58 protein-coding genes (1 of these 58 running past the window's edge) are annotated in these 55,400 nt (G+C 70.8%); 22 read left to right on the top strand and 36 right to left on the bottom strand.

The window, feature by feature from the left end:
* Positions 1-1,829 carry the 3' portion of a SpoIIE family protein phosphatase gene (locus ABEA10_RS46065; protein WP_345475043.1) on the top strand. Its footprint begins 229 nt before the window's first position, so 1,829 of the gene's 2,058 nt are visible here — the last part of the coding sequence; its start codon lies beyond the left edge, outside the window; it ends in the stop codon at positions 1,827-1,829.
* Positions 1,830-1,854: 25 nt separating this feature from the next.
* On the opposite strand, the gene ABEA10_RS46060 is transcribed toward ABEA10_RS46065, so the two are convergent.
* Both ABEA10_RS46060 and ABEA10_RS46055 read right to left on the bottom strand, forming a co-directional pair.
* A complete protein-coding gene (locus tag ABEA10_RS46060; protein ID WP_345475042.1) occupies positions 1,855-3,699 on the bottom strand; it encodes an NAD+ synthase in 1,845 nt (614 codons plus the stop codon).
* Positions 3,700-3,786: 87 nt separating this feature from the next.
* Positions 3,787-5,232, bottom strand: coding sequence for an MFS transporter (locus ABEA10_RS46055; protein ID WP_345475040.1), 1,446 nt, complete (start codon positions 5,230-5,232; stop codon positions 3,787-3,789).
* Positions 5,233-5,285: 53 nt separating this feature from the next.
* On the opposite strand from ABEA10_RS46055, the gene ABEA10_RS46050 reads away from it, so the two are divergent.
* Entirely contained in the window at positions 5,286-6,020 is a 735-nt protein-coding gene (locus ABEA10_RS46050) for a TetR/AcrR family transcriptional regulator (protein ID WP_345475038.1), read from the top strand.
* A gap of 7 nt (positions 6,021-6,027) precedes the next feature.
* Here the strand turns inward: ABEA10_RS46050 and ABEA10_RS46045 are convergent, their stop codons facing one another.
* Together ABEA10_RS46045 and ABEA10_RS46040 are read right to left on the bottom strand one after the other, a co-directional pair.
* A complete protein-coding gene (locus ABEA10_RS46045) occupies positions 6,028-7,299 on the bottom strand; it encodes an MFS transporter (protein WP_345475037.1) in 1,272 nt (423 codons plus the stop codon).
* 55 nt (positions 7,300-7,354) lie between these two features.
* Positions 7,355-8,593 carry an MDR family MFS transporter gene (locus ABEA10_RS46040; RefSeq protein WP_345475036.1) on the bottom strand — a complete coding sequence of 413 codons (1,239 nt, stop codon included), beginning with the start codon at positions 8,591-8,593 and terminating at the stop codon, positions 7,355-7,357.
* A 164-nt stretch (positions 8,594-8,757) separates the two neighbouring features.
* On the opposite strand from ABEA10_RS46040, the gene ABEA10_RS46035 reads away from it, so the two are divergent.
* The 5 genes from ABEA10_RS46035 (at position 8,758) to glnA (ABEA10_RS46015) (ending at position 13,608) form a co-directional block, all read left to right on the top strand.
* Positions 8,758-9,564, top strand: coding sequence for an ABC transporter substrate-binding protein (locus ABEA10_RS46035; RefSeq protein ID WP_345475035.1), 807 nt, complete (start codon positions 8,758-8,760; stop codon positions 9,562-9,564).
* 184 nt (positions 9,565-9,748) lie between these two features.
* The gene (locus tag ABEA10_RS46030) at positions 9,749-10,555 is read left to right on the top strand and encodes an ABC transporter substrate-binding protein (RefSeq protein WP_345475034.1); all 807 of its coding nucleotides are present in this window, start codon (positions 9,749-9,751) and stop codon (positions 10,553-10,555) included.
* A gap of 2 nt (positions 10,556-10,557) precedes the next feature.
* A complete protein-coding gene (locus ABEA10_RS46025) occupies positions 10,558-11,379 on the top strand; it encodes an amino acid ABC transporter permease (RefSeq protein ID WP_329257633.1) in 822 nt (273 codons plus the stop codon).
* The gene (locus ABEA10_RS46020; RefSeq protein WP_345475033.1) at positions 11,376-12,137 is read left to right on the top strand and encodes an amino acid ABC transporter ATP-binding protein; all 762 of its coding nucleotides are present in this window, start codon (positions 11,376-11,378) and stop codon (positions 12,135-12,137) included. Before ABEA10_RS46025 ends, ABEA10_RS46020 begins: the two co-directional genes overlap by 4 nt.
* A 109-nt stretch (positions 12,138-12,246) precedes the next feature.
* Complete coding sequence (gene glnA / locus ABEA10_RS46015; protein WP_345475032.1) at positions 12,247-13,608, top strand: type I glutamate--ammonia ligase; 1,362 nt, start codon at positions 12,247-12,249, stop codon at positions 13,606-13,608.
* 158 nt (positions 13,609-13,766) lie between these two features.
* Here the strand turns inward: glnA (ABEA10_RS46015) and ABEA10_RS46010 are convergent, their stop codons facing one another.
* Complete coding sequence (locus ABEA10_RS46010) at positions 13,767-14,159, bottom strand: hypothetical protein (RefSeq protein WP_345475031.1); 393 nt, start codon at positions 14,157-14,159, stop codon at positions 13,767-13,769.
* Between the two features lie 558 nt (positions 14,160-14,717).
* Between ABEA10_RS46010 and ABEA10_RS46005 the strand changes: the two genes are divergently transcribed.
* Positions 14,718-15,173 (top strand): hypothetical protein, encoded by a 456-nt coding sequence (locus tag ABEA10_RS46005; protein ID WP_345475030.1) that lies wholly within the window; start codon positions 14,718-14,720, stop codon positions 15,171-15,173.
* Between the two features lie 13 nt (positions 15,174-15,186).
* On the opposite strand, the gene ABEA10_RS46000 is transcribed toward ABEA10_RS46005, so the two are convergent.
* Positions 15,187-15,765 (bottom strand): TetR/AcrR family transcriptional regulator, encoded by a 579-nt coding sequence (locus tag ABEA10_RS46000; protein WP_329257649.1) that lies wholly within the window; start codon positions 15,763-15,765, stop codon positions 15,187-15,189.
* 112 nt (positions 15,766-15,877) lie between these two features.
* Positions 15,878-16,732, bottom strand: coding sequence for a nuclear transport factor 2 family protein (locus tag ABEA10_RS45995; RefSeq protein ID WP_345475029.1), 855 nt, complete (start codon positions 16,730-16,732; stop codon positions 15,878-15,880).
* A 63-nt stretch (positions 16,733-16,795) separates the two neighbouring features.
* On the opposite strand from ABEA10_RS45995, the gene ABEA10_RS45990 reads away from it, so the two are divergent.
* The 3 genes from ABEA10_RS45990 to ABEA10_RS45980 are packed head-to-tail and all read left to right on the top strand — an operon-like array spanning position 16,796 to position 21,371.
* Positions 16,796-17,785 (top strand): helix-turn-helix transcriptional regulator, encoded by a 990-nt coding sequence (locus tag ABEA10_RS45990; protein ID WP_345475028.1) that lies wholly within the window; start codon positions 16,796-16,798, stop codon positions 17,783-17,785.
* A gap of 42 nt (positions 17,786-17,827) precedes the next feature.
* Positions 17,828-20,800 (top strand): bifunctional [glutamine synthetase] adenylyltransferase/[glutamine synthetase]-adenylyl-L-tyrosine phosphorylase, encoded by a 2,973-nt coding sequence (locus ABEA10_RS45985; protein WP_425551047.1) that lies wholly within the window; start codon positions 17,828-17,830, stop codon positions 20,798-20,800.
* A gap of 16 nt (positions 20,801-20,816) precedes the next feature.
* The gene (locus tag ABEA10_RS45980) at positions 20,817-21,371 is read left to right on the top strand and encodes a hypothetical protein (protein ID WP_345475026.1); all 555 of its coding nucleotides are present in this window, start codon (positions 20,817-20,819) and stop codon (positions 21,369-21,371) included.
* 61 nt (positions 21,372-21,432) lie between these two features.
* Here the strand turns inward: ABEA10_RS45980 and ABEA10_RS45975 are convergent, their stop codons facing one another.
* From ABEA10_RS45975 to ABEA10_RS45915, 13 genes are all read right to left on the bottom strand, one after another.
* On the bottom strand, positions 21,433-22,299 hold the full coding sequence (locus ABEA10_RS45975) for an ABC transporter permease (protein WP_345475025.1): 867 nt from the start codon (positions 22,297-22,299) through the stop codon (positions 21,433-21,435).
* On the bottom strand, positions 22,296-23,258 hold the full coding sequence (locus tag ABEA10_RS45970) for an ABC transporter ATP-binding protein (RefSeq protein WP_425551051.1): 963 nt from the start codon (positions 23,256-23,258) through the stop codon (positions 22,296-22,298). The genes ABEA10_RS45975 and ABEA10_RS45970 overlap by 4 nt, the downstream gene beginning before the upstream one ends.
* Before the next feature lie 114 nt (positions 23,259-23,372).
* Positions 23,373-24,290: a Nif11-like leader peptide family natural product precursor gene (locus tag ABEA10_RS45965; protein ID WP_345475024.1), complete on the bottom strand. Its 918-nt coding sequence runs from the start codon at positions 24,288-24,290 to the stop codon at positions 23,373-23,375.
* Positions 24,291-24,301: 11 nt separating this feature from the next.
* Positions 24,302-27,613, bottom strand: coding sequence for a type 2 lanthipeptide synthetase LanM family protein (locus tag ABEA10_RS45960; protein ID WP_345475023.1), 3,312 nt, complete (start codon positions 27,611-27,613; stop codon positions 24,302-24,304).
* A gap of 82 nt (positions 27,614-27,695) precedes the next feature.
* Positions 27,696-27,932 carry a cinnamycin family lantibiotic gene (locus ABEA10_RS45955; protein WP_329257676.1) on the bottom strand — a complete coding sequence of 79 codons (237 nt, stop codon included), beginning with the start codon at positions 27,930-27,932 and terminating at the stop codon, positions 27,696-27,698.
* A gap of 24 nt (positions 27,933-27,956) precedes the next feature.
* Complete coding sequence (locus ABEA10_RS45950) at positions 27,957-28,313, bottom strand: DurN family substrate-assisted peptide maturase (protein ID WP_329257679.1); 357 nt, start codon at positions 28,311-28,313, stop codon at positions 27,957-27,959.
* A gap of 190 nt (positions 28,314-28,503) precedes the next feature.
* A complete protein-coding gene (locus tag ABEA10_RS45945) occupies positions 28,504-29,295 on the bottom strand; it encodes an AfsR/SARP family transcriptional regulator (RefSeq protein ID WP_345475021.1) in 792 nt (263 codons plus the stop codon).
* A gap of 503 nt (positions 29,296-29,798) precedes the next feature.
* Positions 29,799-30,599 carry a phosphatase PAP2 family protein gene (locus tag ABEA10_RS45940; protein ID WP_345475020.1) on the bottom strand — a complete coding sequence of 267 codons (801 nt, stop codon included), beginning with the start codon at positions 30,597-30,599 and terminating at the stop codon, positions 29,799-29,801.
* Between the two features lie 13 nt (positions 30,600-30,612).
* Complete coding sequence (locus ABEA10_RS45935) at positions 30,613-31,437, bottom strand: phosphatase PAP2 family protein (protein WP_345475019.1); 825 nt, start codon at positions 31,435-31,437, stop codon at positions 30,613-30,615.
* Positions 31,438-31,561: 124 nt separating this feature from the next.
* A complete protein-coding gene (locus tag ABEA10_RS45930; RefSeq protein WP_345475018.1) occupies positions 31,562-34,207 on the bottom strand; it encodes a glycoside hydrolase family 84 protein in 2,646 nt (881 codons plus the stop codon).
* Between the two features lie 80 nt (positions 34,208-34,287).
* A complete protein-coding gene (locus tag ABEA10_RS45925; protein ID WP_329257693.1) occupies positions 34,288-34,698 on the bottom strand; it encodes an OsmC family protein in 411 nt (136 codons plus the stop codon).
* A 45-nt stretch (positions 34,699-34,743) separates the two neighbouring features.
* Positions 34,744-35,229 carry an HAD domain-containing protein gene (locus ABEA10_RS45920; protein WP_345475017.1) on the bottom strand — a complete coding sequence of 162 codons (486 nt, stop codon included), beginning with the start codon at positions 35,227-35,229 and terminating at the stop codon, positions 34,744-34,746.
* 327 nt (positions 35,230-35,556) lie between these two features.
* Positions 35,557-35,724, bottom strand: coding sequence for a YlcI/YnfO family protein (locus tag ABEA10_RS45915; RefSeq protein ID WP_345475016.1), 168 nt, complete (start codon positions 35,722-35,724; stop codon positions 35,557-35,559).
* Between the two features lie 145 nt (positions 35,725-35,869).
* Here ABEA10_RS45915 and ABEA10_RS45910 point away from each other — a divergent pair, with 145 nt between their 5' ends.
* Both ABEA10_RS45910 and ABEA10_RS45905 read left to right on the top strand, forming a co-directional pair.
* A complete protein-coding gene (locus tag ABEA10_RS45910) occupies positions 35,870-36,100 on the top strand; it encodes a hypothetical protein (protein ID WP_345475015.1) in 231 nt (76 codons plus the stop codon).
* A complete protein-coding gene (locus tag ABEA10_RS45905) occupies positions 36,097-36,276 on the top strand; it encodes a hypothetical protein (protein WP_345475014.1) in 180 nt (59 codons plus the stop codon). The genes ABEA10_RS45910 and ABEA10_RS45905 overlap by 4 nt, the downstream gene beginning before the upstream one ends.
* Before the next feature lie 165 nt (positions 36,277-36,441).
* On the opposite strand, the gene ABEA10_RS45900 is transcribed toward ABEA10_RS45905, so the two are convergent.
* The gene (locus ABEA10_RS45900) at positions 36,442-36,684 is read right to left on the bottom strand and encodes a GntR family transcriptional regulator (protein WP_345475013.1); all 243 of its coding nucleotides are present in this window, start codon (positions 36,682-36,684) and stop codon (positions 36,442-36,444) included.
* 86 nt (positions 36,685-36,770) lie between these two features.
* Between ABEA10_RS45900 and ABEA10_RS45895 the strand changes: the two genes are divergently transcribed.
* From ABEA10_RS45895 to ABEA10_RS51470, 3 genes are read left to right on the top strand one after another with little or no spacing between them, the layout of a single operon-like run.
* Positions 36,771-37,031, top strand: a complete 261-nt coding sequence (locus ABEA10_RS45895; protein ID WP_345475012.1) for a hypothetical protein — start codon at positions 36,771-36,773, stop codon at positions 37,029-37,031.
* Complete coding sequence (locus tag ABEA10_RS45890; protein WP_345475011.1) at positions 37,028-37,186, top strand: hypothetical protein; 159 nt, start codon at positions 37,028-37,030, stop codon at positions 37,184-37,186. Before ABEA10_RS45895 ends, ABEA10_RS45890 begins: the two co-directional genes overlap by 4 nt.
* Before the next feature lie 2 nt (positions 37,187-37,188).
* Positions 37,189-37,266, top strand: a complete 78-nt coding sequence (locus ABEA10_RS51470; RefSeq protein WP_425551050.1) for a DUF397 domain-containing protein — start codon at positions 37,189-37,191, stop codon at positions 37,264-37,266.
* A gap of 190 nt (positions 37,267-37,456) precedes the next feature.
* Here ABEA10_RS51470 and ABEA10_RS45885 read toward each other — a convergent pair whose 3' ends face one another.
* The 8 genes from ABEA10_RS45885 to ABEA10_RS45850 form a co-directional block, all read right to left on the bottom strand.
* Positions 37,457-38,911: a phage major capsid protein gene (locus ABEA10_RS45885; protein WP_345475010.1), complete on the bottom strand. Its 1,455-nt coding sequence runs from the start codon at positions 38,909-38,911 to the stop codon at positions 37,457-37,459.
* Positions 38,912-38,913: 2 nt separating this feature from the next.
* Entirely contained in the window at positions 38,914-39,456 is a 543-nt protein-coding gene (locus ABEA10_RS45880) for an HK97 family phage prohead protease (RefSeq protein WP_345475009.1), read from the bottom strand.
* A gap of 114 nt (positions 39,457-39,570) precedes the next feature.
* A complete protein-coding gene (locus tag ABEA10_RS45875; RefSeq protein WP_345475008.1) occupies positions 39,571-39,987 on the bottom strand; it encodes a hypothetical protein in 417 nt (138 codons plus the stop codon).
* Between the two features lie 135 nt (positions 39,988-40,122).
* Positions 40,123-40,458, bottom strand: coding sequence for an HNH endonuclease (locus tag ABEA10_RS45870; protein ID WP_345475006.1), 336 nt, complete (start codon positions 40,456-40,458; stop codon positions 40,123-40,125).
* Positions 40,459-40,733: 275 nt separating this feature from the next.
* Complete coding sequence (locus tag ABEA10_RS45865) at positions 40,734-41,168, bottom strand: hypothetical protein (protein ID WP_345475004.1); 435 nt, start codon at positions 41,166-41,168, stop codon at positions 40,734-40,736.
* The gene (locus tag ABEA10_RS45860; protein WP_345475003.1) at positions 41,165-42,451 is read right to left on the bottom strand and encodes a DUF3631 domain-containing protein; all 1,287 of its coding nucleotides are present in this window, start codon (positions 42,449-42,451) and stop codon (positions 41,165-41,167) included. The genes ABEA10_RS45865 and ABEA10_RS45860 overlap by 4 nt, the downstream gene beginning before the upstream one ends.
* A complete protein-coding gene (locus tag ABEA10_RS45855) occupies positions 42,448-42,873 on the bottom strand; it encodes a hypothetical protein (RefSeq protein ID WP_345475002.1) in 426 nt (141 codons plus the stop codon). Before ABEA10_RS45855 ends, ABEA10_RS45860 begins: the two co-directional genes overlap by 4 nt.
* Positions 42,874-42,881: 8 nt before the next feature.
* Entirely contained in the window at positions 42,882-43,073 is a 192-nt protein-coding gene (locus ABEA10_RS45850) for a helix-turn-helix transcriptional regulator (RefSeq protein ID WP_345475001.1), read from the bottom strand.
* A 66-nt stretch (positions 43,074-43,139) separates the two neighbouring features.
* Between ABEA10_RS45850 and ABEA10_RS45845 the strand changes: the two genes are divergently transcribed.
* Positions 43,140-43,739, top strand: coding sequence for a hypothetical protein (locus ABEA10_RS45845; protein ID WP_345475000.1), 600 nt, complete (start codon positions 43,140-43,142; stop codon positions 43,737-43,739).
* Positions 43,740-43,741: 2 nt separating this feature from the next.
* A complete protein-coding gene (locus tag ABEA10_RS45840) occupies positions 43,742-44,887 on the top strand; it encodes a site-specific integrase (RefSeq protein ID WP_345474999.1) in 1,146 nt (381 codons plus the stop codon).
* A 30-nt stretch (positions 44,888-44,917) separates the two neighbouring features.
* Here the strand turns inward: ABEA10_RS45840 and glnA (ABEA10_RS45835) are convergent, their stop codons facing one another.
* The gene (gene glnA / locus ABEA10_RS45835; RefSeq protein WP_345474998.1) at positions 44,918-46,342 is read right to left on the bottom strand and encodes a type I glutamate--ammonia ligase; all 1,425 of its coding nucleotides are present in this window, start codon (positions 46,340-46,342) and stop codon (positions 44,918-44,920) included.
* Positions 46,343-46,477: 135 nt separating this feature from the next.
* Between glnA (ABEA10_RS45835) and ABEA10_RS45830 the strand changes: the two genes are divergently transcribed.
* Positions 46,478-46,942 carry an RDD family protein gene (locus tag ABEA10_RS45830; RefSeq protein ID WP_345474997.1) on the top strand — a complete coding sequence of 155 codons (465 nt, stop codon included), beginning with the start codon at positions 46,478-46,480 and terminating at the stop codon, positions 46,940-46,942.
* Between the two features lie 30 nt (positions 46,943-46,972).
* Here ABEA10_RS45830 and ABEA10_RS45825 read toward each other — a convergent pair whose 3' ends face one another.
* On the bottom strand, positions 46,973-47,668 hold the full coding sequence (locus ABEA10_RS45825; protein WP_329257708.1) for a DUF4191 domain-containing protein: 696 nt from the start codon (positions 47,666-47,668) through the stop codon (positions 46,973-46,975).
* A 230-nt stretch (positions 47,669-47,898) separates the two neighbouring features.
* Between ABEA10_RS45825 and ABEA10_RS45820 the strand changes: the two genes are divergently transcribed.
* Positions 47,899-49,158 (top strand): C39 family peptidase, encoded by a 1,260-nt coding sequence (locus ABEA10_RS45820; RefSeq protein WP_345474996.1) that lies wholly within the window; start codon positions 47,899-47,901, stop codon positions 49,156-49,158.
* A gap of 73 nt (positions 49,159-49,231) precedes the next feature.
* Positions 49,232-50,536 carry a C39 family peptidase gene (locus ABEA10_RS45815; RefSeq protein ID WP_345474995.1) on the top strand — a complete coding sequence of 435 codons (1,305 nt, stop codon included), beginning with the start codon at positions 49,232-49,234 and terminating at the stop codon, positions 50,534-50,536.
* A 10-nt stretch (positions 50,537-50,546) separates the two neighbouring features.
* Here ABEA10_RS45815 and ABEA10_RS45810 read toward each other — a convergent pair whose 3' ends face one another.
* On the bottom strand, positions 50,547-50,954 hold the full coding sequence (locus ABEA10_RS45810) for a PaaI family thioesterase (protein ID WP_345474994.1): 408 nt from the start codon (positions 50,952-50,954) through the stop codon (positions 50,547-50,549).
* Positions 50,955-51,425: 471 nt separating this feature from the next.
* On the opposite strand from ABEA10_RS45810, the gene ABEA10_RS45805 reads away from it, so the two are divergent.
* Positions 51,426-51,917 carry a DUF1877 family protein gene (locus ABEA10_RS45805; protein WP_345474993.1) on the top strand — a complete coding sequence of 164 codons (492 nt, stop codon included), beginning with the start codon at positions 51,426-51,428 and terminating at the stop codon, positions 51,915-51,917.
* 3 nt (positions 51,918-51,920) lie between these two features.
* On the opposite strand, the gene lipB is transcribed toward ABEA10_RS45805, so the two are convergent.
* The 4 genes from lipB to sucB all read right to left on the bottom strand — a co-directional run.
* On the bottom strand, positions 51,921-52,631 hold the full coding sequence (lipB, locus tag ABEA10_RS45800; protein ID WP_425551049.1) for a lipoyl(octanoyl) transferase LipB: 711 nt from the start codon (positions 52,629-52,631) through the stop codon (positions 51,921-51,923).
* A 67-nt stretch (positions 52,632-52,698) separates the two neighbouring features.
* On the bottom strand, positions 52,699-53,436 hold the full coding sequence (locus ABEA10_RS45795; RefSeq protein WP_345474991.1) for a Type 1 glutamine amidotransferase-like domain-containing protein: 738 nt from the start codon (positions 53,434-53,436) through the stop codon (positions 52,699-52,701).
* A gap of 192 nt (positions 53,437-53,628) precedes the next feature.
* Entirely contained in the window at positions 53,629-54,516 is an 888-nt protein-coding gene (locus ABEA10_RS45790) for a TIGR01777 family oxidoreductase (RefSeq protein ID WP_345474990.1), read from the bottom strand.
* A 50-nt stretch (positions 54,517-54,566) separates the two neighbouring features.
* Positions 54,567-55,400, bottom strand: an 834-nt coding sequence (gene sucB / locus ABEA10_RS45785; protein WP_345474989.1) for a 2-oxoglutarate dehydrogenase, E2 component, dihydrolipoamide succinyltransferase, incomplete at its 5' end; no start/stop codon positions are given.

Here is a 55,400-nt window from a genome sequence, read left to right as displayed (position 1 = left end):
ACGGCCTCCGCGACGCCGTGGTCACCGTCGTGCCGATGCACGGGCGGGACAGCGAGTCCGGCCTGATGATGATCCGGGTGGCCGTCACCGACCTGGAACGCTTCACCGACCCGGCACTGATGCGCTGGGCGCTGCTGGACGACGCGCTGCCGCGCATCAGCGCGATGCTCGATCTCGAACAGATGGCGCAGGAGCTCGCCGGCGTGGTCGTGCCGCACTTCTGCAACTCCGCCGGCGTGCTCATCCGCGAGAGCATCATGGGCGCCGACGAGTTCCCCTCCTTCTCCCCGGAGGGCACGGCCATCCTGCACCGCCTGGCCGTCGCCTCCGACAGCGACTTCCCCCGCTGGAGCGCGGCCTTCCCCGCCGGCGAGGTCCTCGCGTACCCGCCCGGCACCCCGTACGTCCGCTGCATGGCCACCGGCGCGCCCGTCCTCGAACCGCACCTCGACTCGCGGGCCGCCCGCGAGATCGCGCGAGCCTGGCGGCGGCCCCCCGTCGGACGGCTGCTCGACGGCGTCTCCATGGTCCTGCTGCCGCTGATCGCCCGGGGCACGACGCTCGGCTTCATCGTCTGCACCCGCAGCGACGCGCACCGCGCCTTCGACGCGTACGACGTCGAGATCGGCATGGACTTCGCGGCCCGCGCCGCCCTCTACATCGACAACGCGCGTCGCTACAGCCGTGAGCGCGCCACCGCGCTCACGCTCCAGCGCAGCATGCTGCCCACCGGGCTCACCGCGCCGTCCAGCGTCGAGATCCGCCACCGCTACCTGCCGGGCAACCAGCTGATCGAGGTCGGCGGCGACTGGTACGACGCCATCGCGCTCCCGGGCGGGCGCGTCGCCCTCATCGTCGGCGACGTGGCCGGCCACGGTGTCCGCGCCGCGGTCACCATGGGCCGGCTGCGCACCGCCCTGCAGACGATCGTCAACCTGGAGCTGTCGCCGGCCGAAGGCCTCCAGCAGGTCGACGCGCTGATGCGGGGCATCGGCGAGCGCGAGCCCGCCTTCGCGACCTGCGTGTACGCCGTCTACGACGCCACGGACGGCACGTGTGAGATCGCCTCCGCCGGTCATCTGCCGCCGCTGCTGCTCCGGCCGGGCGGCAAGAGTGAGTTCCTCGACGTCTCGCCCGCGCCGCCGCTCGGCGTCGGCGAGGGCATGATCGAGTCCCGGAAGTTCACGATCGGCGACGGCGCCATCCTCGTCCTCTACACCGACGGGCTCGTGGAGAACCGCGGGCAGGACATCGACGACGGCCTGGCGCGGCTACGGCGCGTGTTCGGCCCGGAGGCGCTGCTCAGCCCGCTGGAGGACCTCGCCAAGGCGACCCTCGACGGCGCGTACTCCGACCACGAGCGCGACGACATCGCCGTGCTCATCGCCCGGCTGCGGCGGCTCCCCGAAGATCACGTGGTCACGATGACCCTCCCGGCCCGGCCGTCGGCGGTACGCGAGGCGCGCGGGAAGGTGCGCGGCACTCTCGGCTCGTGGGAGCTGGACGAGCTGTCCTTCACCGCCGAGCTGCTGGTCTCGGAGCTGCTCACCAACGCGCTGCGGTACGCCACGGGCGACATCGGCCTGCGGATGCTGCTCGACCGCACCCTGGTCTTCGAGGTGCGCGACGGCTCCGACGCGCTGCCGCGCGCCCGGCAGGCGGCCGACGACGACGAGAACGGCCGGGGCCTGCAGGTGGTGCACCGCCTGGCCAAACGCTGGGGCGCCCGCCTCGAGGGCCAGGGCAAGGTGGTCTGGTGCGAGGTGGACCTGCCCGGTGGCGGCGACCGCGTCCTGGAGTCCTGGCCCGGCGAGGCCCTCCACCTCTGACCCCCGGGCGGATCCGACGAGGGCGTCAGGCGCCGGTCGAGGTCTGCTTCGTGTCGACTCTCGCCGGGTCGCCGGTGTGCGGGGCGGCGATCTCGCGCCAGCGGTTCGTGATGGGCAGCCGGCGGTCGCGGCCGAAGTTCTTCGGCGTGATCTTCGGGCCCGGGGGGTACTGCCGGCGCTTGTACTCCGCCGCGTCGACCAGGCGGATCACGCGCTCGACCAGCGCGCGGTCGTGACCGGCGGCGATCAGCGCGTCGTGGCCCATGTCCTTTTCGACATAGTCGTCGAGCAGCGCGTCGAGGATGTCGTACGGCGGGAGCGAGTCGGTGTCGAGCTGGCCGGGCCGTAGCTCGGCGGACGGCGGCTTGTCGATGATGTTCTGCGGGATCGGCGGCGTCGTGGAGGCGCGCACGAGCGGGGGCAGGCCGGCCGTCTGCGCGTTGCGCCACTCGCACAGCGCGAACACCGTGACCTTCGGCACGTCCTTGATCGGCCCGAAGCCGCCGGCCGAGTCGCCGTAGAGCGTCGAGTAACCGGTGGCCAGCTCGCTCTTGTTGCCGGTGGTGAGCACCAGATGACCGTGCTCGTTGGACAGGCCCATGAGGATGTTGCCGCGCACCCGGGCCTGAAGGTTCTCCGCGGCGAGGCCGGTCAGGTCCAGCTCGGCCTCGTACGCGTCGACCATGCCGCGGATCGGCACCGTACGCGCGTGGATGCCCTGCCGTTTCACCAGGTCCTCCGCGTCGGTGATGGAGTGCTCGCTGGAGTAGCGGCTCGGCATCAGGACCGCGTGGACGTTCTCGGGCCCGATGGCGTCGGCGGCGATCGTGGCGACCAGCGCGGAGTCGATGCCGCCGGACAGGCCGAGGATGACCGAGCGGAAGCCGTTCTTGTGCACGTAGTCGCGCACGCCGAGCACCAGTGCGCCGTACACCTCGCCCAGGTCGCCGAGCGGCTCGGCGCAGGGCGGCGTCTCCGGCGCGTACGGCGGGACCGGCGTGGACGACAGCAGCACCCGCTCGATCGTGATGGTCGTGCCGTCGTGCGCGTCGGCCGGTGTCTCGCCCGGCTCGAACTCCGCCGGCGCGTCCGGCAGCTCGACGTCGGCCACCAGCAGGTCCTCGGTGAACTGCGGGCCGCGGGCGAGCAGTTCGCCCGTGCCGGACACGACGATCGAGTCGCCGTCGAAGACCAGCTCGTCCTGGCCGCCGACGAGGTTGACGTACGCCAGCGCGCAGCCCGCCTCACGTGCCCGCCGCGCGCACAGCTCCAGGCGGACGTCGTCCTTGTTGCGCTCGTACGGCGAGGCGTTCGGCACGACGAGCAGCTGCGCCCCGGCCTCGCGCGTCACCGTCACCGGCCCGCCGTCCTGCCAGAGGTCCTCGCAGACGGCCACGGCGACGTCGACGCCGTGCAGGCGCAGGACCGGCAGCCGGTCGCCGCGCATGAAGTAGCGGTACTCGTCGAAGACGCCGTAGTTCGGCAGATGGTGCTTTGCCGTACGGACCGCGACCCGGCCCTCGTACAGGACCGCGGCGGCGTCGAGCGGCGCGCCGGCCGGCTGCCCGACCCGGTCCACCACGTCGGCACGCCGGTCCAGGTACCCGGCCACCACCGGGATCGCGCCGAGCCCCTCGTCGGCGAGCCGCCGCGCGGTGGCCTCCAGCGTCTCGATGGACGCGTCGACGAAGGACTTGCGCAGGACGAGGTCCTCGACGGGATAGCCGGTGAGGAACATCTCGGGGAACACGACGAGATGGGCGCCGCGCCCGGCGGCGCGCCGGGTCCACTCGATGATCAGGTCGGCGTTCCCGGTGAGGTCGCCGACGGTCCCGTTCACCTGTGCGAGAGCGATGCGCAACTGTGCCACGGCACCGAGCCTAAGGCGTGGGGTCCGGCCGCCGGGCACCCGGGCGAGCGCCGAAGATCGACGGCACCACGGTCCTGCGGCCCGTGGTCAGTGAGCGGCCTGCCGGGAGTGCTTCGGCAGGAGCCCGACCAGCGGCAGCAGCAGGACGTTGACGCCGGCGCAGATGCCGAACACCAGGTCGGCGGCGGTGAGGTAGGACGGGACGGAGGGCCGTCCGACGCGGGCGAAGAACACGGTGCCGAGGGCCGCGACGCCGATGGCGCCCGCGAACTGCTGGGCGGCGTTGAGCGCGCCCGCGCCGGTGCCGACCTCCTCGGCGGTCGCGTCGCCGAGGACGAAGTCGAACAGGGGGACGAACAGCAGCCCGGAACCGACGCCGGTGACGAGCAGGGCCGGTGTCAGCTGCCCCACGGTGACGGCGGCGCCCCAGCGCGCGGTGGACCACCAGAGAGCGAGCAGGCCGACGGCGGCGACGGACAGTCCCAGGTACAGGTTGGCGCGCCCGAGCCTCTCGGCGAGCACCGCGCCCGACAGCAGCGTGGCGACCGCGGTGCCCGCCGCCCAGGGGATCAGCGCGAAGCCGGTGCGCAGCGGAGTCCAGCCCATGCCCGACTGGAGCAGCAGGTTGATGACCAGGACGAAGGCGCTGAGCGAGGCGTAGAACCCGCCGACGATCAGCAGGCCGGCCACGAAGCTGCGCCTGCCGAACAGCGACGGGGTGATGACCGGGTGGCCGCTGTGGCGCTCGGACCGGACGAACAGCCCGAAGGCCACCAGCGCGGCGGCGATCATCGCGTAGGTCCACGCGGGCCAGCCCAGCTCGCGTCCCTGGATGAGCGGCACCATTAGCAGCGCCGAACCGGCGGTGAGCAGGCCCACGCCGAGGAGGTCGAGGCGTGCGCCGCGGTCCTCGCCGCCGTGCCGCGGCAGAACGCACCCGCCGAGCGCGGCGGCGAGGACGCCGAACGGGACGTTGATCAGGAAGATCGAGCGCCATCGGCCGCCGAACAGGTCCAGGTGCAGCAGCCACCCGGCGAGGATCGGCCCGGCGACCATGGCCAACCCCATGATCGGGCCGAAGGGCGTCAGCGCCTTGCGCAGGTGCTCGGGCGGGAAAACGATCTTCACCAGTGCCATGCCCTGCGGGATCATCACCGACCCGAACAGGCCCTGGAACAGGCGGGCGACGATCAGGAACCCGGCGCCGGGCGCGAGGCCGCAGGCCAGCGACGCGAGAGTGAATCCGGCCATGCCGAGCAGGAACAGCCGGCGGCGGCCGAGCAGGTCGCCGAGCCTGCCGGAGGTGACCAGGCCGAGGGCGAAGGCCGCGGTGTAGGCGGACAGCACCCACTGCAGCGTCATCGGCCCGCCGCCGAGGTCGGTGCGGATCGAGGGGCCGGCGAGGTTGGCGACGCTGGTGTCGATGAGGTCCATGAGTTCGGCGATGACGACGACCACCAGGACCAGCCATGCCCGGCCGAGGGGAAGCGGAGCCGTGCGAGCCGACTCCAACGAACTTTGTTCAGTCTTCACGAACTAAGTTCATAGATGACGAACTTAGTTCGTGTCAAGCTATACTGGTCGCCATGCCCGCCGATCCCCGACAGCGCCGCGCGGCCCGTCACGCCCAGCTCCCCGCGGACTCCGCGCCGACCGCGCCGCGCAAGACGCCCATCACGGCCGACCGGATCACCGACGCCGCGCTGCAGGTCGTCGCCGCGGAGGGCTACGACGCGCTGACGATCCGCCGGGTCGCCGCCGTCCTCGGCACCGGGCCGTCCTCGCTGTACGCACACATCGTGAACAAGGACGACCTCGACGATCTGCTCATCGGCCGGCTCTGCGCCGAGATCGAACTCCCCGAGCCCGACCCGGCCACGTGGCGGCGGCAGATCCTCGACGTCTACGCCCAGATCCGCGACCAGTACCTGAAGTACCCCGGCATCTCCCGCGCCGCGCTGGCCACGGTCCCCACCCACCTCGAAACGCTGCGGGTCAGCGAAGGAATCCTGGCGATCCTGCTCGCCGGAGGCATCGAGCCGCAGACCGCGGCGTGGGCACTCGACGCGCTCACGCTCTACACCGGCGCCTACGCCTTGGAACACTCACTCGTCCGGCAGCGACGACAACGCCACGACCACGACTGGGTCCTCGGCCGGGAAGAACTCCTCGGCCGGCTCAGCGCCCTGCCCGCCGACCGCTTCCCGCACACCCGGCGCCACGCGGCCGAACTGACCTCCGGCACCGGGCACGACCGGTTCGACTTCACCCTGAGTCTGATCATCGACAACCTCACCGCACACCGCGGCGCGTCGATCTGACGGGTTCTCAGCCCCGTGGCGCGGCGCAGACGGGGTCGGCGGGCGGGGTGGTCGGTGACGGCAGGGTGCGGACCTCCGGGATCAGCAGCGGGAACAGGGCCACGAGGACCTGGAGCACTCCCGCCGTCCACAGCGTCGCGTGCAGCCCGAGCCGGCCTGCGATCGGCGCGACCAGTACGAGGCCGAGAGGCTGGCAGGCGACCGAGCCCGCCCACTCGTACGCGCTCACCCGGGACAGCGTGGTGGCCGGGATGTGCTGCTGGAGCGTCGTCTCCCACAGCGTGTTGAACAGCATCATCACCAGGCCGCCGAAGAACGCCGCCGCGGCCACGACGCCCACGGTGAGGCCGGCCGCCAGCGTCAGGGTCGGGCAGGCGAACGCCACCATCACGATCAGCGCCGACCGCAGCGGGAACCGCGGCCGTACGCACAGGGCGACGATGCTGCCGCCCAGGCAGCCGATGCCGAACGTCGCCGAGATGACCGCCCACGCGCCGGCGCCGCCGAAGGAGCGCGCGCTGACCGCCGGGCCGAGCACGGAGAAGCCGGCGTACAGCAGGTTCATCACCGAGGCCGCCAGGATGATGCTCCACACCCACCGCCGCGACCGGAACTCCCGCCACCCGTCGGCCAGGTCGCGCCCGAACCGCCACCGGCGCAGCCGGACGGTGTACCGCAGCCGGACCCGGGACAGGCACGCGGCGCTCGCCGCGAAGGTGACGGCGTCGACGCCGATGGCCCAGCCGGGACCCACCGCGACGACCAGCACGCCCGCGACCGCCGGGCCGGCGATGAGCGAGCCGGACAGGGCCAGCACGCGCAGCGCGTTGGCGGCCTGGCGCTGTTCGGGCGTCGTGGTGGCCTGGATGACGCCGGGCACCGCGGGCATGAACATCGCCGCCGCGAAGCCGTGCACCACCTGCAGCACGATCAGGTGCCAGACACGGGCCGCGCCGGTGATCAGCAGAATCGCCATGGTGCCCTGGCTGACGGTGCGCAGCAGGTCCGAGCCCAGCATGAGCACGTTGCGGGGGAGCCAGTCGGCGATCACTCCGCCGACGAGCATGAACATCACCTGCGACCCGGTGCCGGCCGCCAGCACGAAGCCGAGATCGGTCACGTGACCGGTGAGGCCCAGAACCGCGAAGGCGAGGGCGGGCGCGACCATCCCGTCGCCGAACATCGACGCGCACTGGCCCAGAAAGAACCAGCGGAAGTTTCGCCGGCTCAACACTCTCAGCCCGCTCGCCGGATCGGCCGAGCTCGATGCTTGCACCATTCGGCTCGCGTGCCGTTTCTTCGGGTATCAACTACCGAAGTTAGACATTTGGCCCTTAAACGGTCAAGCCTTTCCTTCGTCCACGCACGGCGGGGCCGAGCGCCAGGGCGCCCGCGCCGGAGGCCGCGCACAGGGCCGCGCAGGTCACCCACGGCAGCCACGCGCCGTGCCCGAGCAGCCAGCTGCCGCCGAGCGGGCCGAGCAGGGCCGCGACCGAGAACGCCGTGCCGTACAGCCCGCCGTAACGTCCGCGCAGGTGGGGCGGTGCGAGGTCGGCGATGATCGCCGACGACACGGCGGCGAACAGCACCTCGCCCAGCGTCCACACCAGCACCGTCGCGGCGAACACCGGCGTCGAGCCGGCCAGCGCGGTGAGCCCGAACCCCAGCCCGACCACCCCCATGCCCGCCGCCAGCACGCGGCTGGCGTCGCGGCGGTTCAGCCAGGCCACGGTGAGCGGCTGCACGATCACGATGCCGACGCCGTTGACCGCCATGGCCAGGCCGTACGCCTGCGGCGGCAGCCCCGCGTGCCGCATGGCGAGCGGCAGCGTGGAGTAGGCCTGGAGATAGACGAAGGCGTAGCCGAACACGATCAGCACCGACGCGACCGCGACCCGGTCGCGCAGCACGTCGGCGAACCCGCCCGGCTCACGGTCGGCGCGCCGCGTGCGCGTCTCGGGCACCGCGCGCCAGACCAGCACGGCGAACACCGCGCAGGTGACCGCGTCGATCCAGAACAGCCAGGAGAAGCCCGCCCGCGACAGCGTGCCGCCGAACACCATGGCGACCGCGAACCCGAGGTTGATCGCCCAGAAGAGCAGCCCGTACGCGCGGGGCCGGTCGGCGGGCGAGACCAGGTCGGCGACCAGTGCCTGGGAGGCCGGGCGGTAGATGTCGATGGCGACGCCGAGCACGAACACGACCGCGACGACCACCGGCGTCGCCGTGACGTAGCCGAGCGCGAGCATCGCCGCCGCGGTCGCCAGCATGCCGCCGCTCAGCGTGGCCCGCCGGCCGACGCGGTCGGCCAGCACGCCGCCCAGCGTCTGGGAGAAGACCGAGCCCAGCCCGAACAGGGCGAGCACCGCGCCGGTCGCGGTCACGGAGAACCCGCGCACACCGGTGAGGTAGAAGGCCAGGAACGGCTCGACCATCGTGCCCAGCCGGTTGACGAACGAGCCCGCCCACAGCGCCCAGAACGCCCGGGGCAGACCGCCGAGCCGGGTGTGGAGGAACGGGGGGAGCCGTCGGGGTGTGGTGGTAGGGGGGAGGTGTTCACCGACGGACGTCATGGAGGGAATCGTCGCCGACGGGTACGACATTTTGCGATCGATTTTCCCTCCCTTGGCGTACTAGCGGCTCCACTGGCGGTCACGCCGCGCAACTGGTTGACTCGCCTCAGTGACCGGGTGACCCCTGCTTCGCCCGCCGAAGATCCGAACCCCTCGGAGGCACCGTGCACCCCATCGCTCCGTCACGGCCGCCCGCCCTCCTGGCGATCGCGGCGCTGTTACTCACCGCCTGCGGCGCCGGCGCCGGCGGCGCGACCGTCCGGGGCGTACGCCTCATCGGCAGGGGAGTGCTCACGACCTGCACCCACCTGCCGTACGCCCCGTTCCAGTTCGAGCGGCGCGGCACCGTCGTCGGCTTCGACGTCGACCTGATGGACCTCGTCGCGCGACGCCTCGGCGTCCGCCAGAAGATCGTCGACACCGACTTCACCGCGATCACCTCCGGCGAGGTGTTCTCCGCCGGCGAGTGCGACGTCGCCGCGGCCGGCATGACCATCAACGCGCGCCGGGCCGCCAAGGTCGACTTCTCGCGTCCCTACTTCGACTCCGGCCAGGTGCTGATGGCCCGCCGCCGGCCCCGCGTCCGGCCCGCGGACATCGCCGGCGACCACCTGCGGGTCGGCGTGGTCGCCGGCACCACCGCCCAGGAGTACGCGCGGGCGCACGGGTGGGCGCCCAAGGCGTACGAGAACTCCATCACCGAACTCGGCGCCCTGCGCACCGGGCAGGTCGACGTCCTCGTCCAGGACGACCCGGTGGTGCGCTACTGGCTGACCGACCCGGACAACGCCGGCTTCACCATCGTCGGTGGCGCGCGCACGCGCGAGCGGTACGGCTTCGCCGTCCGGCGGGGGCGCAACCCCGGCCTGCTGCGCCTGATCGACCAGGTCATCACCCAGAGTCGCGACAACGGTGACTATCGCCGCATCTATGAGAAGTGGATGGGCCCGATGCCGCCGGACGCCGGCTGACCCCCGCGCGCCGGACGCCGGCCGACCCCTGTGCGCGGACGCCGGCCGAGCCCTGCGCGTGTGAGCCCGGCCGATCGCCGCGCGGCCTCAGGTCGTGGCCAGGTCGTGACTGATGTCGTCCCTCCTGGTAGCGGCAGATATGACATAGTCTCGGGCATTGCTTTGCAGCGAACCTGGAGGAATTGTGCCCATACGTCGCCGGTTGGCCGTCGCAGCCGGGCTCTGCGCGACCGCCCTCGTCGTCACCGCCTGTGGTAGCGGAGACAAGGGGGTGACGGTCCAGGGCGCCAAGCTCGTGAAGAAAGGCACCCTCACGACCTGCACCCACATGCCGTACCCGCCGTTCCAGTCCCCGCAGGGCGGTAAGGTCGTCGGCTTCGACGTCGACCTGATCGACCTGGTGGCCACGAAGCTGGGCGTGACCCAGAAGATCATTGACACGCCCTTCGAGACGATCAAGACCGGTTCGGCGCTGAACGCGGGCAAGTGCGACGTGGCCGCCGCGGGCATGACGATCACGGCCGATCGCAAGAAGTTCATCGACTACTCCGAGCCCTACTTCGACGCCACTCAGGCCGTGATGACCAGGAAGGGCATCACGTACGCCTCGGTCGATGACCTGAAGGCCAAGAAGATCAAGATCGGTGCCCAGGCGCAGACCACCAGCGAGGAGTTCCTCCAGGGCAAGGGCGTCGACCCCAAGTCCTACAAAGACGCCGAGAGCCTGCTCAACGGCCTGCGCAGCGCCCAGGTCGACGCGATCATGGCGGACTACCCGGTCGTGCAGGGCTGGCTCAAGGACCCGGCGAACGCCAAGTTCGGCCTCGCGGCCAACATCCACACCGGCGAGCAGCTGGGTTACGCCGTCCGCAAGGACCACAACCCCAAGCTGCTGGCGATCATCAACCAGGTGATCGACCAGGCCAAGGCGGACGGCACGTACAAGAAGATCTACGAGAAGTGGATCGGTCCGCTCCCGGCGGGTAGCTGAGCGTGGCGACGGCACAGGAAGCGGCGCCGCGGCTGACGCGGCGCCGCCGCCGGCAACTCGTGCTCGGTGGCGAGTATGCGATCTTCATCGTGGTGGTCGTCGGCCTGCTCCTGTCGGCCGACTGGGGCCAGATCCACACGAACTTCGCCAACTGGAGCATTGCCAAGCAGCTCTTCCCCGATGTCATCACCATCGGGCTCCGCAACACCCTGATCTACACGATCACGGGGTTCGCGCTCGGCCTCGCCGCGGGGCTCGTCCTGGCGCTGATGCGGCTGTCGTCCGCGGCGCCGTACCGCTGGTTCGCGCTCGTGTACGTCGAGGTGTTCCGCGGTCTGCCCGCCCTGCTGATCTTCGTGTTCGTCGGCACCGGCGTGCCGCTGGCCTTCCCCGGCACCAACCTGCCCGGCGGGGTGTACGGCCAGGCGGCGCTCGCCCTCGGGCTGGTCTCGGCCGCGTACATGGCCGAGACGATCCGGGCCGGCATCGAGGCGGTGCCACGCGGCCAGATGGAGGCGGCGCGCACGCTCGGCATGTCGCACGGCCGCGCGATGCGGACGATCGTCGTACCCCAGGCGCTGCGGATCGTGATCCCGCCGCTCACCAACGAGCTCGTCCTGCTGTTCAAGGACTCCTCGCTGGCGCTGTTCCTCGGCCTCACCCTGACCGAGCGCGAGCTGTCCAAGTACGCCAACGACGTGGCGAGCCAGCAGGGCAACTCCACGCCCATCATCATCGCCGCGATCTGCTACCTGATCGTCACGATCCCGCTGAGCTACCTGGCGCGGCGTCTGGAGGCCCGGCAGAAGAGGGGACAGCGATGATCGAGGTACACGACCTGCACAAGTCGTTCGGCGACCTGGAGGTGCTCCGCGGCATCGACCTGGAGGTCGGCGCCGGCGAGGTCGTCTGTGTGATCGGCCCGTCCGGGTCCGGCAAGTCCACGCTCCTGCGCTGCGTGAACCTCCTGGAGCAGCCGACCTCGGGCAAGGTCGTCGTCGACGGCGTCGAGCTGACCGACCCCGAGTGCGACATCGACGCCGTACGCCGCCGCATCGGCATGGTGTTCCAGCAGTTCAACCTCTTCCCGCACCTGTCGGTGCTGGCCAACGTCATGATCGCCCAGCGCAAGGTGCTCCGCCGGTCGGCCGCCGAGGCCGAGAAGATCGCCCGCGCGAATCTCGAGCGCGTCGGGCTGGCCGACAAGATCGGCGCCTACCCGGCGCAGCTCTCCGGCGGCCAGCAGCAGCGCGTGGCGATCGCCCGCGCCCTGGCGATGGGCCCGGCCGTGATGCTCTTCGACGAGCCGACGTCCGCGCTCGACCCCGAGCTCGTCGGCGACGTCCTCGCGGTGATGCGGAGCCTCGCCCTCGACGGCATGACCATGATGGTGGTCACCCACGAGATGAGCTTCGCCCGCGAGGTCGCCGACCGCGTCGTCTTCATGGACGGCGGGGTGATCGTGGAGGAGGGCCCGGCCGCGGAGGTCATCGGCGCACCCGCGAGCGAGCGCGCCCGTACGTTCCTGTCCCGTGTCCTCGACCCGGCGGCCGCACAGGTCGGCGAGGTGGAGGACGTCTGACCAGGCGTCTGATCAGGTATCTGATCAGGGACTCGTAACGTGGGATTAACACGGAGACGGCAGAATGTAAGTTGCCACTGAAGTCTCCGGGCTTACGAAGGGATCGGTTGTGGACCGTCAGCAGGAGTTCGTGCTCCGCACGTTGGAGGAGCGCGACATCCGTTTCATCCGGCTGTGGTTCACCGACGTGCTCGGGTTCCTCAAGTCGGTCGCTGTCGCGCCTGCCGAGCTCGAGCAGGCGTTCGCGGAGGGCATCGGGTTCGACGGGTCCTCGATCGAGGGCTTCGCGCGGATCCACGAGTCCGACATGCTCGCCAAGCCGGATCCGTCGACCTTCCAGGTGCTGCCCTGGCGGTCCGAGGCGCCGGGGACGGCGCGGATCTTCTGCGACATCCTCATGCCGGACAGCACGCCGAGCTTCGCCGACCCGCGCTACGTCCTGAAGCGCACACTGGCCCGCGCCGCCGACCTGGGCTTCACCTTCTATACGCACCCTGAGCTGGAGTTCTACCTGCTCAAGGAGCAGGTCACCGAGGGCGGCAAGCCGGAGCCGGTCGACTCGGGCGGCTACTTCGACCACACTCCGCACCGCGCCGCGCACGACTTCCGGCGCAGCGCGATCATGATGCTGGAGTCGATGGGCATCTCGGTGGAGTTCAGCCACCACGAGGGCGGCCCCGGCCAGCAGGAGATCGACCTGCGGTACGCCGACGCGCTGACCACGGCCGACAACATCATGACGTTCCGGCTGGTGATGAAGGAGGTCGCGCTCGAGCACGGCGTGTTCGCCTCGTTCATGCCCAAGCCGTTCACCGAGTACCCGGGCTCGGGCATGCACACCCACATGTCGCTGTTCGAGGGCGACCGCAACGCCTTCTACGAGCCCGGCGCGGAGTACCAGCTCTCCAAGGTCGGACGGGCGTTCATCGCGGGCGTGCTGCGCCACGCGGCCGAGCTCACCGCGGTCACCAACCAATGGGTGAACTCCTACAAGCGGCTGTGGGGCGGCGTCGGCGCCTCCGCCGGTGCGGGCGGCGAGGCCCCGCCGTACATCTGCTGGGGCCACAACAACCGCTCCGCCCTCGTGCGCGTGCCGATGTACAAGCCGCAGAAGGGCCACGCGACCCGCATCGAGTTCCGCTCGCTGGACACGGCCTGCAACCCCTACCTCGCGTTCGCGGTCATCCTCGGCGCCGGGCTCAAGGGCATCGAGGACGGGTACGAACTCCCCCCGGGCGCCGAGGACGACGTGTGGGCCCTGACCACGGCCGAACGCCGCGCGATGGGCATCGAGCCGCTGCCGCAGAGCCTCGATGAGGCCATCGTCGCGATGGAGCGCAGCGACCTCGTGGCCGAGGTGCTCGGCGAGCACGTGTTCGACTTCTTCCTGCGCAACAAGCGCGTGGAGTGGGAGGACTATCGCCGCCAGGTCACCGAGTACGAGCACGACCGCTACCTCAAGGTGCTGTAAGCACTGCTCAGTGCGGTAGTCAGGCCCGTACAGGGCACGGGCCGACGGTCGCGCGACCGCTCCGCCCGAACCTGCCCTGAAGAGTCATGGACGACCTTCTCAACCGCCGCGTCACCGGCAAGGTCGCCCTGACCGCCTGAACACCGGCGGCGCGATCCTTACTTCCCGCGCGGAAAGGCGTAGCTCGCAGGGATTTTGCGCGGGGGCGCTCCGTAGACCAGCGTTATCTCGCTGTGCGGAAGAAGCTCGATCATCGCTGGGTCGCCGGTCCGCTCGACGCCGTTGACGTAGGCGGTGAGCGGATGCTTCGCGTCGGCCGTGAACCCGCCGAGGTGTGCTGGTTCGAGGCGCACGCCCCATTCCATGAAGAGTTGCCCGAGGGTGAAGCGTTTACTGGGGTCCGAAGACGCGACGACTACGACGCCTTTGTCGCGTGTGCGCACCTCGGAGACGAACTTTCCGTCCACCCCGAGACCGGCGGTGACCTGGACGGGTCTGCCGTTCGCGAAGATGTCGAGATGGCTCTCGAAGCGCCGGGCGGTGCCCTCCACCGGGCCGATGGCGAGTCCGGCGGCGTCGGCGCCTCCCCCTACGTTGAGCGGCTTGGTCCACGGCGGAGGCTGTGTCCCGAATGAGTAGTGCACCGTCGGTAGCGGTGCTTCGGGGGCCCGGGGCGGAATCGCGACGCGGGGTCTTTCCGTCGTGCATCCGCCCGCCGGCGCGAGTGCGAGACCTACGACGGCGGCCAGCCCTGTCCAGGACCGCCGGCCCGTCCGGCGGCAGACCGGCTCTCGTCCGCTGACCATGGCGCGGCCTTTTTTCTCTTCGTCATTCACCCGGCGACGCGTTCGACGTCACCTTCACCGGACGATTTCACAGGAGGAGATTGATCAGCGCCACCGTTCGGCCGAGAGCGGCCACCTGTGTGGTCAAGGGGCGGCCTCCCTGGGCCGCTTGTCCTAGAACCGAGAGCCTGTATGTCGCCCACGGCCGGGTGGGGCCGCATCGGGCCGTGGGCGTCCGGCGGCTCGGCGATTTGCACTGGTAGCGGGGTTATGTGCTGAGATAGGGCCTGTTTTTTCTGTCAAGTATTGAGAAGGTTGCGACAGATGATGCGTCTGACCCTGGGAGCCACGGCACTCGTGCTGCCCGTCCTCCTGCTGTCCGGCTGTGGCGGTGACGGCGACGGGAAGGCCGGCGCACAAGCGTCGTCCCCGGCAGGGACCCCGCAAGCGTCATCCACCGAAGGAGCCCCGCAGGCGACACGGTCGTCGGCGGCGGAGCCGAACGGCCTCGCCGGCACCTGGAAGCCGATCAACAAGAGCCCGATAGAGACGCTCACCATCACCGGGAACACGGTGCGGACGACCGGAAGGCTCGCCTGCCCCGGAACCATCACCGGCGCGGGCACCGCGAAGCCGGTCATCACCCTGAAGTGCGGCACGGACAACGCCGACCGCAAGCGCGGCACCCTCAAGCTGAAGCCGGACGGTTCCGCGCTCGTCATCAGCTGGGACGGCCCCGCCTGGGGCGGCATGATCGACAGCCTGAAGCGCGCCGCCTGACGGCCCGGAGCTTCTAGCCGGTCGTGGCCGGCGTCGAGGGGCCGCCGGAGACGAGCTCCAGAGCGAGTTCGAGCCCGGCCTCGTATCTCTCGTCGTCGGTCGCGTCGGCGTCCTGGAGCATGAACGCCGAGGCGCTCACGGGGATGAGGGCGAGCCTCGACCGGAGCTGGTCGGTGAGTGAGGCGTCGGGGCTGCGCAGCATCCCGGACAGCGTGTTGAAGCGGTCGTGGAGCTTCTCGCCCGGGGCCAGCTCCTGCATCGTGGTCTTGCTCTCCTGGATGAAGCGCATCATGCCCTTGGGGCGTTCGCGGGCGAGCCGGGCGTACCGGCGGACGATCTCCTGGCGCGTCTCCGTCGTCGACGGCTCGCCCTTCGCCCAGTCGATGATCTCGTCCAGGCCGGCGATGAGGTCGTCGAAGAGGCTGACGACGATGTCCTCTTTGGTGTTGAAGTGGTAGTACAGCGCGGCCTTGGTCACGTCGAGGCGCTCGGCGATCTCGCGGAGCGAGGTCTTGTCGTAGCCGTGCTCGGCGAACAGCTCGACCGCGACCGCCTGGATCCGTTCGCGGGTCCCGCTACGTCGCTCGCCCATCGTCCTCACCCCCGAAAGAGCTTACTTACCGACCGGCTAGCATTGCAAAAAACTAGCCGGTCGGCAAGTAAGCTGCCCAACGGCGTGGCCCGCCGCGCGCGGAGGCGGCCGGTCAGCGGCGCAGGGGGCGGCCGAGGAGGGCCTCGGCGACGGTGAGACTGTCCTCGTAGACGGCATAACGGGTGATCTGGCCGTTCTGGACGGTCAGGTGCAGTGCGCACCGGGCCGTGTACGGCTCGCCGGTGGCCTTCACCGTCTGGTGGATGTCGCCGAGCACGACGGCGTCCGTTCCCTCGACGAGCACGCGCGCCACGGACGCGCCCGCCTTCTCGGGGATGTGGGCCGCGGCGATCTCGCGGAAGTGGTCGGCGACGTCGGCGCGCGTCGCGCGCGGCCGGATCCACGGAACGGCCGGGTGATCGCCGTCCGGCCAGTTCAGCCGCCAGTCGACGTGTTCGGCGAACACCGCGGCGATCCGGTCGGGATCACCTTCCCCCATCCGGCGGAGAAGTTCCTCTGCCGTGGCGCGCGTGCCCGCGCTCTGGTCCCCGGCCGGTGGGAGAGCCGGTGGTTGGAGAGCCGGTGGTTGGAGAGCCGGTGGTTCGACGGTGAACTGGTGGTCGCTCCGGATGAGCCCGCTCTCGTCCAGGCTGGCGAACACCCGGCCCGTCCAGGCGATGTCACCGCCGGTGGCGGGGATCATGTACGTGGTGAAGGCGACGGTGCCGTGATGGCCGGCCGCGTCGTTCGCGCTCCGGAAGACGAAGCCGCCGGAGCGCACGAGTTCCTCGTGGGCCCGGGCGACCCGCGTCTCGATCGCGTCCCGGCCCCGGTATCGCGCCGACCCGGTGATCTCGATGCCGTCCTCGGCCCACAGGCCGGCGACGAGGTCGCGGCGGGTCGCCTCGTCCGGCTCGTTCCACACGGCGACATAGCGGTCGACGAACTGGCCGATGTCCATGTTCATGGCCGGAAGCCAACCAGGCTTTCCTGACATCTCCTGGCAGTGGACCGCGGGAGACTTTTCGGCATGCGCGCGAGTCGGCTGGTCTCCGTCCTGTTGCTGCTGCAGACCCGGGAGCGGATGACGGCACAGGAGATCGCCGACGCGCTCGAGGTGTCCGTGCGCACCGTCTACCGCGACATGGAGGCCCTCAGCGGCGCCGGCGTGCCGCTGTACGGCGAGCCCGGGCACGACGGCGGATACCGGCTGCTGGGCGGCTTCCGCACCCGGCTGACGGGGCTGACCGCCGGGGAGGCCGAGTCGCTGTTCCTGACCGGGATCCCCAGGGCGGCCGCCGACCTCGGGCTCGGCGCCGTCGTGACCGCGGCACAGCTCAAGCTGCTGGCGGCGCTCCCCGTGGAACTGCGCGACCGTGCCGGACGCATCGCCGAACGATTCCACCTGGACACTCCGGCGTGGTACCACGACGCCGAGCACGTCCCGTACCTGACCGCGGTCGCCGCGGCGGTATGGAACGACCGCGCCGTGCGGATCCGCTACCTGCGCTGGGCCGAACCCCACGAGATCACCCGGACCGTGCGGCCGTACGGCCTGGTCCTCAAGGCGGGGCACTGGTACCTCGTGGCCGGTGTGGACCAGCGGACCCGGACCTACCGCATCTCACGGATCATCGACCTGCACGTCCTCGACGAGGGGTTCGACCGGCCCGCGGGCTTCGACCTCGCCGGCCACTGGCGGACCTACCTGGAGCACTTCGACGCCCGCCGCCACCAGGGCGAGGCGACCCTCCGCCTCTCTCCGGACACCGTGGACCGCCTGCCCCACGTCATGGAATCGACCGTCGTCCACGCCGCGCGACGGACCGCCACGCCTCCCGACGCCGACGGCTGGATCCGGGTGACGATCCCCATCGAGTCCCACGACCAGGCGCTCGGGGAGATCCTCAAGCTCGGGGCCGGCGCCGAGATCATCGCCCCGGGCGAACTCCGCGACCGGCTCATCCGGACACTCGACTCCCTGAGACGTCTCTACCGGGCGGAGGACGCCCGGCGGTGACCGTCGCTGTCGGCCGCCGGGACGTCTCGATACCTTTTGGTGGTGAGCGAACGCCGACTCGAGAGCCTCGCCGGGCGGCTGGCCCGGCTGGGCGTCACCGATGCCACGGGCGCCGAGCGCCGGCTCCGCGGTCACGAACTCGACGGGCTGGTCGAGGCCCTGGGCACCGCGGCCGACCCCGACCTCGCGCTCACCGGCCTTCTCCGGCTGCTGGAGGCCGCCGACATCCGGGCCGAGCTGAACGCCGACACCGAGGCGCGTGACCGGCTGCTCGCCGTGCTCGGCGTCAGCGCGGCGCTGGCCGACCACCTCGTCCGTCACCCCGGCCACTGGCGTGTCCTCGCCGGCCCCGACGCCGTACTCCGGCCCACCGCCGACGAGCTGCGGCGGACGCTGCTGGACGCGGTCGGCGCCGACGCGGCCGACCCGGCGCCGCGCGCGACCGCGGACAACCCCATGGTCGCGCTGCGCGTGGCGTACCGCAGGGCGCTGCTGCACCTGGCCGGGCGCGACCTCACCCACGTGCTCGACATCGAGGAGGTCGCCGCCGAGCTGGCCGACCTCGCCTCGGCCGCGCTGGAGGCCGGGCTGGCCATCGCCCGCGCCGAGCTCGGCGAGCAGGCCGGCCTGTGCCGGCTCGCCGTCATCGGCATGGGCAAGTGCGGCGGCCGCGAGCTGAACTACGTCAGCGACGTCGACGTCGTCTTCGTCGCCGAACCCGCGCCCGGACAGGACGAGGACGCCGCGCTGCGGGCCGCCACCAGGCTGGCGTCGGGGATGATGCGCGCGTGCTCGGCCAGCACGCCGGAGGGCGCGCTGTGGGAGGTCGACGCCGCCCTGCGCCCGGAGGGGAAGGCCGGGCCGCTCGTCCGTACGATGGCCAGCCACCGGGCGTACTACGAGCGCTGGGCCAAGACCTGGGAGTTCCAGGCGCTGCTCAAGGCCCGCCCGGTGGCCGGCGACCGCGAGCTGGGCGAGGAGTACGTCCGCACGCTCGCGCCTCTCGTGTGGAGCGCGGCCGGCCGCGACAACTTCGTCGAGGACGTCCAGGCGATGCGCCGTCGCGTCGAGGAGCACATCGCGCCCGAGCAGGCGGGCCGGCAGCTGAAGCTCGGCCCCGGCGGGCTGCGCGACGTGGAGTTCGCGGTGCAGCTGCTCCAGCTCGTGCACGGCCGGGCCGACGAGGAGCTGCGCGGCCCCAACACCCTGATCGCGCTCAAGAAGCTGTCCTGGGGCGGGTACGTCGGCCGGGGCGACGCCGCCGCGCTCGGCACCGCCTACCGCTTCCTCCGCCGCGTCGAGCACCTCATCCAGCTGCACCGGCTCCGGCGCAACCACCTCGTGCCCGAGGACGAACAGAGCCTGCGGCGCCTCGGCCGGGCGCTCGGGTTCCGCGTGGACCCGGTGGGGGAGTTCACCGCCGAGTGGCGCCGTCACGCGCGTGAGGTGCGCCGGCTCCACGAGAAGCTGTTCTACCGGCCGCTGCTGCAGGCGGTCGCCCGGCTGCCCGGCGACGAGGCCCGGCTCACCCGCGAGGCCGCCCGTGCCCGCCTGGAGGCCCTCGGCTACAACGACCCGGCGGGTGCCCTCCGCCACCTGGAGGCACTGACCGCCGGGGTGTCGCGGCGCGCCGCCATCCAGCGCACGCTGCTGCCGGTGATGCTCGACTGGTTCGCCGACTGCCCGGACCCCGATGCCGGACTGCTCGGGTTCCGCCAGGTCAGCGACGCTCTCGGCACGACACCCTGGTACCTGCGGCTGCTCCGCGACGACGTCGCCGTGGCCGAGCGGATGGCGCGGGTGCTGGCCTCCAGCCGGTACGCCACCGACCTGCTGCTGCGCGCCCCGGAGGCGGTCGCCATGCTGCGCGCCGAGACCGAGCTCGCCCCCCGCCCGGCCGACGCCCTGCACGGCGAGGCGCAGTCGGCCGTGGGCCGCTACCTCTCCTCGCCGCACGACCGGTCGGCGGACGCCGTCGCCGCGGTGCGCGGCCTGCGGCGCCGCGAGCTGTTCCGTACGGCCGTCGCCGACCTGCTCGGCAACCTCGACGAACGAGCCACCGCGGAGGCCCTCACCACGATCACCACGGTCACGCTCGACGCGGCGCTGCGGGTCGCGATCGAGCGGATCTCGGTGGAGCGGCGCGGTCCGCTCCCGACCCGGTTCGCGATCGTGGCGATGGGCCGGTACGGCGGGTACGAGCTGGGCTACGGCAGCGACGCGGACGTCATGTTCGTGCACGACCCCCTGCCCGGAGCCGACGAGCGCGAGGCCTCCTCCGTCGCGCACGCGGTCGCCGAAGAGCTCCGCCGCCTGCTCGCCCTGCCCGCGCCCGACCCGCCCCTGGTGATCGACCCCGGGCTGCGGCCGGAGGGACGGCAGGGACCGCTCGTCCGCACCCTCGACTCGTACGCCTCCTACTACCGCCGCTGGTCGGCGCCGTGGGAGAGCCAGGCCCTGCTGCGCGCCGTGCCCATGATCGGCGACGAGGGGCTCCGCGAGCGCTTCCAGGCGCTGATCGACCCGGTGCGGTGGCCGGAGAACGGCGTCGACGAGACGGCGCTGCGGGAGATCCGGCGGCTCAAGGCCCGCATGGAGGCCGAACGCCTGCCGCGCGGCGTCGACCCGCGGCGGCACACCAAGCTGGGTCCCGGCGGCCTGTCCGACGTGGAGTGGGTGGCGCAGCTGCTGCAGCTCCAGCACGCCCACGAGGTGCCCGGCCTGCGCACGACCCGGACGCTCGCCGCGCTCGACGCCGCCGTGGAGGCGGGCCTGCTCGCCTCCGACGACGCCGCGATCCTGACCGACGCCTGGCGCATGGCCACCCGGATCCGTAACGCGATCATGCTCGTGCGCGGGCGGGCGTCGGATCTGCTGCCGAGCGAGCACCACCGCGAGCGCTCGGCGGTGACCTCTGTGCTGGGCTACCCGGCCTCCGGCGCCCTGCTGGACGACTACCGGCGCCGCGCCCGCCTCGCCCGTAAGGTGGTCGAGCGCGTTTTCTACGGAAACTGAATACCTGAGGGGACGAATGTCAGGCTCCACGCTGGCCGTCGGCTACCGGTGGGCGGCCGTGGGCAAGGCCGGCATCCTCGCGGTCCTGCTGCCGCTCGCCGCCGGGTACGCCGCGTACACCGCGCTCGACGACGGGCCGCTGATCAGCGCCCTGTTCCTCGTCGTCTTCGGGTTCGTGGCGCTGGTCTTCCTGCCGCTGTTCGCGCGCGCCGTCCTACGCGCCGCGCGGGGCGCCCCGCTGCTGACCATCGACGAGCACGGGGTCACGCTGCACTCGGCGCGGGTCGGCCTGCCCTGGTCGAACCTCGCCGAGGTCCGGGTCGAACGCCGGCCCGGCCGCGCGGCGTTGCTGGTGTTCGTGCCGGTGGACGCGGAGCAGGTGGTGACCGCGCACCGCGGGACGCCGCGGTGGTTCGCCCGCAGCGGCACTCCCCGGGTCGGCGGCCCGGTCTTCGTCCGGGCCGACCAGCTGGCGCTTCCGCTGGACGAGGTCCTCGCGGCCGTCCGCCGCCGGACGTCCGCTCCGGTACGCCACCGCGAGATGCTGCGGAACGGGCCGGCCGGCCGCTGACCTCTCCTCCCCGCCTCGCGCCGCCGCCAGGGCTCGCTCCGGCGCGCCGTGGAAGCGTCCCTCAGCCCGTACGGGCGAAGCGGCGGGCGGCGATCGTCAGGGCGACGGCCGTGAACGCCGCGACCACGGCGAGCTCGATCACCGGAGAGGGGCGCAGGCCGGCCCAGGCCACCGGTTCGAACAGCGCCGACGTCCCCCGTGACGGCCGGTAGGCGGTGACGGTGCGCCGCATCGCGTCCACCGCGTACGTCAGCGGGTCGGCCGGCGTCAGCCACGACATCCAGGCGGGCATCGCCGCGACCGGGAACATCAGGCCGGACAGGAAGATCAGCGGCGTCATCAGCACGCTCAGCACCGTGGTGAACGTGCGGGCGCGGCGGATGACGACCGCGACCACCGCGCCGAGCACCGTCATGGCGAGCGCGGTCAGCGCCAGCTCGCCCAGCAGCAGCGCGAACAGCACCGGGTCGTACGGGATGTGGATCAGCCCGGCGCCCGCGAGCACGACCGCGCCCTGGCAGGTGGCGACGGTCGCGCCGCCGAGGCACTTGCCGGCCAGCAGCGTGCCGCGGCGGACCGGTGCGACGAGCATCTCGCGCAGGAAGCCGGACTCCCGGTCCCAGACGATGGACGCGCCGACGGAGATCGCGGCGGGCTGTGCGGCCATGACGAGCACGCCCGGGAACAGGAACGTGAGGTAGTCACGGGCCGAACCGCCCCCGGCGCCGGCGAGCAGCCGCCCGAGCCCCACGCCGAGCACGAACAGGAACAGCAGCGGCTGGAGGAGCGCCACGAGCGTGCCGGTACGGTCGCGTACGAAGTGCAGCAGCTCCCGCCGCCAGACCATCCGCGCCGCCCGCAGCTCGGCGGCGAGCCGCCCGGGCCCGGCGCCGGCCGCCTCGTACCGCGCGTGAGCGGCGTGCGTCATGAGCCCTCCCTCACCGGAAGGCGTGACCACCGGGGTGGGTCGCCCGCGGGTTCGTCGCGGATGCGGTGGCCGGTGTGGTGGAGGAAGACGTCGTCCAGGCTCGGGCGGGTGACCGTCACCTCATAGACCGGCACGTCCAGGCCCGCGCACAGGCGGGGCACCAGCCGGGCGCCGTCGTCGGCCTCGACCCGTACGCCGTGCGGGCCCGCGACGGCCTTCACCCCGAACCGCGTGCGCAACGCGGCGGCGGCCGCCTCGTCGTCGCCGGTGCGCAGGTCGACGCGGTCGGCGCCCAGGACGGACTTGAGCTCGGCGGGCGTGCCCTGCGCGACGATACGGCCGTCGTCGATGATGGCGACGCGGTCGCAGCGTTCGGCCTCGTCCAAATAGTGCGTCGTGAGGAACAGCGTCGTGGCCTCGCGCTCGCGTACTTCGCCGAGGTGGGTCCACAGCCCGGCACGGGCCTGCGGGTCGAGGCCGATGGTCGGCTCGTCCAGGAACAGCACGCGCGGCCGGTGGAGGAGCCCGCGGGCGATCTCCAGCCGGCGGCGCATGCCGCCGGAGAAGGTGCGGACGAGCGTGTCGTGGCGGGCCACGAGGCCGACGAGGTCGAGCATCGCGTCGACCCGCGCCGACAACGTCGCCCGGGGCAGGGAGTACAGGTCGGCGTGGAAACGGAGGTTCTCCTCGGCGGTCAGGTCGCCGTCGAGCGTGGTCTCCTGGAAGACCAGCCCGAGCGCGCGGCGCACGCGGTCCGGCGCGGTCCGCGTGTCGTGGCCGGCGATCTCGATGCGTCCCGCCGACGGGGTGACCAGCGTGCAGAGCATCCCGATGGTCGTCGTCTTGCCCGCGCCGTTCGGGCCGAGAAAGCCGAACGTCTCGCCTTGCGCGACCGTCAGGTCGATGCCGCGTACCGCCTCCACGCCCGCGTACGACTTGCGGACGCCGACGGCGCGGATCGCCGGGGTGTCCGGCGCCGGGCCCGCGTCGTACGGGGCGAGGGCGGGGTCGCGTGGACCCGGTGCGGGTGGCCGGGGGACGGAGCGTTGTTTGAGCCCGAACACGTGGACGCCTCAGACCTGCCGCGTGATCGCGGTCATCCAGCCGTCGGGCACGACGAACCCGAAGCTCCACCGGTGTCGCGACGTGGGGTTGACGATGCAGTGCCAGAACAGCCGGCGCGGATCCTGCTCGGCCTTGAAGAAACGGACCATCCGCGGCGTCTCCCGCAGCGTGACGATCTCCTCCGTGCGGGGGTTCATGTAGCGGAAGAACGACGTGTCGGCCGGGTCGTCGAACGGCTCGTCGAAGTCGACGATGTACATCCGCCACCCCGGCTGCGTCTCGTTCGTGTGCCACAGCCGGTAGCTGGACGGTGGATACCAGAGGCTGCCCGAGAACCGGATCTCGGCGGCGAAGAACTCCTCGAGCGTGCGGATCATCCGGTGCTTGGCCTCGAGGTAGCGGTCGTACCCCGGGTGGTCGACGTGTTCGTCGAGGTTGACGAGGTGGAAGTCGCGGCGCGGGGCGCCGGAGCCGAGGGCCGGGTCGCGCCAGTGCGCCTTCATCATCGACTCGTGCCAAACCTGGAACTCCGGGTTCGCCGGGGACAGGTCGGTCGACCGCAGGTCCTCGGCGCGGAAGGTCCGGGCGAACCGGTCGAGGTCGAACGAGGGCGGCTTGATCTTCAGATGGGGGAGCAGGTCGATGACGCGCTTCAGGCCGGGCAGGTCTTCCAGCCGGTATTCGTGATGGAGCGGGCCGGCGTCGCGCTCGGCCTCGGCGGGGCGCCGTACGGCCCTGGGGGATTCTCCGGAGGCGGGGGCGAAGGACGAGGACGCCTCCATCAGCTCGGGCACGTCGAACGAGTAGCCGTAGCGCGACCCGAGCCGGACGATCTCCCGCGTGCCGGTGACGGCCTTGAGCTGCTGTTTCAGCTCCGGGGAGTCGTAGGCGATCTGGAGGAAGGCGCGGCCGGACTCAACGGACATTCGGTGTCTCCTTATCGGCTGGGGGCGGGATCGAGCAGCAGGACGGAGGGGACCCGGTCGGGCCGGGCCAGGCGCAGGAAGTGCATGCCGAAGCCGGACAGGCCGAGCATCAGGCCCGGGAAGAAGCCGCCCTCCATGACCCCGTTCTCGGCGTCGTCGAGGCGGCGCCACTGCTCCTGTACCTGGACGTTCGCCTCGAGCCGGAACGCCGGCTCGTCGCGCAGCACCGCGAACCGCAGGAACAGTTCCGCGTTGCCGGCGCGGCCGTGGCAGAGCGTGTCGTTCATCAGGCGCGGGAAGCCCCGCATCGTGGCGGCGAGCGCCTGATGGGCCTCGCGCAGCAGCGCCTCGTCATCGCCGCCGAGCACCGCCCAGCTCGCGATCCGGCTCAGCCCGATGCCGGCCGCGCCGTTGCACCAGGCGTTGGCGAAGTGCCGGCCGTCGCGTGCGACGCCGCCGGGGCTGGTGCGCAGGTCGTACCAGTCCTGCTGTGCCTCGTCGAAGTGGCGCGCCTCGTACGCGAAGGCACGCCGCCCGGCGTCGGCGTAGACCGGGTCGTCGACCAGGCAGCCGAGCTGGATCAGCGCCCAGCCGATGCCGGCCGCGCCGTGGGAGAAGCCGGTGAGGTTCGCCACGGCCTCGCCCGGATCGGTGGGCGGCCAGCTCAGCGTGTCGCCGTGCTCGACCGCGTGCCGCAGCAGCAGGTCCGCGCAGCGCGTGGCGAGTTCGAGCCCCTGGCCGTCGGTCTCGCGGCCGAGGCCGAGCAGCACCGGGATGAGGCCGGCGCACCCGCTGAGCACGTCGAAGTGGGTGTCGGCGTCGATCGGCCCGGGCAGCTCACGGCTCAGGCGCACGGCGAGTTCGAGCAGGCCGCGGTCCTGCCACAGGTGGTGCAGGTGGGTGAGGACGTAGATGAGCCCGCCGAGGCCCTGGAACGCGCCGGGCCGCCGCCGGTCGGTGTGGGTGACGGCGTGCGACAGGGCGCGTCCGGCGGCACGGCGGAACTCCGGCCGGGGCACCAGGTCGTTGAGGTAGGCCAGGAAGAGGGCGACGCCGGCCGACCCGTGGTACAGGTCGCCGTCGATGTCCACCTCGGCCATGCCGTCGCCGGTGAGGCCGTACGACGTCCAGGGCGCGGGCGCCGACGGGTCGCGGAGCATACGGCACAGGCGCTCGCCGATCCGCGTCGCGTACTCCAGCGCCGCGGTCACGAACGCCGGGCTGGCGACCTCGCCGGAGGACAGGCTGGCGGCGATGTACTGCGTCTGCTGCGCCTGGTTGGCCCGCGACAGCCGCCGGATCCGCTGCGCGGCGCCCTCGATGGGGGAGACCTCCAGCCGTTTGTGCAGGCGCACGGCGTGGTCGTGCACCAGCCACCGGCCGCCGGCCGGCGCGGTGAAGATCGGAATGTCGAGCCGCCACAGCGAGACCAGCTCGCGCACGGCGAGCGTGCCGTCGGTGTCCCAGGTGCGGGGGAAGGTGCCCACGGTGCCGACGAGCAGGTCGACCTCCAGCGGGTCGACCAGGCACTTGGGATGGCGTGCGGAGATCAGCAGCTGGGAGTAGACCTGGGTGCCCCAGTTGATGAACCGGACCGAGGTGCCGGCGAAGATCTCGCTCACCTCGCGGATCGCGTCGTCCTTCCGCTGCTCGAACCAGGCGTAGACGCGCCCGAAACCGTCCATGATCGCGTCGGTGAAGTCCTGCGGCTGCATCAGCCGGTCGCCGAGGAAGACCCGGTTGGACCCGGTCGGCTCGACGTGCACGCCCGCCTGGTGGATCACCGAGGCCCGGAAGCTGAGGCGGTGCTCGTTGACGCGCGGCACCGGGATCGGCATCGCGTACGCCTCGCCGCCGGAGTAGCCGCTGATCCGCATCTCGGTCGCCGACGTCGTGGTGCGCGGCCACTCGAGCAGCCCGGTCTTGAACACGGAGTCGAGCAGGGTGCCGGCCGGCCGCGCCTGGCCGACCGGGAGCACGCCGAGGACGGTCTCGCAGTCGCAGACGTAGGCGTGCCCGTCGGCGACCAGGATGTTCTCGAAGTGCAGGTCGCCGCCGCCAAGGACGTAGAAGACGCCGAGGAGGCCGCCGAGCTCCTCATATACCCGCTCGACCTGCTCGCGGGCGGCCATGCGGTTGCGGCCTGCCGGGATCAGCGCCTCGTAGCCGTACGACGGCTTCGGCAGCACCGGCCGGGGGGAGAAGGCGAGGACGCCGTCGTCGCGGAGCCGGCGGAGCAGGTCCTGCATCGCGGCCTCGGAGCGGACACAACGCGGTTTGTAGACGAACGAGCCGGTGCCGCCGCCGCCGAGCGCGACCTCGACGATCGCGACGCTGCGCGCGCCCGCGTGGTGGTCGGACAGGCCCAGGCGCACGGAGCGGAACGCGGTGATCTCCTCGCCGAAGAAGGCGGCGCCGATGTCGGCGCGGTCGGCGGCGAGACGGCCGATCAACTCGGCGCCGAACCCGGCGAGCATGCCGGTCACCTCGGCGAGCCACCGGCCGAGGACGGGGAACCGCAGGTAGAAGCGGTGATAGGCGTCGGCGTCGGCGAAGGTCTCATCGAGATAGGCGAGGTACTCCTCGCGGGTCGCGGACGCGCGGTCGATGCCGGCACGGGCGCAGTGCACGTTCGCGTCGGCCTCCACGGCCCACGCGAGCGACAGCTCGAAGCGGTCGAGGAGATGCCGCTGGAGGTCGTCGACGAGACGCTGGTCGAAGAGCCCCGGATGCCGCGCGCGTTCGCCGCCGAGCCGCCGGCCGAGCTCGGCGAGGAAGGGCCCGCACGCGATCGCCAGCCGGCCGTAGTAGACGTCGAACTCGTGCCGGATCCCGTCCGCGGCGGGCGGGCGGGCGAAGTCGCGCAGGGCCGCGCGGTAGACGGGCAGCCAGGACGCGTGGACGTCCGCGAACGCCCTCCGGACCTCCTCTCCGGCCTCTCCGGCGCCCGCCAGGCCGAGCTCGTGGTGGCGGTAGGCGGTCAGGACGGTGGCGATCTCCTGCTTGGTGCGTTCGCGCCGAGAGGGCCCGTCCGTGCCGGTCCCGTTCGCGCCGACATCGCCCACGACGGCGGCCGGAGGCGCGGCCGCCACGGCCGGGTCCGCGCCGGGCCCGGCCGGGCGGGGCACGGGCCCGGCGTTCGCGTTCGCGTGGAGTCTGGCGGCGAGTTTGCCCGCCAGGCGGTCGATCTTCCACGTGTCGAAGGCGGGGAGGACGCCGGGCGTCGCCGTCGCGCCCGAGGCACGCAGGGTGGTGACGACCCGGGTGCGTTCGGACAGGTTGGCGGCGCGGGCGGCGAGGTCGAGGAAGGAATGGTCACTCATGGGGAGAAGCCGCTCCTGCGGTCGCTGGAGACGGTGGGCCGGCGTCCGCCGGCCCACCGCGCGGGGGTGTGGGCCCCTTCGCCTACTTGGTGGTGCCGTCGCAGACCACGGTCATCGGGCCGAAGCTGCAGGTGGAACGGCAGGCGTAGATCTCCATCGCGGCGACGCCCTCGGTCCAGAAGTCGAGTGACTCCTGGTCCGGCTGCTCGATGGGAGCGGGCAGCGAGGAGCCGGACATGCCGAAGGCCGCGGGGTCGGCCAGAAGCTCGGTGCGGAACTCACTGTCGACGACGGCCTGGAGCGCCATGGTTTCGGACACGGATACCTCCTGAGTGAGCGTGGACTACTGGGTCTTCTCGGCGACGAGCCGGATACCGATCTGCCGCTCGACGTTCTTCAGCTCTCGGATGGCGGCCGCCATGTTGTCACTGTCGTTCTGCCAGCGAACCAACTCCTTTTCGTCCGGGGACAGCCCGCTTTCCATCCAGGTGGACTCGAGCCACGCCTTTGCGGCATGAGGATGAAGATCGGTCAGGGGAGTGATTCGGGAGAGAATGGGTTCTTCGTGCAGTGCGAGCGCGCGGACGAGGGCCTCGCGCAGCTTTCCGTCCGGAGGCAGCAGCGAGCAGAAGATCATTAACTGCTGAACCTGCCGGATCGCGTCGACCCCCGGATAGATCGTCGGCCCTTTTACGGTCATGAGCCCTCCTTCGCCGGGGAGGGTGACCACAGGGGCGCGTCTTCGATTCCCTCGCTCCGCTCGGTCATAGGTCCTCCTTGATCGGAGGAGTGGCCGGGCAGGTTGTATTTCCGATTCGCTCACTTTGTTCGCTCATGAAGCCCCTTCCTCGTCGGCTTTACCAACGTAGGAAGGAGTTCTTTCAGTCCTCTTACAGTTCGCCTTCAGGTGGCGTGGAAGAAAGGCGGGGGTCACCGCGCAGGATGGCGGTGTGCAGGTCGCGTACCTCCGGGCCCGGGCAGACGCCGAGGCGCCGACGCAGCGACGCGCTGACCTCGCCGTACGCCTCGAGCGCCTCGGCCGGCCGCCCGCAGCGGTACAGCGCGACCATCAGCTGACCCCAGAAGCGCTCGTGGAAGGGGTGCTTGCCGGTCAACGCCCGCAGCTCGCCGACCAGGCGGTCGTGCCGGCCGAGCGCGAGGTCGACCTCGTGCCGCCGCTCCAGCGTGCGCAGATGCTCCTCGATCAGGCTGGGGACCAGGTCGCGGTGCAGGGACTCGGACCGTACGTCGGACAGGACCGGGCCACGCCACAGGGCCAGGGCCGCGGTGAGCCCGGCGGACTCGGCGGTCAGATCGCCGCGTCGCCCGGCCGTACGCGCCTCGGCGACCATCGTGCGGAAGCGGATCAGGTCGAGCCCGCCCGCGTCGACCTCGATGCCGTACCCGGCCGGAGAGGTGCTGATCAGCCCGGACCCGCCGCCGGTGTGGCGGTCGAGCGTCTGGCGCAGCCGCGTGACGTAGGTGTGCAGCGCCCCGCGGGGGCCGCGGGGCGGGTCGCCGCACCAGAGGCGGTCGGTGAGCTCTTCGATGGGCACGGTCCGGTTCGCGCTGAGCAGCAGGGTGGCGAGGAGTGTCCGCTGTTTTCCCGCCGCGACGGGCACCCGCCCTGTGCCGGCGCAGACTTCGAGCGGACCGAGGATGCGGAAATTTAGACCATGCACGACTGAACTCCAGACTCGCTTGTACCTCGTACCGCGATCCGGCTTCTTGGGCCGACGACGGGGGAACTCGCCGAAATCATTTATTTATCGTCAAAACAGACTTTCCTCGCGCACGGCCGTGAGGGTGCGTCCGTGGCACTTCTGTGTCACCGGTTTCGGGCTCGTACGATACAGCTCTGGACGTTGATGGACAATCACGATCAATGGGCGATGGCCTGGGAAGACGGCGACGGTAAGCGCCTTCCCGCCGGATGGCCGCCATGGTGGATTCCGGCGTTCCGTATCGGCGCGTGTGACCGAGTGTGACCGGCGGCCCGGCGGCCTTTTCTCTGCACCTTTAAAAGACGATTAGTGGCGATATTTCGCCGGGCGGCGGAGAGGACGCGGATGGCACGGGAGACGAAGAGGTGAGGTCACGGAGGACCGCGGTGGAGACAGGGGTGGCCCGGGAGTCGTACGGGTGCGCGGGAAGGGCCGTGGCCGCCCTGAAGGCGGACGGGCCGTTACTCGGTGGAGAAGACGCGCGCGACCGGGCCCAGGCGCGGGATGACCAGGCGGACGCCCCGGGCGGCCAGGTAGCCGCAGCCCAGCGTGACCGCGCCGCCGACCGCGTCCAGGAAGTAGTGGTTCGCCGTGCCCAGGATGACGATCACGGTCGCGACCGGGTAGAGGAACGGCAGGACCTTGGCCCAGGGGCGGCGGATCACGTTCGAGACGGCGATCGCGCACCACAGGGCCCAGCCCGTGTGCAGCGACGGCATCGCCGCGTACTGGTTCGACACCGAGCCGACCGGTGAGGCGCCCGAGGCGTACAGGCCGTGGGTGTTCCAGGCCAGTACCGTGTCGACGTATCCGGGCAGCATCCGCGGCGGCGCGAGGGGCAGCAGGTAGAAGCCGACCAGCGCGAGCACCGTCGTCGCGAAGATCAGCCGGCGGTAGAAGACGTACCGGTCCTGGTGGCGGACGTACAGCCAGGCCAGGATGGTCGGCGTCACGATGAAGTGCAGTGTCGAGTAGTAGTAGTTGGCGACGACGCCGATCCAGTGGTCGCGCACGAACAGGTGGTTGAGCGGGAGCTCGAAGCCGATGTGCAGGAGGTGCTCGAGCCGCAGGATCTGCCCGCCGAGCCGCAGCGCCGCCGTGTGCGTCGTCGGCACCAGGTTGCGCACGATGGAGTACGCGGTGTAACAGAGCGCGATGAGAAGTATCTCGCGCCAGACGCCCGGCCGTCTCCCGGCCGGCTTGTCCCCCGGTGCCTCAGTCGCGTCGCCCGTGGCGACTGGCGCTACGGCCGAACTCGACATGATCCCCATGGTGTCAGATCTGGCCGCCAGGACTATCGGCAATAGTTGTCTTGTTTGTCACTTCGTGATCCTTCGCTGGACGTGACCGCTTCTCCCGCAGATGGAGGATAAGGCCTGCGAGCAGGGCGAACGCCATCACGGTGATGCCCGCCACGGCGTCCAGCACGTAGTGGTTGGCGGTCGAGAAGATCACGGTGAGGGTGATGACCGGGTGGAGCACCGCCAGCGCCCTGACCAGCGGCCGGCGGGTACTCGCGATCACCGCCACCGCGCACCAGACCGCCCAGCCCGCGTGCATCGACGGCATGGCCGCGAACTGGTTCGTGAGCGAGCCCGCCTGGGGGGAGGAGTACAGCCCGAAGCTGTGGAAGGCGGTCACCGGGTCCACGAAGCCCGCGGTGCCGAGGAATCGCGGTGGCGCCAGCGGGTAGACCCAGAACCCGACGAGGGCGATCGCGGTCGCGAGCAGCAGCGACGTGCGCAGCCATCGGTACTCCCGCGGCCGCCGGCGGTAGAGCCACACCAGCACCGCCAGCGTGACCAGGAAGTGGGCCGTCGCGTAGAAGATGTTGGCGGCCTTGGCGAGCAGGGGGACGCGTAGCAGCGCGTGGTTGAGCGTCAGTTCGAGGTTCGGCCCCAGCGCGTGCTCCAGGCGCATGATCTGCCGGGCGTGGACGTACGCCGCCCCCTCGTCGTGGGGGATCAGCAGGCGTACGAGGGTGTACGCGCCGTAGAAGACGGCGACCAGGGCGATCTCCCGCCAGAGGCGGGGAGACCACGATCCTTTCAGGTCGATGTCGCGCGGCGCCGGGCGACAGGATTGGGCGAGCTGGGCCATATCTCGATCCTGGAGGAGATTCCCGCCTTTTTGATCACCTCCAGGAATGGTCTATGACTCGGCCCATATGAGTACGCGCCCTAGTCCTCAGGGTGGATACGGCCGTCCGGATACTCTCCGGAGATCACTCCGCCGGCACCGGAACGACCTCGCTGATCGAGGGGGCCGGTGAGCCGGACTCCCAGGTCAGACGCACCGCGTCGACCGGGTCGCCGCCGGCGGGCAGGTCGGCGAAGCCGTTACGGAAGAGACCGATGTGACGCCAGGCGCCACCGGTCCTGATCTCCACCGCGGCGGTGCCCGCCGAGCCCAGCACCCGGACGCGCGCCAGCCGCCGCGCCGCCGAGGGCGTCACGACGAGCGCGTCGCCCGCCGCCGGGGCGGCCGAGGCGGTGTAGGCGGTGTCCAGCGACCCGTCCGCCGCGGCGGCCAGGTCGCCGGCCGGGCCGCCGGCCGGGCCGCCCGTGACGGTGTAGGTGATCTGGCCGGGGACGCTCACCTGGAACTCCCGCACCACGCACCAGTACCCGCCGTTGGCGGCCGTGGCCCGGTAGCGCACGTACCGGGCGGTCGTACCGGCCGGCGCCGTGGCGTGGACCTCCGCCGTGGTCCCGTTCGCCAGCGGCGTCCAGGAGTCGCCGTCGGTGGAGTACTCCAGCGTGCCGGCGTGGATGTAGTCGTTCGGGCTGCCGGACTTGCCCATGAGGACGCCGATGTCGCCGATCGGCCTCGGCTCGCCGAAGTCGACGCCCACCCAGTCGCCGGCGCCCGGCGCGGCGTTGCTCCAGAAGTACGTGCCGGTGTCGCCGTCGGTCATCCGGGCGGGCGCGTTGTCCTGGTACGGGGTGAGGGAGGTGATCCCGGCCGGGCGAACGGCGTGCACCCCGGCCGTACGGTCGAACACCGCCTTCGCCGTCGTGAGGAACCGGTCGATCACCCCGTCACCGATCTTGGGCGCGGTGCCGCTGTGCGGCTCGCGGGTGTCGCGGATGGCGTTCGCCCGGGCCACCAGGGCGTCGACGCGCCGCCGGTCGGCCCAGCCGCGTGCGAGCGGGTGGGTGATCATGTCGAGGGCGGCGTCCATCGCCTGCGCCCACAGCTCGGTGGCGTCGAGCCACGCCTTGGCCTCGTCGGCGAAGGCGGGGTCGATGACGCCGGCCCGGATGCGCGCCGGAGCGGCGGCGAGAGCCCGTACGCGCGTCCGCAGGTCGTGGACGGACCCGTGGTGGTCCCCGGCGTCCCAGCGCCGCCAGAAGGCGTTCACGGCGGCGGCCAGCTCGGGCGCCTGGGTCAGGTGCAGCCGGCCGTCGTAGGTCGACACGTCCGCGAAGGCGCGCAGCGCGGCCGTCGTCCGCGGGTCGCCGCCCGCGCGCTCGGCCAGGGCCGCCGCCCAGTCGCGCCCGGCGTCGTACGTGGCGTCGTGCCAGCCGAAGTCGGCGAAGGAGAACAGCGCGACGTCGCTCACCGCGGCCTGGTTGGAGGGGTTGGAGATGATCCCGGTGATCGAGCCGGAGAGGCCGCTCTCCCGGCCCGTGTAGGCGGCCAGCGGCAGCCGTCCGGCGATGTAGTCGTTGACCGGGTAGTTGTCCCAGACCAGGATCGGGTGGCCGAAGACCTTCTCGGCCTGCTTCGCCTCGTCGACCGTGATCGTCGCCGGGATGACGCCGACGCCGGTCCAGTGCACGATCACGTCCGGGTCCAGCTTGTCGCGCAGGGCCTGCTTGTACGGCGAGTCGGTCACGTTGGAGTACTCGGTCGGCACCATCTGCAGCGGGTGTACGTCGCCCTTGGACCGCGCCCACGCCTGCACCTTGTTCAGCACGTACGCCTGCGCCGCGCCCGCTCCGGCCGCGCCGTCGCCGAACTTGTCCTTGTCGGCCGGGCAGTGCCAGACGCCGTAGTCGATGTCGTCGAACGGCACGTTGAACGCGCGCCCGCCGAGGTCGTACACCGCCTCGAACTTGGCGATCAGCGCGTCCACGTCCGCCTGGGACGAATAGCAGATCGACAGGCCGGGGGAGAGGGCGAAGGTGAACTCCACGTGGTTGTCGCGGGCCCGGTTCACCAGCGCGCCGAGCCGGGAGAGTTCGTCGGGCGGGTACGGGTCGCGCCAGCGTTCCCGGTGGTACGGGTCGTCCTTCGGCGCGTACTCGTAGGTGTTCATCTTGTGCGCGCCGAGGTAGTCGAGGTGGGCCAGCCGGTCCTCGTGGGACCAGGGAGTGCCGTAGAAGCCCTCGATCGAGCCCCGGTAACGCATCGCGGGCCAGTCGCGTACGGCGACGCCCGGCATCCAGTGCTCGCGCACCAGCTGCCCGAAGGTCTCCGCCGCGTAGAAGGAGCCCGTACCGTCGGCGCCGTCGAGGACGATGTGCTCGCGTCCGCCGTGGCGTCCGGCGGCCAGCACGTACCCCTCCGGCCCCAGCCCGGTGTGGTCGGCGACGCCGAGCTGCTTCAGGATCGGGGCGCCGCCGGAGAGCCAGACGGTCACCTCGGTGCGCGGGTCGGCCGCCGACTGCCGGATGTCGGTCGCGCCGGCCTTCCGCAGCGCCGCCCGTACGGTCCGCAGCGCGGGCGCGTCGGTGTCGGCCGCGGTGACGAGCCCGACCGTACGGGGAACGCGGAAGCCGTCGGGTCGATCGCTGATCTGCTGGGGCGTCGGCCAGACGGTTTCACGGACCGACGCGTGCGCCGGTGTGGCCGCGCCGTGCAGGGGAACGGCGACGGCCGCGGTGGCGAGCAGGGCGGTGACGGGGGCCCAGAGCCTGCGCATGGGGGAACTCCTCGCGAGTCAAGACAACCGCGAACAGCCAATAATGCGCGGAAGTGTTCGTCAAGCGCAGGTTTCGGTCACTAACGGGCGAGATCGGGCAGGATCTGCTCCGTCGCGGTGGTCTCCCGCAGGGCCCGGCCGACCGTGCAGTGGTGCTCGTGCACCCGGTGCGCGACGTCCGTGAAGACCCGCGCGGCGTCCTCGTCGCCGTCGGGGAGCTCGACGTCGTAGGTGACGGTGACGGTGCCCAGGCGGGTCGGCGCGACCTTCTCGGCCTCCACGGTGGCCGCGAGGCGTACGAGCCGGTGGCCACGTTCGGCCGTCAGCGGCTCGACCGTGACGATCTCGCAGCCGCCCAGCGCGGCGAGCAGCAACTCGACCGGCGTGAAGACGCCGTCGTCGCCCGACCCGCCGATGGCGACTCGCGCGCCGCGGCCGTTGCTGGCGACGAAGCCGCCGTCGTCGGTGCGCTCCACCTGGACCGAAGCCATGATCACATCCCCCTTGTCGTCGGACGATTGCCCGCAACGCGCGCGCTACCGCAGTTGTTCCAGCCAGCCGCGCGCCTTCTCGACGTGGGCCTCGGTGAGGCCCTCGTGCGGGTCCACTCCCACGATCAGATGCGGGCCGAGCGCCGGCCCGGTCGCGAGGGCGTCCGGAACATCCGGTTCGTCCTCCAACCATACGAAAGGACGCTCACCGATCCACTCGGCGACATGCCGGGCCTTCCAGCCTCCGTAGGAGTAGACGGGGTCCCGTGGGGGGATCGGGACGGCACGCAACGAGGGCAGCCCGACCCGCGGGCCGATCCACTCGTTGGCCGAGTCGGTCCAGTAGCTGGCCCAGACCAGTTCCGCGCCGGTCTCCCGGGCGAGCGCGGTCAGCATCGGCCCGTGCCCGGGGTTGAGCAACAGTCGGAAGGTGACGCCGTCCGGCGTGGCCCGGTAGCGCTGGTAGCCGGGCGAACGCTCCAGGGGATTGAGAACACCGTCCACGTCGAGCAACACCAGCGGCGTGTCCATGCTTGGGACGCTATGTCACCTCGTGTCCCACGCCTAGTGCGAATCAGTGATCGTCCGTAAGCGGTCGGACATCACCCCACGACAGCGGGCGGACGAAGATGAACGGCCCGGCCCGCCTCGACGGCGGACCGGGCCGGTCACGTGTCCTCGGAAGGCCTCGGCGGCCTTTCGGATCAGCAGTCGTAGTACATCTCGAACTCAACGCGGGGGGCGGGTCACCTGCGGAAACGTCCCGACGGCCCGTCTGACCTGGGCGTTTAGCTTCCCGACACTTCCCATCGATTCCGGGCTCTACTCACCATCTGGCGGAACAGGGCCGGAACAAGATCACTTCTTGCGGAGATACCGCCGAAGACAGTCGTTCACCACGTCCGAGACGGTCTTGCCCTCGGCCTCGGCCTTCTCCTTGGCCTCGTCCCAGACGGCATCCGGCACGCGCACGGTCTTTCGTGGCGTCTCGCCGCTCTTGGGGCGTCCACGCTTCCCATCTGTCATGACGAAATCATAGATCTACCAGTGCGGAAGCGTTGCGCAAACGGCAAATCGGGCTTAGTGTCTGTCATGACAGAAAAGCGGCCCTACCCGGTGATTCCCGCACCGGGAGGGCCTAGGGGGTCAACCTGCTGGGAGGCATCACCCCATGGCCGATGAGTCTACGAACAACGCCGCCCACCTGCCGAACTTCTGCGAACGCGTCTTCGCCCGGCCCCACCTCGACGGCGAGGACCCAGCCGTCTCCTCTGCCCGCCGGATGTTGGAAGAGTGCCAGGCCAGCAAGCCGGACGAGTTCGAGGTCTGGGAGCGGTACGGCGGCTTGCAGGCGGCCGTACAGGGCCTGCTCGACCTCGTGCGCGGTCAGGCGGGCGAGTGACCGCCCCGGAGGCGCCCGCCCCCCTGCGGCGCAAGGCGCTCGACCTCATCCGCGAGGCTGAAGCGGTCATGACCGACCCGGGCCGAACCGTCGACCAGGTGGACGCGATCTACTGGCGGCTCGCCACGATGCTGGGGCGGCTCGCCCCGTACATCGGGGCCGACGACGAGGGGTAGCGGACGGAAGAATACGAGGGGGTACGCGCTGAGCGTGCCCCCTGAGGGGTGCCCACGATGTGGGTACCCCTTCGTCGTTGCAGGCTGGGAAGGGTCCGCCCCGGGCGGGCGCGGGCAGAGGGTGAGGCTTGCCGTTCCGGCGAACGGCAAGCCTGTCCCCGCCCCTCAGGTGTCCGGCTGCTCGGCGACGAAGAGGCCACGCCCGGGCGCGCTGACGAGTAGCCCCTCGTCCTTCAGCACGTCGAGAGCCTTCTTGATCGTGTTCCGCGACAGCGGGAATTCCTGCTCAAGCTCGGTCTGTGACGGGATCCGCCGGCCAGGCTGGATCTCTCCGGAGATGATGCGCTCCCGGAGGATGTCCGCCAACTGCCGATATGGCGCCTTCACGCCGTCGGGATCGATCGTCATGCGGGTGACCGTAAGTGGCCATGGGTAAGGCTAGATAGCCCTGGCTGGCCATGGCCAGGTATGGCCTAGTGCCTTACGCTGCGACTATGCCTGACAGCCCCCCGCAGTGGTTGAAGGTCTGGGCGACCGATGTCGAGCCAAATGACCTCGTCCGGTTCCAGCGCGACGGCGACGCCGTGCGGATTCTGAACCGCAACTACCCGCGCGCCTATCAGCCCGTGTTCTCCGTGACGCTGCCGGGCGGCGAGGTCCGCAGCCTCGGGAAGCTCTCGAAGCTCTGGGTCTTCGACCCGGACGGCAGCGTCCGGCGACGCGTACAGCTCGTGATCGAGGAGGAACCCACATGATCGTCAACAGCGGCACGGGTGGCCGCGACCCCATGACCCCTGAGGAGTACGCGCACGCCATGGCGATCCTCGGGCACAAGCCGACGCCGTACGCCGTCACGGGCGACGACGAGGCGCCGGACGAAGAGGCCAACGAGCAGCAGGAGGGAAGGTAGCGATGGACACCTACTGGCGAAAGAGCGAGCGCAGCGGCAACGGTGGCAACTGCGTTGAGGTCGCAACCGTCGACCGCTGATACTGAGAACCACCACGGCCCCGGTTCCCTGCGGGGGGCGCCGGGGCCGTGGTCTGTCCGGGGGGGTCGTGTCACGTGACACGCAGTGGCCAGGGAGAAAAATGTTGACGGGCGCGGGTCTAGAGCCGAGCCCTGCGAACGCGTGAGCGCGCCGCCCCTCCCCTCAAAGAGGCGGCGCGCTCAGTCCTTGTCAGGCCGTCGTCGCGACGTTCAACGTCCGGAACGCGTTCGGGATCACGACGTCGGATCCGGTACGGAACCACAGCAGCGCGCCGCGCTGGCCGGTGGGCCGGCGGTTCGCGCCCATGACGTTCGGGATCAGCTCAAGCTGCGTGCCGATCCGGTCGACGATCACGAACTGCTGGAAGTCGCCGTATAGAAGGACGAAGTTGTCGGCCGTCGCGGCCGGGTCGATCGCGCCGTCCATGTTGCTGAGCTCGTTCATCGGCTTGCGCAGCAGGACGGGCGGGTTGTTGCCCAGCTCGGGGAACATCTTCGACCCGTTCGTGGTCTCGAACTGGGCGGCCTGGTTGATGATCGCGAGGTTCGCGGCCCACTGCGCCCGAGCCTGGAAGCGCGGGCCCAGCGCGTTCTGGACCTTGTAGACGTCCGCGGCGGCGAACGCCTCGGCCGTGGTCGGCGTCAGCTCCGAGGCCGTGCCGTCGAGAGCCGTGATGATGCCCCGAGGCTGCCCCGACCCGCTGCCGGTCGTGTACGCGGTCGCCATGAGCTGATCGGCCGCGTCCATCAGAACGCCCTGAAGCTCGCGAGCGAAGTTCACGGCGTCCATGCCGACTTCAAAGCTGTACTGCACGTACGCGTCACCGAAGTGCACCGGGATCGGCGCGTCGTCGAGCGTGGGCGTGACGTCGGCGACCTCGGCGGCCTCGGCCTTCCACTCCGCGGTGACACCCGCGCTCGTGACGCCCTGCCACGCATCGGTGGCCGTCTGGACAACGCGGGAGATCTGCCGGAGCGGGTTGATCGACCCGTTCGACGTGAGCATGATCGCCGGGTCCAGCGTGAGCGGCACCATGAAGCCGCCGGCGGAGTCGGTGAGGCTCATCGCCCGCATCGACGTCTTGACCTGCTCGACGGCGGTGTACGCGGCCTGCTCCTCGCCGTCCCACAGCATGTGGCCGCGCTGCGGGTCGCCGAGCAGCTTGCAGAACGCCCGCAGGTAGGCCGGGTTGCCGGTGGCCACCGCCCAGCGCGCGGCCGTGTTCTGCTGATCGGCCGTGCCGGTGGTGACGAGCGTCTCGGCGCGCTCGGCCGCGTAGTCGGGCAGCTCCTGGCGCCGGTGCGCCTGCTCGATGGTGCGCCGGGCCTGGTCGTGCAGAGTGCCGCCGGCGGCAACGCTCCGGGGCTCATCGCCGACGCGCTCGGTGCCGTAGTTGCCCGAGCGGATCGTCTCGGCGAGCCTCTCGCACTTCGCCTGCTTGGCCTTGGCCTCGTCCAGCTCGGTGTTGAGACGCTCGATGCCGGCCAGTACGCCTTCGTGCTCGCTGCGCTCGGCCTCGGTGAGGTCGCGGCGCTGCGCCTCGGCGCCGTCGAGCATGGCCCGGGCACGCGTAAGCAGCTCCTCGCGCTCCTTCGTCAGGTCGGCGACCCGCTCGTTGGCCTCGTCAAGTGCTGGGAATCTCATCGTCAGTCCTCGGTATGCAGGGTGGCTTCCAGCAGCTCAAGGCGAGCGCGGGCCACGGTCAGGTAAGGGGTTGTGCTTGCGGACCGCACGCCGCCGACGAGCGCGTCGGGGTAGGCGGGGCTGTGCACGAGGGACACCTCGCGCAGAGACGCCTCTACGCGGGTCACGGTCTTGTCGGCCTCCTTGCGGTCCCGCAGGGAGGCGAAGCCGACAGAGAAGCCGTCCACGACGCCCGCGGCGACCAGCTCCAGCGCCTCGTCACCGTCGCGGGTACGGGCCACGGAGAACGCCGCGTGTAGGCCGTCGGCGCGCTCGTCCAGCTCGACCGCCCGGCCGATCGGGAGTCTCTCGGTGGCGTGCTGCACGAACAGCTTCACCTTGTGGCCGCGCTCCCGGATCGAGCGCGTGAACGCACCGGGCGCGAACTGCTCGCGATACGGGCCGTACCCGTCGTTGACCTCGGACACGACGCCGTACGGCACGGCGAGGCCGAAGATGGTCCGGCCGTTCTGATCTGCCCGTACGTGGGCGGTGCGATAGAGCATGGGGGGATCACCTGCGCGCATTCGTGGATTCGAGCGCCGCATGGTGACCACATGTGCCGGGTGCCGGGGCTCCTGTCCCGATCGGCCGCCCGTGGATACCGAGCGTCTGCGCGATCATTCTACGTCCCGGGGCCAGTCGGGCACCACCACGCAGCGGTGAGCACGGAACAGGGGAACCCGCGCATCGGGCCCAATCTGCACGTACACCTCGATCCACTCCGACTCCGGCGGGTCACGCAGCTCGATCGCCTCGTCATTGATCGCTGCCACGCACTGATCGGCGAGGTGATCCGGCAGGTTCTCCAGCGCTTTCGCGGCGGCCCGCCGCAGCCGCTCCGGATCAGGCAGCGCCAGACGGTAGTGCGGCACGCGACACAGCTCGGTCTCGCCCGAGTGATCGAGCACGACAATCTCCCCAGGGGCGTAGGCGGCCCGTAGTCCTGGTTCGAGCTGCTCAAGCATGATCGACTCACGATCGAGCGCTCGCGTGACCTCGTACGGAAAGCGTCGCCAGTCCAAATCAGCGGTCATTGGTTCGTTCCTCTCGTGGAAGGGGTGGGGGGCAGGGTGATCACGCTGACCTGCGAAGACGTACACCGCCCGCCTCCCTGGACATTTTTTTATGTGCGGTCCCAGTAGTTTCCGGGGGTGGCCGGTGACCGTCGGTCACCAGTCCCGGCTGTGGGACGCCCCGCAGGCTTCGCCGTGGAACTGGCACGGCGGGTAGGGCCAGTCGGCTGGCTTCGGGAAGACCGGCCCGTCGCGGCGGCGGCTCGGCCCCGGCCGTGCCCGGTCGCGCTTCGAGTAGTTGCAGCTCGCGCACGCCGCGACGAGGTTGGCCTCGTCCCAGAAGTCCCCGCCGCGGCTGTGAGGCGTCCGGTGGTCCACCGTCGTCGCCTCCGCTCCGCAGTACATGCAGGTGCGCTCGTCGCGTTCCAGCACGGCCAGCCGGAGCTTCTTCCACCGCGCCGACCCGTATCGGGGATCAGTGGTCGACGGCATCGGCCCCCCACCCCCCAGCCGCGGGGGGAGAAAAATGTCCACGGGGCTGCGGGTGTACGTTTTCCCTGGTCAGCCGTGTCGACCCCGCCCCCCGTCCCTCGGCGGTGCGGTAGCCGGCGAGTAGTGCGGCGTACAGCCATGTTGAGGCGTACACGATCGCTCCTGCGATCCAGCCGAGCGCGAACGGAACAGCGAATACGGCAGTGGCCAGGGCGGCACCTACCCGGGCGCCCGCCCTGGTCGGTGTGTTGCTCACGATGGTCATGGTGTGGTCCTCACGCTTGGCCTGGTGGCATGGGTGCTGTGCTGTGCGTGCGTGGTGGTGCGCTGTCGATGTGCCAGTCCAGGTGCACGCCGCACGGTTCGTCGTTGCTCCACGGGCCGGCCGCGAAGTCGATCGCCTTATGGACGGTGCGCTCACCGCTGGTGATCTGGTCGGCGAGGCGTGCGAGGTTGCGGAGGGTGTCGGCCAGGGCTCGCCGGTTCCGCGATGAGACGTCCCCGATGGTGATGACCTCGTGGAGTTCGTCGAGTGCGGCGACGGCCTGTGCGATGTCTGGTGGTGCGCAGTCGGTGCAGACTTCGCCGTCGTGCCACATGGCGAACGCGCCGTGAATCGAGAAGTACTCACCGCATCGGATGCATTCGCCGTCGCCGGGCGCGAGGGTGACCGCGATGTCGACCAGGTCGGTGTCACCGAGAGGGTTCACGGGTTACCTCCGCAGGTCGGATGCGCGGTTTGGCCACGCTCGGTGACGATCATGGGCTCGCCGCACACGCGGCATGGGGGGAGGTGCGGGGTATCCGCGACTTCCGCGACCTCCGCGACTTGGCAGGTCAACGCGTTGGCTCCGGTAGCGGGTAGCGTTTCGCGTCCGCTACCCGCTACCTCGCTCGCGTCGCTGACCTGGGAAGTCGCGGAGGTAGCGGAGGTAGCGCCTCCCCCGTGTCTCGGGAGGTAGCGTGACCACGCATCGTGAAGATGATCACGGCGATACCCCTTGCGGTTGACCCCGTCCACCTTCACGTCGACGGAGTTGACGCCGTACGGCTTGAGGAGCCGCGCGAGATCACGAGCGTTCAGCGGCCGGCCGTACCAGTCCGACCAGGGGGACTCGTCCAGCTTGTGGAGTCGTTCGAGGAGCGTCGCACCGTGCAGAGCGTCGGCGCCCTCGAACACCTCGCGCAGGTCGACGAGGAGACGCACACCGACCGTGCTGTCATCGTCGGCCGCATCGGTGAGCGAGCGGCACGCCTGCCGGGCCCGCTCCGGCCATGACCCGCCGGCCGCGTCGGCGACGGCGACGAGGCTTTCCCAGTTGTCCGCGGCCCGGTCCTCAACCGGCATGTCCGGCTCGGCGTCGCCGAGTTCGTCTATGCGGCTGCGGACCCACGCTGTGAGACGGTCGCGGAGCGCGGCAAGCGGCGGCCCGTCGCGGCGTGACCGGAACGGCTTGACGGACTCGCCGGGCGCGCGGCGGCGCATCCGGACCATGACGGCCCGGTCCTCGATGGTGTCGGGCATCGAGCCGATACCGGCGAGCGCGGCCATGGAGAAGGTCGGGCAGTGCTCCGGCCGTCGCAGGTTGGCGTCCCACCTGACATAAGGCCGGTTCCGCTGGTGACCGGCGTTGAGGATGCCGCGTAGGTCTTCGTGGTTGTCCGCAGCCTTCCGGCCGAACACGGTGTCAGCCTCGTCGAGGAGGATCGTCGGCGGTTCCTCGCCGATCGAGCGCACGAGCGCGGCCGGTGAGATGTTCACCGCGATCAGCGGGTCATGGGTGGTGGCCTCGATGATGTCGAGCAACCGCGACTTCCCGCACCTCTTCTCCGGCGCGGTGATCACGAGTCGCGTCGCGTGCTGCCAGGCCGGTTGTGCGTGCGTCGCAGCGACCCACAACGTCACCGCGTCTCCAGCCTCGGGCGACGGCAGGATCACGTACCGGGCGAGCGCGGCGCGCACCTCGTCGAGCAGCTCGGCGCCGGTACTCACGCGGCCCCCCGCTGGACACGGTGCCGTGACGCGCCGCCGGGCAGCAGCGGCGTGTAGTACGGCGCGGGCTGGTAGTCCTCGCCCATCCCGGCGAAGTCACGCGCGCGACCCTGGCCGAAGTCTTCGCGCCGGCCGCCCCAGCGGAGGCGTTCAAGCTCGCGATACTGCGGCGTGGAGGCGAGCCCGTGCATGAGCGCCTGCCGTCGGGCTTCCTGCTCGTCGCGATCGGCCTGGCCCTGTCGATATCCGGCGTCCCACCCGGCGGCGTAGGCCAGGTCGGACCAGAACTTGCGCGCCGCCTCGTCGGCGGCAACCCGCCGTCCGATCGCTTCGGAGCGTCGTAGGATGGACTCGACGTCGCCGTCGCCGTGGTGCTCGTCTTCCGGCCCGGTTCCCTGCCGAGGGGATCGGGCCGTTCTCATCGTCGACATCAGGCGGCCGTCCCCCCGCACCGCTGCGCGTCGAGCCAGACGTCTACGTCCTTCCAGACGTAGCGGACGTATCGGCCCACTTTTCGGTACTCCGGACCGATCCCGCGAGAGCGCCACTCGGCGAGCGTCTTCTCGGGAACCTGCAAGTGCTCGGCGACTTGGGCAGGCGTGCCCAGTGAGGCTCTATCCATCTGAATCTCCATGATGGCGAATCCGCGACCGATTATCGCGACTCAGTGAGAATGGTGTCACCGTCTATGGGATTCGTCAAGAACGGGTGTACGATCGCCATCATGGCGAGTAGACGAGTAGAGATCGGCCCGGTGGGCCAGCGGGTAGCCAAGAACGTCACCGAGGTGCGCGACATGCGGCGTATGGATCAGAAGGACGTCGCCAAGAAGGCAGAGGAGTACGGCCGGCCGTTGGCCACATCGGCAGTCAGCAAGATCGAACAGCGCGACCGGAGGGTCGACGTCGACGACCTGGTCACGCTCGCGCTCGCACTCGACGTCGCGCCGAACCGGCTACTACTGCCCGGGGACGCGGGGACGGACCACCGCGTCGAGCTGACGCCGAACGTCAGCGCACCTACGGCTGACGCCGCGTGGCGCTGGGCGTGCGGCGAGTACCAGCTGTTCCCGCTCGACCGGCCGACACCGCTCGCGGACGTCGCGCGGTTCATGAGGGTGAGCCGGCCGCATGACCGACGCGACGCCGACCTCGTCGACACCGTCGAGCGTCACCGTGACGTGCTCGCGCCGATCGCAAAGGCCGTACGGGCGGCCGAGGCTGAGGGCGTGAGGCTCAAGACCATCATCGATTACCTGCGGTTCACCGACGCTCTCAACGAGGAGTAGCCGTGGCACGCGTCAAGGATCTGTGGTGGACCAGTACCACGCCACGGCGGAAGACATCACGGCACCCGGACAAGGGCGGCAGCAAGACGGCGAAACGCTGGCTGGCGGTCTGGGTCGGCCCGGACGGCAAGGAAGCCTCGCGGGCGTTCGTGAAGAAGGTCGATGCTGAGAAGCACGGTACGGCGATGGAGGCCGACGCGCTCCGCGGGACGTACATCGACCCGAAGACGGCGCGTACGACGGTCGCGCAGTGGTGCGAGACGTGGCTGAAGGGCTACGCCACCCGTCGCAAGTCGACCGTGCGGCAGGCCCGGACGCACATCGCCCGGATCACGGCCGAGTTCGGGTCGACGCCCCTGCCCGGTGTCCGGCCATCGCAGATCCGCTCGTGGACGGCCCGCCTGCACGAGGAGGGGCTGGCCGTCTCGTACGTCTACGCGCTGCACGCTCGGCTCTCGCAGGTCATGGCCGACGCCGTGCGCGACGGGATGATCGCGCAGAATCCGTGCTCGCGGTGGACGTCGCCCGGCACGGGAAAGCAGCGGGCCTACGTGGCCACCACAGAGCAGGTCTGGGCACTGTACGAGGCGATGCCCGAGCGCTACCGGGCGTCCATCCTGCTCGGCGCGTTCGTCGGGCTGAGGATCGCCGAGGCGTGCGGCCAGCGCGTCGATGACGTCGACTTCATGCGGGGCATCGTGCACCCGCGGTTCCAGTTCCCGGCCGAGCCGCTGAAGACCGAGACGTCCCGTACCCCGGTGCCGATCTCGCGAATGCTCGCCACCGAGTACCTCGCGCCCCACGTCGAGCGCTGGCCGGCCGAGACGCTGCTGACCGCGGACCCGGACGGCGGCCAGCTCGAACCCTGGCGCCTTGAACGCGCGTTCCGCACAGCGCGCGGGAAGGTCGACGGCCTCCCGGCCGGCTTCCGCTTCCAGGACCTACGGCACTACTTCGCGTCGCTGCTGATCGCCTCGGGCGCCGACGTGAAGGTCGTGCAGGCGCGCGTCCGGCACGCCTCGGCCAAGACGACGCTCGACGTGTACGGCCACCTGTGGCCCGACCGAGACGAGTCGACCCGTGAGGCAGTCGACGCGGTCCTGATGGCCCGGACGGAACAGGGGCGGAACACGAAGACGGCGCGCTGACGTATTGCCACGTCAGCGCGCCGTCTCGGATCAGCAGTCGTAGTACATCTCGAACTCGTGCGGGTGCGGGCGCAGACGGATCGGGTCCAGCTCGTTCTCGCGCTTGTAGGAGATCCACGTCTCGATCAGGTCCGGCGTGAACACGCCGCCCTCGAGCAGGTAGTCGTGGTCGGCCTCGAGCGCGTTCAGGACCGCCTCCAGCGAGCCCGGCACCTGCGGGACGCTGCGGGCCTCCTCCGGCGGAAGCTCGTACAGGTCCTTGTCCATCGGCTCCGGCGGCTCGATCTTGTTCTTGATGCCGTCGAGGCCCGCCATGAGCATCGCCGGGAAGGCGAGGTACGGGTTGCAGGACGGGTCCGGAACGCGGAACTCCAGGCGCTTGGCCTTGGGGTTCGAGCCGGTGATCGGGATGCGAACGCAGGCCGAGCGGTTGCGCTGGGAGTACACCAGGTTGACCGGGGCCTCATAGCCCGGCACCAGGCGGTGGTAGGAGTTCACCGTCGGGTTGGTGAAGGCCAGCAGCGAGGAGGCATGCTTGAGCAGGCCGCCGATGTAGTAGCGGGCCAGGTCCGACAGCCCGGCGTAGCCGACCTCGTCGTAGAAGAGCGGCGAGCCGTCCTTCCACAGCGACTGGTGGCAGTGCATGCCGGAGCCGTTGTCACCGAAGATCGGCTTCGGCATGAACGTGACCGTCTTGCCCGCCTGCCGCGCGACGCTCTTGACGATGTACTTGTAGAGCATCAGGTTGTCGGCGGTCTTCAGCAGCGTGTCGAACCTGAAGTCGATCTCGGCCTGGCCGGCGGTGCCCACCTCGTGGTGCTGCATCTCGACGGCGATCCCGGACTCCATCAGCTGCCGGACCATCTCCGAGCGCAGGTCGGTGAAGTGGTCCATCGGCGGAACCGGGAAGTAACCGCCCTTGAAGCGCGGCTTGTAGCCGAGGTTGCCGCCCTCCTCCTTGCGGCCGGTGTTCCAGGCGCCCTCGACCGAGTCGATGTGGTAGTACGACTCGTGCTCGCTCGTCTCGAACCGCACGTCGTCGAAGATGTAGAACTCCGCCTCGGGCCCGAAGAACGCCGTGTCCGCGATGCCCGTGCCGCGCAGGTAGTCCTCGGCCTTGCGGGCGATGTTGCGGGGGTCACGGGTGTACGCCTCGCCGGTCAGCGGGTCGTGCACGAAGAACGTGAGGTTCAGGGTCTTGTGCTGGCGGAACGGGTCGATGACAGCCGTCGAGGGGTCCGGCAGCAACAGCATGTCCGACTCGTGGATCTCCTGGAAACCACGGATGGAGGACCCGTCGAACATCAGACCGTCGGTGAAGACGCCCTCACCGAAGTTCTCCACCGGGAACGTGAAGTGCTGCGTCGTGCCCGGCAGGTCGGTGAACCTGACATCGACGAACCGCACCCCTTCGTCCTTGATGTATTTCAGGACCTCGCTGGCACTGCTGAACATCCAACCTCCTAGGGGTGCTTTCAGGGCGCTATCACGCTATGCGCCGGCCGTTTCCAGGCCGTGTCCCATGTGTTTCGCATGTGTTACATGGCCCCCGGCGCCGGATGATCACTGGCGGCGGATAGCTTTGAGGCCATGAGCGAACCTCGGCGTTCGGCCGGAACCTGGCTCTCGGGCGCCCGCGCGGCAGGCGCCGACCTCGGCTACCCGGGAGAGCGCATGGGCCTGCCGCAGCAGGGGCCCGGCTCGGTGGCCGGGTACGGCCGCCGGCTCGTGGCCCTGATCGTCGACTGGCTCCTGGCACTGCTGGTGGCGCAGATCCTGTCGGCCGCCCTGCACTGGAGCCCGGGCGTGCGCAGCTTCGCCACACTCGCGATCTTCGGTGTGCTGTCGTGGCTGCTCATCGGCCTCTTCGGCACCACCGTGGGCAAGCGGCTCGCCGGGCTGCGCGTGACCGTGCCGAACGGTGGCGACGTCGGGCTCCTGTGGGCCTTCGAGCGCGCCGTGCTGCTCGTGCTCCTGATCCCCGCGGTGCTGTGGGACCGCGACCACCGCGGCCTGCACGACCGCGCGGCCAACACGGTGGTCGTGGTCCGCTGAGCCCTAGCGCCTGAAGCCTTCGCGTCCGGCTCAGCGCGTGCGGGGCTTGGGGCCCTTCGGCATGCGCGCGCCCTTGGGGATCGGGCCCTTGGGCATCTGCATCGACTGCGGCAGCGCGTTGAGGCGGTCGGTCAGCTCGCTGACCTCGTCCTTCTTGAGGTTGCGCGGCAGCTTGGTGAGGTGGCGCTGGAGCTTGCCGATCGGCACCTGGCCCTCGTCGTTGCCGACCTGGATGTCATAGATCGGGATCTCCGAGGCGGCGCGGGAGATGCGCTTCTTCTCCGCTCCGATGAGCTTGCCGACGCGCGAGCCGGGGCCCTCGGCCAGCAGGATCACGCCCGGGTGGCCGACCACGCGGTGCACGACGTCCATGTTGCGGTTCGCCTGCACGGCGGGGGTCACGACCCAGCGGCCCCGCATGTTCTCCACGATCGACGCGGCGGCGCCGGGCCTGCCCTCGAGCATGGCGTACTGTGTACGCTGCGCCAGCTGGCCGAAGACGATCATGCCGACCGCGAGGGCGGCCAGCACACCGAGCGGGATCAGCAGCAGCGCCTGGCCCAGGACCAGCCCGAGGACCACGAACACCACGAGAGTCCCGATCGCCGCCAAGACCACCGTCGGCAGGGCCTTGCGATTGGCCTGGTGGACCAGTGAGGCGACCATGCGGATCTGCTTGAGGCGGCCGGGGCTTTCGTCCTGTCCGTCCTGGGACTTCTTTGCCATGGAGGGAAGGATACGAGGGTTCGCGCCCGCAGTCGAAAGCGGCGCCGCCGTTGCGGGACGCGAGGGTAAACAAATTTCCACGCAACGCTTGGGCTTGTAAAGCGTTGACACGCCGTCGGCGCGGTCTTACCGTCCGGGTTCAGATCGGGGCTCAGATCGTCGCCGTCGTTGGAGTCGCCATGGTGTGGTCGCGTGCCCGTGCTTCGGCACGGAAGATCTCTCTTGTCGTAATGGTCGGTCTCACGACCACCACCGTGGCCGCGGCGCCGCACGCGGGGGCCGCCGACGCCCCCGCACGCTCGCTCGTGGCCTATCACCAGTGGACGTCGGTCCACGACTTCGCCAAGGGCTCGTCCGAGGGCGTACGGCCGTCGGGCGCCGGCGCCCTCACGATCGCCCACACGGTCGGCTCGACGAGCTACGCCGACCCGTACGGCGCCGGCACCAAGACCTGGAACTACGCGCGCTGGACCTCACCGAAGGTGTCGGTCGGGTTCGGCGCGACCCAGCTCGTGGCGTCCTGGACCGCCGACACCCCGCACGGGACGTGGCTGCAGGTCGAGATGCGCGGCCACACCGGCGCGGGCGCGGACACCAAGTGGTACGTCATGGGCCGCTGGGCCTCCGACGACCCCAAGGAAGGCGGCGACATCAACCGGACGACGGTGCCCGGCCAGGCCGACGCCAACGGCAACGTCGACATCGACACCTTCATCGCCAAGAACTCCCTCACCTCCTACCAGCTGAGGGTGACTCTGTACCGCGCGCCCGGCAAGCACGTGCGGCCGGTGCTGCGCTCGGTCGGCGCGATGGCCTCGCAGGTCGCCAAGCGCACGACCGTGCCGGTCAGCCCGCTCGGCGGCGCCGAGGGCATCGAGCTGAAGGTCCCGGCGTACTCCCAGAACATCCACAAGGGCCAGTACCCCGAGTACGACGGCGGCGGTGAGGCCTGGTGCAGCCCCACGTCCACCTCGATGGTCGTGTCCTACTGGAAGCGCGGTCCCTCCAAGAAGGACATGGCGTGGGTGGACCCGTCGTACGCCGACCCGCAGGTCGACTACGCCGCGCGCCACACCTACGACTACAACTACGAGGGCACCGGCAACTGGCCGTTCAACCCCGCGTACGCCGGCCGGTTCGGGCTGAACGGCTTCATCACGCGGCTGCGGTCGGTGACGGAGCTGGAGCAGTTCATCAAGGCGGGCATCCCGGTGGTGACCTCGCAGTCGTTCAAGGCCGACGAGCTGCCCGGCTCCAACTACAGCACCAACGGCCACCTGTTCGTCGTCGTCGGGTTCACCAAGAAGGGTGACCCGATCATCAACGATCCGGCCTCGTCCTCCGACGCCGTCGTCCGCAACGTCTACCCGCGCGCCAACTTCGAGAACGTCTGGCTGCGCAGCTCCTCCAGCGGCGGCATCGCCTACATCATGTACCCGCCCGGTCACCGGCTTCCCAAGAACATCCCCGGTATGGAGAAGAACTGGTGAACGCCGCCCTCCGGTGCGTCGTGACCGCGGTCGTGGTCACGGCGCACCGGGAGCCCTCCCCCTGGAGTAGCCCATGGTGCGCTCGCGTGTCCGCGTCTCGACGGTCTCCCTGCTGGTCGCCGCGGGCCTGATGACCACGGCGGGGACCGGTGCGCCCGGCGCGGAGGCGGAGAAGTCCGCGCCGCAGTCGAGCGTCGTCTACCACGAGTGGAGCTCGGACGCCGACTTCGCGGCGGGCGTCTCGGAGGGCGTGCAGCCGTCCGGCACCGGCGCCCTCGCCTTCGCCGCGCCGGCGGGCACGGCGAGCTACACCGACCCGTACGGCGGCGGCACGAAGACCTGGGACTACGCGCGCTGGACCTCGCCGGAGGTGTCGGTCGGGTTCGGCGCGACCCAGCTCGTGGCGTCCTGGACCGCCGACACCCCGCACGGCAGCTGGCTGCAGGTCGAGATGCGCGGCCACACCGGCGCGGGCGCGGACACCAAGTGGTACGTCATGGGCCGGTGGGCGGCCGACGACCCGGGGGAGGGCGGCGACATCCACCGCACCTCCGTACCGGGCCAGGGCGACGCCGACGGCGACGTCGACATCGACACGTTCGTCGCCCAGGGCTCGCTGACCTCCTACCGGCTCCGGGTGACGCTGTACCGCCTGCCGGGCACCGAGGCACGGCCGGCGCTGCGCTCGGTCGGCGCGATGGCCTCGCTGGTGCCCGACCGCAAGACCGTGCCGGTCAGCCCGCTCGGCGGCGCCGAGGGCATCGAGCTGAACGTCCCCGCCTACTCCCAGGAGATCCACAAGGGGCAGTACCCGGAGTACAACGGTGGCGGCGAGGCGTGGTGCAGTCCGACGTCGACGTCCATGGTCGTGTCCTACTGGAACACGGGGCCCTCACAGCAGGACATGGCGTGGGTGGACCCGTCGTACGCCGACCCGCAGGTCGACTACGCCGCCCGCAACACCTACGACCACAACTACGGAGGCACCGGCAACTGGCCGTTCAACCCGGCCTACGCCGGCCGGTTCGGGCTGAACGGCTTCATCACGCGGCTGCGGTCGGTGACGGAGCTGGAGCAGTTCATCAAGGCGGGCATCCCGGTGGTGACCTCGCAGTCGTTCAAGGCATCCGAACTGCCCGGCGCCGGCTACGGCACCAACGGCCACCTGTTCGTCGTCGTCGGCTTCACCCAGAGCGGCGACCCGATCGTCAACGACCCCGCTTCGCCCTCGGACGCCGAGGTCCGCCGGGTCTACCCGCGCGCCGACTTCGAGAACGTCTGGCAGCGCAGCTCCTCCAGCGGCGGCGTCGCCTACATCATGTATCCGCCGGGGCACGCGCTCCCGCCGGGCGTCCCCGGCACCGACCCGAACTGGTGACGCCCCTCGCTCAGCCGAGCAGGGCGTAGACCGTGGTCGCGTGCGCGGCGACGCTCCCGCCCGCGGTCATGGCGACCTCGGCGAACGCCAGCGTACGGCCGAGCTTGGTGAGCGTCGCCGTGACGAGGACGTCGGTGTCCACGACGGGACGCTGGAACGTGCTCGACTGCTGAACGGTCGTCATCGGGACGAACTCCCCGCGCGCCGCGGAGACCGCGATCACGGTGGCGGTGTCGGCCGCGGCCATGAGCGCCTGACCGCACATGGCCCCGCCCTGCCGCGCCAGCCGCGAGGACCACGGCAGGCGCAGCACGGCCATCAGGTCACCGGTCTCCTCGACCACGAGGCCGAGATCCCGCACCCAGGGGGAGAAGTTCTCATCGAGGATGGCGTTGCCGTCGGCGGCGCTCAGCGTCATGGGCCCATCATTCCCACCGGCCCGGCTCGGGGAAAGCGCCGGCGCATCCGGCCCGCACCGTGAGCCCCGACCACGCCGTCTGAACACGCTGACACCGCTTCTCGGCCACGTTCCATGGCATGGCCGCTTGGATGGGTTCTCCGGGCTTCTGCGGGCCTGCTACGGACGTACGAGGGGGCCCGGGACGGGGTGATGTACGTGGCTCGCGGAGGGTGGCGGCGGGTTCGGCGTATGTGGCGGGACGTTCAGTTTGCGCAAGCGCCGGACATGGTGGAAGGTCGGCCGGGATACTGAGACGACAGCCCCTACGGCGCCCGCTCTCCGGTGCGCCGGGCGGTGCGCGACGCCGGCGGAAAGTTGAGACCGGGCTTTTGCCGCGTTCTCACCATACGTAGCTGTCGATCTCTCTAAGGTAACTGGGATGTCGCGTGCACAACTGCGCATAATGGGAGGTCGGGCTTGCGAGTTGCCATGACGTACCTCAGGCTTCCGGAAGCCGAGGGCGGAGGCGATCCGGGCGCCGTCGCCAGGTCGATTTTCGGAAACAAGGGCTGGCGGAACAACCACTCCGTGCTTCCCATCGCCGGCACGTGGCAGGGCCTCCACTACCTGATCACGGGAGACCCGTGGGAGGGGCCGCACCCCGCCGCCGACGTCGTCTGCGGTGGTCGCCTGCTCACCGAGGACGGTGCCGAAGAGTTCGGTGTGGACGTCATCTACCTGGCGCCGCAGCGGGTGAAGCCGGCCGCCGACCACCTCGTGGCGACCGACTTCCGGCAGATCGCCGGGCGGTACGACCCGAAGCAGATGGCCAAGCTGGGCGTCCAGGGCGCCGACGACTGGATCGGCAAGCCCGTCGAGGCCGTACGCGACCGCGACCTGCGCACCGCGTACGAGAACCTCGTGGGCTTCTTCAAGGCCGCCGCCGACGAGGGCCAGGCGATCTACAAGGCGATGGGCTGACCGCTAGGCGATGGGCTGACCCGGCAGGTCACCGCCCAGCATCGCGCCGAGGTCGCGGTGTGCGGTGTTCGCGGCGCCGAGCGCCTCGGCCAGCCGCTGCTCGGTGAGCGCCAGGGTCTCGGCCACCGAGACCTCGCGGTCGAGCTCCTGCGACAGTGACGTCACGCCCGCGTCGCGGATGCCGCACGGCACGATCCGGTCGAACCACGACAGGTCCGCGTCGCAGTTGATCTCGAACCCGTGCATCGTCACGCCCCGGGAGACGCGGATGCCGATCGCGCCGACCTTGCGGTCGGGCACGCCGGGCACCCACACGCCGCTGCGGCCCTCGACGCGCTTGGTCGCCAGGCCGAGGTCGGCGCACGCCCGGATCAGGGCCTCCTCGATCGTGCGAACGTAGGCGACCACGTCGACCGGCTCCTTGAGCCGGACGATCGGGTAGCCGACCAGCTGTCCGGGCCCGTGCCAGGTGATCTTTCCGCCGCGGTCGACGTCGATCACCGGCGCGCCGGGGTCGCCGATCGGGCGGTCCAGCGGCTCGGTGCGCTTGCCGGCGGTGTAGACCGGCGGGTGCTCCAGCAGCAGGCAGACATCGGGGATCTCATCCGCGACCCGGCGCTCGTGCAGCCGCCGCTGCAGCTCCCACGCCTGCTCGTAGGGCACCGCGTGCTCGCCGAAACCGGCGTGGACGAATACCAGGTCACCGGTTGACACGGGGGCCGGCGGAAGGTCGGTGGATGGCTGTATCGCAGTCTCGCTCACGTACAAGAGCGTACGTCCCTCACAGCGAGGCCAGCAGGCGAGGCTCGATGTGGGTCTCCTTGACCCCTCCCGCCCCGTCCGGCTCGATGTCGTACGCGCCGCGCCCGTCGACATAGCTCACGGCCTGCACGAACTCGATGCCCACGTAGTGCAGGGCCACCGCCTCGTCGGCGGCGTACCCCGACGGCAGCGTGCCGTCGGCGATGAGCCGGTGCAGCAGCGGACGGCGCTGCGGGTCGCTGTCGTAGTGGACGCCGCAGGAGTAGGGGAGCAGGCCGAGGCCGTTGGTGAGCGGGCGCAGGCGCGGCCCGAAGGAGTCGGTGTTGCCGCCGACGTGCCAGCACAGCGCGCCCGCGCTCTGCCCGCACAGGACGACCCCGGACCGCCACGCCTCGGCGAACGCGTCCTCGAGGCCGTGCAGGCGCCACAGGGCCAGCAGGTTGGCCACGCTGCCGCCGGAGACGTACACGAGGTCCTGGGCGAGCAGGTGCGCCGCGGGATCCTCGTGGTTGGGCATGGGGAACAGCGACAGGTGGCTGACCTCGGCGTCGAGCTGGGCGAACGCCGCGTAGAAGCGGGCGATGTGCTCCGCTCCGTCGCCGAGCGCGGTCGGCACGAAGCAGACGCGCGGACGGTCGTGGCCGGTGAGGTCGAGCGCGTAGCGCAGCAGCGGACTCGGTGACAGGCCGTACCGGTCGGTCGGGATGAAGCCGCCGCCGCCGATCGCGAGAATATGCGGTTTTCCGTCGGTGCTCATTGCTCGCTCCCACCCTCACTCGCTCCGCGGCCGGTCTCGTTTCAAGACCGGCCACCCCACTCGCTGGCGCTCATGCGCCCGAGACACTTCCGACGAGTGCCCCCCTGCGTTCTCCCGCACCAGTCACCGTACGCGGCCGGGCGGCTGCGCGCAGGCGAGTGACGGGTTCCTTGCGAGTTCGTGGGCGGCCGTTCAGGACAGGAGAGCGGCCATGGCGGTGTCGATGTCGGGGTGGCGGAAGGTGAACCCGGCCTTGGTCAGGCGGCCGGGCAGCGCCCGCTGGCTGATGAGCGCGCCCTCGTCGGCGACCTCGCCGAGCGCCAGCCGCAGTGCGGGCGCGGGCACGATGAACGGCGTGGGGCGGCGCAGGGCGCGCCCGATCGCCGCGGTGAAGGCGGCGTTGGTCACCGGCTCGGGCGCGGTGAGGTTGACCGGCCCCTGCAGGCCGTCGTGGATCAGGAAGCGCAGCGCGGCGACCTGGTCGTCGAGGGTGATCCAGCTCATCCACTGCCGTCCGGAGCCGAGCCGCCCGCCGAGCCCCAGCCGGAACAGCGGCAGCATCTTGCCGAACAGCCCGCCCCGCCGCGACAGCACGAGACCGGTGCGCGGGTGCACGACCCGGATGCCGGCGTCGACCGCCGGCTGCGCCGCCGCCTCCCAGTCGCGGCACAGCTCGGCGAGGAACCCCGTTCCGCCCGGGGCCGACTCGTCGACTGCGTCGTCGCCGGTGTCGCCGTAGAAGCCCACCGCCGAGCCGGACACGAACACCGCGGGGCGGCGGGAGAGCCGCGCCAGGGCGCGGGCGAGCGTGCGGGTGCCCTCGACACGGCTGTCGCGGACCTCGCGCTTGTACGTCTCGGTCCAGCGGTGGTCGCCGATGCCGGCTCCGGCCAGATGGACGACGGCGTCCACGCCTTCCAGCGCGCCGGAGTCGACCCCGCCGAACGGGTCCCACCGGATCTCGTCCTCGGCGGCGGCCGGCCGGCGTACGAGCCGGATGACGGTAAGGCCCTCGTCGCGCAGTGCGCGGACGAGGGCCTTACCGATGAGTCCCGTGGAACCGGTGATGGCGATCTGCACGACCGCCACCCTAGTGAGCGCCGGGCCGTAGGAGTACCGCCCGGGGCGGGCTAGATGCCCAGCTCGGACTCGAAATTGCCCTCCTCCAGCCGGTGCTTGACGGTCGCGAGGAACCGCGCGGCGTCGGCGCCGTCCACCAGCCGGTGGTCGTAGGTCAGCGCGAGGTAGACGATCGAGCGCACGGCGATGACCTCGCCGAGCTGCGGGTCATCGATCACCGCGGGCCGCTTGACGACCGTGCCGGTGCCGAGCATGCCCACCTGCGGCTGGTTGAGGATCGGCGTGTCGAACAGCGCGCCGCGGCTGCCGGTGTTGGTGAGCGTGAAGGTGCCGCCGGTCACCTCGTCCGGGCTCACCTTGTTGGTACGGGTGCGCTCGGCGAGGTCGGCGATCCGCTGCGCCAGGCCGCCCAGGTTGAGCTGACCGGCGTTGTGGATCACCGGCACCATGAGGCCCTTCTCGGCGTCCACCGCGATGCCGAGGTTCTCGACGTCGTGGTAGGTGACCTCGTTGGTCTCGGAGTTGATGACGGCGTTCAGCTTCGGGTGGACCTTCAGCGCCTCGACCGCCGCCAGGGCGAAGAAGGGCAGGAAGCTGAGCTTGACGCCCTCACGCGCCTGGAAGTCGTCCTTGGCCTGCTCGCGCAGCCGAGCGATCTTGGTGACGTCGGCCTCGACGACCGTGGTGAGCTGCGCCGACACCTGCAGCGACTCGACCATGTGCCGGGCGATCGACTGCCGCGTCCGCGACATCTTCTCGGTCGTGCCGCGCAGCCGCGCGGCCGCCGCCGACGGCTGGGACGGCGCGGGCGCCTGCACCGCGGGCCGGGCGGCCGGAGCCTGGGCCGGGGCGGGAGCCGGGGCCTGCGGGGCGGGGGCCTGCTG

The organism is Actinoallomurus oryzae (assembly GCF_039541955.1).
In the GTDB taxonomy this organism is placed as follows: domain Bacteria; phylum Actinomycetota; class Actinomycetes; order Streptosporangiales; family Streptosporangiaceae; genus Actinoallomurus; species Actinoallomurus oryzae.
Note: the sequence above shows the minus strand (reverse complement) of the source record. Positions and strands in the feature narration are given on the sequence as shown.

Excerpts from the sequence above, each read along its gene's own strand:
- ABEA10_RS45825 (WP_329257708.1), bottom strand. The coding sequence starts at position 47,668 with ATGGCAAAGAAGTCCCAGGACGGACAGGACGAAAGCCCCGGCCGCCTC.
- ABEA10_RS45795 (WP_345474991.1), bottom strand. The coding sequence starts at position 53,436 with ATGAGCACCGACGGAAAACCGCATATTCTCGCGATCGGCGGCGGCGGC.
- ABEA10_RS45875 (WP_345475008.1), bottom strand. The coding sequence starts at position 39,987 with ATGACCGCTGATTTGGACTGGCGACGCTTTCCGTACGAGGTCACGCGA.
- ABEA10_RS45810 (WP_345474994.1), bottom strand. The coding sequence starts at position 50,954 with ATGACGCTGAGCGCCGCCGACGGCAACGCCATCCTCGATGAGAACTTC.
- ABEA10_RS45920 (WP_345475017.1), bottom strand. The coding sequence starts at position 35,229 with ATGGACACGCCGCTGGTGTTGCTCGACGTGGACGGTGTTCTCAATCCC.
- ABEA10_RS45935 (WP_345475019.1), bottom strand. The coding sequence starts at position 31,437 with ATGGCCCAGCTCGCCCAATCCTGTCGCCCGGCGCCGCGCGACATCGAC.
- ABEA10_RS46020 (WP_345475033.1), top strand. The coding sequence starts at position 11,376 with ATGATCGAGGTACACGACCTGCACAAGTCGTTCGGCGACCTGGAGGTG.
- ABEA10_RS45830 (WP_345474997.1), top strand. The coding sequence starts at position 46,478 with ATGAGCGAACCTCGGCGTTCGGCCGGAACCTGGCTCTCGGGCGCCCGC.
- ABEA10_RS45805 (WP_345474993.1), top strand. The coding sequence starts at position 51,426 with ATGACGTACCTCAGGCTTCCGGAAGCCGAGGGCGGAGGCGATCCGGGC.
- ABEA10_RS46005 (WP_345475030.1), top strand. The coding sequence starts at position 14,718 with ATGATGCGTCTGACCCTGGGAGCCACGGCACTCGTGCTGCCCGTCCTC.
- ABEA10_RS45915 (WP_345475016.1), bottom strand. The coding sequence starts at position 35,724 with ATGACAGATGGGAAGCGTGGACGCCCCAAGAGCGGCGAGACGCCACGA.
- ABEA10_RS45820 (WP_345474996.1), top strand. The coding sequence starts at position 47,899 with ATGGTCGGTCTCACGACCACCACCGTGGCCGCGGCGCCGCACGCGGGG.
- ABEA10_RS45870 (WP_345475006.1), bottom strand. The coding sequence starts at position 40,458 with ATGCCGTCGACCACTGATCCCCGATACGGGTCGGCGCGGTGGAAGAAG.
- ABEA10_RS45995 (WP_345475029.1), bottom strand. The coding sequence starts at position 16,732 with ATGAACATGGACATCGGCCAGTTCGTCGACCGCTATGTCGCCGTGTGG.
- ABEA10_RS45925 (WP_329257693.1), bottom strand. The coding sequence starts at position 34,698 with ATGGCTTCGGTCCAGGTGGAGCGCACCGACGACGGCGGCTTCGTCGCC.
- ABEA10_RS45895 (WP_345475012.1), top strand. The coding sequence starts at position 36,771 with ATGCCTGACAGCCCCCCGCAGTGGTTGAAGGTCTGGGCGACCGATGTC.
- ABEA10_RS46045 (WP_345475037.1), bottom strand. The coding sequence starts at position 7,299 with ATGGTGCAAGCATCGAGCTCGGCCGATCCGGCGAGCGGGCTGAGAGTG.
- ABEA10_RS45940 (WP_345475020.1), bottom strand. The coding sequence starts at position 30,599 with ATGTCGAGTTCGGCCGTAGCGCCAGTCGCCACGGGCGACGCGACTGAG.
- ABEA10_RS46000 (WP_329257649.1), bottom strand. The coding sequence starts at position 15,765 with ATGGGCGAGCGACGTAGCGGGACCCGCGAACGGATCCAGGCGGTCGCG.
- ABEA10_RS45880 (WP_345475009.1), bottom strand. The coding sequence starts at position 39,456 with ATGCTCTATCGCACCGCCCACGTACGGGCAGATCAGAACGGCCGGACC.
- ABEA10_RS45910 (WP_345475015.1), top strand. The coding sequence starts at position 35,870 with ATGGCCGATGAGTCTACGAACAACGCCGCCCACCTGCCGAACTTCTGC.
- ABEA10_RS51470 (WP_425551050.1), top strand. The coding sequence starts at position 37,189 with ATGGACACCTACTGGCGAAAGAGCGAGCGCAGCGGCAACGGTGGCAAC.
- ABEA10_RS45965 (WP_345475024.1), bottom strand. The coding sequence starts at position 24,290 with ATGTCCGTTGAGTCCGGCCGCGCCTTCCTCCAGATCGCCTACGACTCC.
- ABEA10_RS45960 (WP_345475023.1), bottom strand. The coding sequence starts at position 27,613 with ATGAGTGACCATTCCTTCCTCGACCTCGCCGCCCGCGCCGCCAACCTG.
- ABEA10_RS45980 (WP_345475026.1), top strand. The coding sequence starts at position 20,817 with ATGTCAGGCTCCACGCTGGCCGTCGGCTACCGGTGGGCGGCCGTGGGC.
- ABEA10_RS45930 (WP_345475018.1), bottom strand. The coding sequence starts at position 34,207 with ATGCGCAGGCTCTGGGCCCCCGTCACCGCCCTGCTCGCCACCGCGGCC.
- ABEA10_RS46040 (WP_345475036.1), bottom strand. The coding sequence starts at position 8,593 with ATGACGTCCGTCGGTGAACACCTCCCCCCTACCACCACACCCCGACGG.
- ABEA10_RS45975 (WP_345475025.1), bottom strand. The coding sequence starts at position 22,299 with ATGACGCACGCCGCTCACGCGCGGTACGAGGCGGCCGGCGCCGGGCCC.
- ABEA10_RS45900 (WP_345475013.1), bottom strand. The coding sequence starts at position 36,684 with ATGACGATCGATCCCGACGGCGTGAAGGCGCCATATCGGCAGTTGGCG.
- ABEA10_RS45990 (WP_345475028.1), top strand. The coding sequence starts at position 16,796 with ATGCGCGCGAGTCGGCTGGTCTCCGTCCTGTTGCTGCTGCAGACCCGG.
- ABEA10_RS45885 (WP_345475010.1), bottom strand. The coding sequence starts at position 38,911 with ATGAGATTCCCAGCACTTGACGAGGCCAACGAGCGGGTCGCCGACCTG.
- ABEA10_RS45855 (WP_345475002.1), bottom strand. The coding sequence starts at position 42,873 with ATGAGAACGGCCCGATCCCCTCGGCAGGGAACCGGGCCGGAAGACGAG.
- ABEA10_RS45815 (WP_345474995.1), top strand. The coding sequence starts at position 49,232 with ATGGTGCGCTCGCGTGTCCGCGTCTCGACGGTCTCCCTGCTGGTCGCC.
- ABEA10_RS45950 (WP_329257679.1), bottom strand. The coding sequence starts at position 28,313 with ATGACCGTAAAAGGGCCGACGATCTATCCGGGGGTCGACGCGATCCGG.
- glnA (WP_345474998.1), bottom strand. The coding sequence starts at position 46,342 with ATGTTCAGCAGTGCCAGCGAGGTCCTGAAATACATCAAGGACGAAGGG.
- ABEA10_RS45845 (WP_345475000.1), top strand. The coding sequence starts at position 43,140 with ATGGGATTCGTCAAGAACGGGTGTACGATCGCCATCATGGCGAGTAGA.
- ABEA10_RS45850 (WP_345475001.1), bottom strand. The coding sequence starts at position 43,073 with ATGGATAGAGCCTCACTGGGCACGCCTGCCCAAGTCGCCGAGCACTTG.
- ABEA10_RS45890 (WP_345475011.1), top strand. The coding sequence starts at position 37,028 with ATGATCGTCAACAGCGGCACGGGTGGCCGCGACCCCATGACCCCTGAG.
- ABEA10_RS46050 (WP_345475038.1), top strand. The coding sequence starts at position 5,286 with ATGCCCGCCGATCCCCGACAGCGCCGCGCGGCCCGTCACGCCCAGCTC.